Here is a 54,864-nt window from a genome sequence, read left to right on the forward strand (position 1 = left end):
TGGCGCGGGTCTATCCGCTGCATCTGGCGACCCTGTTCGGCATGATCGCGCTTGGTCTCGGCGCGACAGTGGCCGGGATCGCTGTCAGCGACAGCCTGCTGGACTGGCGCTCGCTGTTTGCGCACCTCACCCTGACCCAGGCCTGGGGGCTGGCCCCGTCGGCGGCTTTCAACCATCCGTCCTGGTCGATCTCGGCGGAGTGGTTCGCCTATCTGAGTTTTCCCGCCTTCGCCTTCGTCGCCTGGCGGATGCGCGAGCGCCCCGTGCTGGCGACCGTGCTGGCGGCGGGTCTGGCCCTGGCGATCTATGCGATCTTCCAGCCGCTGGCCGGATTTGCCCTGACCGAGGCAACCTTCCTGTGGGGTGCGCTGCGGATCGTGCCGTGTTTCATGCTGGGGTGTGCGCTCTATCTGGTGCATCGGCGTTGGACCCTGCCCCGCGCAGGCTTGATCGCGGCAGCCTGCGCCGCCGGCATGGTGATCGCCGCCTCGCTGAACCTCTGGGACCCGATCATCGTCCTGTTCGCGGGTGGACTGATCCTGGCGCTGGGCTCGGTCCAGAACGCCAGGGGCGGGCTGATGGCCTCTGCCGCCGGTGTCTATCTGGGCGAGATCAGCTATTCCATCTACATGGTCAATGCGCCGGTCCTGCTGGTCGGGGTCAACCTCGCCGCCAAGGCGACGGGGGCGGAGGATCGACTTCACGTAATCGTGTGGTTGGGCGTCGTGGCGCTCATTCCGGTGGTGGCGGCGGGGACCTATCACCTGATCGAACGCCCGGCTCGCAAGGCTTTGCGCGGGATGGCGGATCGGCGTTCGGCGCGCGTAGCTGCGGCGAAGACGCAGGAGGAAAATGCCGGAAGGGGTCTTCACCCCTCGGAGACGATCGGTTAGGTCTGGTTACAGTCAGTAACAATCTGGACTACACCGCATGCTGAAACGCTTCTCGGCCGCCCTGGTTGCACTGACCCTCGGCTTTTCCGCCCTGGTCGCCGCACCCTCCGTTCAGGCCGATGCGCCCTACTGGCAGTGCGTGACCTTCGCCCGCATGTTCTCGGGCATCAACATCTACGGCGACGCCCTGACCTGGTGGGGCCAGGCCAAGGGCAAGTACGCGACCGGCGAGCGCCCGCAGACCGGATCGGTCCTGGCCTTCCGCCCCAGTGGCCGCATGAGCCGGGGCCATGTCGCCGTCGTCTCCGAAATCGTCACCGATCGCGTCATCCGCGTCACCCACGCCAACTGGGGTGGCAGCCGCGGCCAGGTCGAGGAGAACGTCACCGTCGTCGACGTCTCGGCCAATGGCGACTGGACCGCCGTCAAGGTCTGGTACAATCCGATCAACGATCTGGGCACCTCGGTCTATCCGACCTATGGCTTCATCTACAAGGATGCGCCCGCCGAGGGACCGACCCCGTATCAGGGCCCGTCGCGTAACGGCGTGATCATGGCCTCCGCCTCCACCAGCGGTCTGAATTGATCGGCTGACGCCGTCGGGCTAACCAGGCCCATGATCCACATCTACTGCTCCGACGGACGACGCTGCGAACCGGTCGATGTGGCCAGTGAGGGCTGGACCCTGCCCCCCAACGCCGTCTGGATCGATCTGATCGACCCGACGCCGGAAGAAGATCGCATCGTCGAGCGGTTTCTCGCCCTGTCGGTCCCGACCAAGGCCGAGATGGCCGAGCTGGAGGCGTCCAGCCGCCTGTACCGCGAAAACGGGGCCACCTATGTCACCGCCGACATCATCCACCGCGGGGACGAGGACATTCCGGCCGCCGATCCGGTGACTTTTGCTCTGACCGGTGGGCCGCTGGTCACCGTCCGCTATTTCGATCCCAAGCCCTTCGCCATGATGGTCGAAAAGCTGCAGCGCGAACCGTCGGCCTGCGACACGGGCGTCGATGTCTTCCTGAATCTGATGGAGGCGATCGTGGACCGCGCCTCTGACGTTCTGTCCAAGAACGGGGCGCGGGTCGAGGCAGTGGCCAATCACATCTTCACGGGCGGGCGCACGGTCGGCTTCGACCGGCTGATCGGCAAGCTGGGCCGGGCTCAGATCGCCAATGCCCGCATCGAACAGAGCCTGTCCGGCCTGGCCCGCATCTTCGCCTTTGCCGCGCTGGACCCCGGCATCGAGACACATCCGGACTCGCGTGAGCATCTGCGCTCCCTTACCCGCGACGCCCAAAGCCTGATCGCGCATAACCAGTCGGTGGCGGCCTCGATCAATTTTCAGCTCTCGGCGGCGCTGGGCCTGATCAACATCGAACAGTCGTCGATCATCAAGATCTTCTCGGTGGCGGCCGTCGCCTTCATGCCGCCGACGCTGATCGCCTCGATCTATGGGATGAACTTCCAGCACATGCCCGAATTGGCCCAGGGCTGGGGCTATCCCGCGGCGCTCATCGCCATGGTGGTGGCCGCCCTTCTCCCGCTCGCCTGGTTCAGGCACAAAGGCTGGCTCTAGGAGATATTCGCTATGCGTCTGCTTGCCCTCGCCGCCCTGTCCAGCCTGTCCCTCGTATCCTGTTCACCGTCGGGTGACACCGAGATCGAAACCTCCGAAGTCGCGGCACCTCCGCCGACGCTGGCCGGGGTCGATCTGAGCCAACCGGTGCGCGCGCTGGGCACAGAGCCCTTCTGGAGCCTGGAGCTGAACGGCACCGACATGATCTACACCAGCCCCGAGCCAGGCGAGCTGCGGGCCCCGCAGCCGGCGGCGGTGGTGCAGGGCACGGTGGCGATGTTCGAGGCCACGGCGAGCGACGGACAGCCCATGAAGGTCACCCTGACCGCCACCGAATGCTCGGACGGCATGAGCGACCGGACCTATCCCCTGACCGCCATCGTCGAACTGGGCGAGCGGACTCTGACGGGCTGTGCCGCCTCGACGGCGGCGATCATGAGCGCGGGCGAAAGCGGTCCGGTCGTGGCCGCGCCTCAGCCCGCCGGCTGATCCCGCAGGGTCCTGAGCGCGCCCAGTCGGGCGAAGGCGAGCGTCAGGGCCTTGCGCCGCGCAGGGGCCAGCGGCGTCACCGGAGCCTCTCGCACCACCGCTCCGCCGAAGCCGTCGGCCACGATCAGGCCGGGCGTGTCCGATAGCACCTCTTGCGGAAATTCGGGCGCGACGGCGAAGAAGAAGGCGTCGCAGAAGGGGGCGTATTCCCCCCATTTCCGGTCGACGCGATAGTCCTCGATCCCCGACTTGACCTCGCAGATGACGATGTCGCCCCGCCGCCCGATCGCCATGACATCAGCGCGGCGCCCATTCGGCAGACAGACTTCCAGCAGCGGCGCATAGCCCAGGTCGATCATCAGCCGCGCCGCGCCACGCGTGACGGCCAGGGTCGTCTGCGGTCGGCTGAAGACCAGATCGATGGACAGAAGCTCGGGCACCCGCCCTTATGTTCCGCCTTCGTTCCCAGCGCAAGCGACGCACGACGCGAGCACTGGAAAGCGAACTGGTAACCGCCTAGCTTAGGTAAATGAGACAAGCGCTAGGGTTGCTTTGTTTGTGTGGAGCCGTGATGGCCACCGCGCTCTCTATCGTCATGTTCAGCTACCCGCTCCTCTGGGTCGCCGTGTTGGCGTGGGGGCTCGCCATCGCGGTCTACGTCTTGGCGGCGTTTCGCAAGGGACAGGTCCTGACGCCCGTACCGTTAGTGGTTACTGCTGCTCAGACCGTTGTTCTGTTCGGCCCAGTTATCCATTCGACCGGCCTGCTGGTAGCGCTGCCCTGGGTCGGCATTCACACCGCGGTCCTTCTAGGCGGCGCAGCCAGCATTCAAATGTTATGGAACCCGCCCAAACATTAGCCGGATTGTCAGCCACATATGTCCCCGAGCGCTAGGGCTAGAGGATGAAGCGGCTCAGGTCCGCGTCGCGAGCCAGGTCGCCGACCTTGTGGCGGACCTGATCGCCGTCGAAGCTGACGGTCTGGCCGGCCAGGTCCGAAGCCTTGAAGCTGGTCTCCTCCAGCACCTTTTCCATCACGGTCTGCAGGCGCCGGGCCCCGATGTTCTCGATTGTGGTATTGGCCGCCACCGCCGCATCGGCCATGGCTTCCACAGCGTCGGGTGTGAAGGTCAGGGTGACGTTCTCCGTCGCAAGCAGGGCCTGGTTCTGGCGGATCAGATTGGCCTCGGGCTCGGTCAGGATGCGCACGAAGTCGTCGCGGGTCAGGGCTTTCAGCTCGACCCGGATGGGCAGCCGTCCCTGTAGCTCGGGCAGCAGATCACTGGGCTTGGCCACGTGGAAGGCCCCCGAGGCGATGAACAGCACATGGTCGGACTTCACCGGGCCGTACTTTGTCGAGACCGTGGTGCCCTCGATCAGCGGCAGCAGGTCACGCTGGACCCCTTCGCGCGACACGTCGGCCCCGGACGCGCCCTGGCGGGCGGCGACCTTGTCGATCTCGTCCAGGAAGACGATGCCCTCGTTCTCGGCCAGCAGCAGCGCCTCGCGGGTCAGGCTGTCCTGATCGAGCAGCTTGTCGCTCTCTTCGGTGATCAGGGGGGCGAAGGCGTCGCGGACCGCCAGCTTGACGGTCCTGGTGCGCTGGCCGCCAAGCTTGCCCAGCATTTCGGACAGGTTGATCATGCCGACATTGCCGCCGCCGGGCAGGTCCATCCCCTGCATGAGTGAGGCGGTGTCGGCCAGCGACAGCTCGACCTCCTTGTCGTCCAGTTCCCCGGCCCGCAGCTTCTTGCGGAAGCTGTCGCGGGTGGCGGGCTGCGATCCCGGTCCGACCAGAGCGTCCAGGATGCGCTCCTCGGCGGCGGCCTCGGCCTTGGCCTTGACCCCGACGCGGCGGCTGTCGCGCACCATGATCAGGGCAGCCTCGACCAGATCGCGCATGATCTGATCCACGTCGCGGCCGACATAGCCGACCTCTGTGAACTTGGTCGCCTCCACCTTGATGAAGGGCGAACCGGCCAGCTTGGCCAGCCGCCGCGCAATCTCGGTCTTGCCCACACCGGTCGGGCCGATCATCAGAATGTTCTTGGGCGTCACCTCGTCGCGTAGCTCATCGGGAACGCGCTTGCGGCGCCAGCGATTGCGTAGGGCCACAGCCACGGCGCGCTTGGCGTCGTTCTGGCCGACGATATAGCGGTCCAGTTCGGAAACGATCTCGCGGGGGGAAAGGTCGGTCATCAGAGGCTTTCCACCGTCAGATTGCCATTGGTGTAGACGCAGATCTCTGCGGCGATCTTCATCGCCTTGCGGGCGACCTGTTCGGCGTCCAGGTCCGTCTCCTCAATCAGGGCGCGGGCGGCGGACAGGGCATAGTTGCCGCCGGAACCCACGGCGGCGACGCCGTATTCGGGCTCCAGCACGTCGCCCACGCCGGTGACGGTGAAGATCGAGCTCTTATCCGCGACCAGCAGCATGGCCTCCAGCCGGCGCAGATAGCGGTCCGTACGCCAGTCCTTGGCCAGATCGACACAGGCACGGGCCAGCTGATCGGGATACTGCTCCAGCTTGGCCTCCAGCCGCTCGATCAGGGTGAAGGCGTCGGCGGTGGCCCCGGCGAACCCGGCCACGACCTTGCCGCCCGCCAGGACACGTACCTTTCGGGCCGCCCCCTTCACGATGGTGGGTCCCATGGAGACCTGGCCGTCACCGGCGATGACCGTGCGACCGTTCTTGCGCACCGCCAGGATGGTCGTGCCGTGCCAGCCGGGGGAGGGGGTGTCGGATGTCTGCGTCATCCCGCTCAGATGGCGACCGAAATGCGGCGTGCAAGACGAAACCGGAACGAATTCAAAGTCTCTTTGACGCCACATTTGGACCAATGTAACGGGTTACATAAGCACTTAATTACCCCACAAATGTTCGAATTGAGAGAACGTCGTGCTTCATCGCGTAGTCTACGTGAGCGAGTCTGTCGGAGCGACCGGTGTCTCGACCCAGTCGCTGGCCGAGATTCTGGGTGCGTCCGATCGCAACAATCGCCGCGACCACCTGTCGGGCTGCGTGATGTTCCATGAGGGTCGGATCGTCCAGGCGATCGAGGGTGGGCGGGTTGATATCGACCGTCTGATCCGCCGCCTGCTGGTCGATCCGCGTCATACGGGGATGCGGATCATCGTCGATACGCCGATCTCCGAGCGGCTGATGCACGAGCCCATGGCGCTGTGCCGCGATCCGGCGACCATGATGCGCCGCACCGGCCTGACGACCCTCAGCCGACTGACCGCCGGCGATGTGCAGGTCATGCTGGACTATCGCCTGGCCGCCTGATGGGGCGTGACCCCAAACGAACGTGACCGATGGGGTCGATAGGGCTAGGCAGGAGCCGTGACCTTTTCCGACGACGAGATCGAACGCTATGCCCGGCACCTGATGCTGGCCGAAATCGGCGGGCCGGGTCAGCAACGGTTGAAGGCCGCGCGCGTCGCTCTTGTCGGCCTCGGCGGTATCGGCGCTCCGGCCAGCCTGTATCTGGCGGCGGCGGGTGTCGGGACCTTGCGGCTGATCGACGACGACGCGGTCGCCTTGTCCAATCTGCAGCGGCAAATCCTGTTTCAGACCACAGACGTGGATCGTCCCAAGGTGGATGTCAGCGAGGAGCGCCTGACGGCGCTAAACCCTCATGTTCTGATCGAGCCCGCGGCCGAACGGCTGACTAGCGACAACGTGGCGGCTCTTTTGGCCGATTGTGATGTCGTGATCGACGGTACGGACGACTTCGAAACCCGCTTCACCGTCAACACCGCCTGCGTGGATGCAGGCGTACCTCTGGTCTCCGGTGCCCTGGGCCGATGGAGCGGGCAGGTCGGCGTCTTCTCCGGTCGCCCCTGCTATCAATGTCTGTTGCCCGACATACCCCCCGACGCCGAAACCTGCGCGCGCGTCGGTGTGGTCGGGGCGCTGGCCGGCGTGATCGGAGCCATGGCGGCGATGGAGACGATCAAGCTGATCACGCAGGTGGGCGAGCCGCTGACGGGGCGATTGCTGATCTACGACGGACTTGCCGCGACGACCCGGGTGGTCACGATCGCCGCCGACCCGCACTGTCCGACCTGCGCCGTTGGCTGATTAGGCAAAGGCCTGTTTGAGCAAGGCGATGTAGCGGGACATCAGTGCCTTCTCTTGCGCGGCCGGCCAGTCGGCGTGGCCGTGTTTTTCGATTTCGATCAGTTCGACGGACTTTCCTGCGCTGCGCAGGGCATCCCGCATCCGACGGGACTGGATCACGGGCACGACCCCGTCGTCCTCGCCATGAACCAGCAGCACCGGACAGGCGATCTCTGAGGCGCGGCGGCGCGGTGACGCCCGATTCAGACTGGCACCCGCCGTCTCGGGATCGCCGATCCGCTTCGTCCAGAAGTCGTAGATCTGCTTGCCCGGCGTGTCGTCCTCGCGGCTTTCCCAGGCCAGCATGTCGGGCAGGTCGGCCACGCCACAGATGGCGATGCAGGCCTTGTAGAGTTCGGGTCGGCGCACCGCGCCCATCAGGGCCGCATAGCCGCCGTAGCTGGTGCCCATGATGGCCACACGACCCGCGTCCAGGGCCTTGGCGGAGATGACCTGGGCCACCGCATCCTCGACGTCCTCCTGCATGCGCTCGCCCCAGCGGGTCCATCCCTGGCGGGCGAAGTCCAGGCCATAACCGCCAGAGCCTCTGAAGTTGGGACGCAGCACCCACCACCCCTGGGCGGCGAGGATTTGCACCTGCGTATCCCAGGCGCGCGTATCGCGGATTTCCGGCCCGCCATGCGGCAGGACGACCAGCGGGCCGGCCCGGCCCCCGGGCGGAGCGGTCAGATAGGCCTCGATCTCTGCCCCGTCGCGCGTGCGCACGCTCACCGTCTCCGTCGCGCCCAGCCGCGCTATGTCCAGCTGAATGACCGCCCCGACGTTCACGATGGCGCGGGCCGTCTTGTCATAGAAGAACCAGGCGCCCGGCTCGGTGGGACCCGTCACGTGCAGCATGAAGCGGTTCCGATCCGCGTCGACGTCGGTCAGATGGACATCGCAATCGTTGTCGAAAAAGCGGTTCAGACCGGCATGCAGTGGCACCAAGGCCGGCTCGCTGAAGTCGTACTCCAGACGTGCACCGTAGTAGGCCGCACCCATGTAGCGCCCCGCCGTATCCTTCAGGCCATACAGCACATCGCGACCGGGACGGCCACTGATCGGCGGCCCGACCGCCAGACTGCCCAGATCCAGTTCGCGGATGCTTTCCGTATCCTCGCCCTCGGCGCGGGCCGAGACCAGAACCGTGCCGGGTCTGTCCGTTTCGCCGATCCACGAGAAATCGGGCGCGTCCTGCACGCGCGACCGACGCAACAGCTTCCATTCCGTCTCGCCTGGCATGCGCGCAAAGACGGTTTCCATCGTGCCGCGTGCGTTGATGTCGTGCCGCAGCACGGGCACGCCGCCCTGGGTATTCCAGAAATAGGTCGTGGTGTTGCCACGCTCGATGATGCTCGCGCTGCCCGTATTGATGTTGACGCGATGCAGGGCCAGCCGGCCGTCGGCCTCCCACGCCGTCATCAGGACGTGATCGGGATCGTTGTGCAGCATGTCGATGACGCGGCCCATGTCGAAGGTGCGACGCAGGCGATTGCGCTGATCCTGAAACAACAGGACTACGTCGCCGCGATCCGCGCCGATCGAGATGACACGACGTGAAGTGAACTCGACGCCCGGCAGGCGGACATTCGATCCGGCCTGTGATCTGGAGTCCGTCTTGTTGGTGATCGCGACGCGGATCAGCAGGCGGTCGTCATTTCCCCAGTCCATCGCTTCGGCGCGGATCGGGCCCAGGTCTACCCGCTTGCGTTCGCCCTCGGGATCGTCGGCAGCGATCAGGTCGACAACACCGTGTGGCTCGTCTTCGGTGCCGATCTCCTGCAGCACCGCAATGCGCCGACCGGACGGCGACAGGGACGCGGACCGGGTGTGCGGGCCGGGGAAGAAGGCGTCGATCGGATAGGGTGTGGAGGCGTCAGCGGCCTGGCCCGACAGAGCGCGTGCCGGCTGGACCAGCCCGGACAGGGACAAGGCCCCCGCCCCGCCCAGCACCATGCGACGCGACAGCGCAATCTGCGCCGCCTTGCTCAAACCACACGTCATGAAAATCCCCCGGACAATGACAATCAGGGGACCTCAGGACGGCAATTCCGTCAAGATGGCCCGCTATCAGAACATCGCCGGGATGACCCGGTCCGGCGGGCGGTGGCCGTTCTGGAAGGTCATGATGTTGGCGATGACGCGGTCGCCCATGTCCTGACGCGCCTCCAGGGTGGCGGAACCCAGGTGGGGCAGGAGCACGACATTGGCGTGGCCCAGCAGGCCCGGATGGATGGCCGGTTCGTTCTCATAGACGTCCAGCCCGACGCCGGCGATGCGCCGCCCCGCGACCGCCTCGGCCAAGGCCGCCTCGTCGATCAGTTCGCCGCGTGCGGTGTTGATCAGGATGGCATGGGGCTGGAGGCGCGCCAGACGCTCGGCCGACAGCAGGTGGTGGGTGTCTTTGGTCGCGGGGCAGTTCAGGGAGACAATGTCCATCCGGGACAGCATCTGGTCCAGATCGTCCCAGTAGGTCGCGCCCAGGTCCTCGGCGATCAGGGGGCTGACGGCCTTGCGGTTGTGGTAGTGGACCTGGAGGCCGAAGGCCCTGGCCCGGCGCGCCAAGGCCTGGCCGATGCGGCCCATGCCGACGATGCCCAGCCGCTTGCCCCACAGCTTGCGCCCGCACATCCAGGTGGGGGTCCAGCCTTCGAACCTGCCGTCGGCGACCACTTGCGCGCCCTCGACGATGCGGCGGCTGGCGGCGAGGATCAGGCCCATGGCCAGGTCGGCGGTATCCTCGGTCAGGACGCCGGGGGTGTTGGTGACGATCAGGCCGCGCCCGACGGCGGCGTCGATATCGATATGGTCCACGCCCGCGCCGAAGCTGGCGATCATCTTCAGCTGCTCGCCTGCACTCCCGATCAGGCCGGCGTCGATGGTGTCGGTGATGGTCGGGACCAGGACATCGGCACGCTGAACGGCGGCTTCCAGCGCAGCGCGGTCCATGGGGCGGTCGGTAAGATTCAGCTCGGTATCGAACAACTCCCGCATCCGCGTTTCGACCGCGTCCGGCAGACTTCTGGTTAATACGACCTTAAGTTTGGGCGCGGACATTGGCAGCCTTCGATTCAACGAGCGTATCCGGTGTCTAGCAAAGCACGCTCCCGCTTCCAAAGACTGGCTGTCGTCACGGCGATCATGGGTGCCGCCGTAATGGCGGGCGCGGGCCAGGCCATGCCCGATGGTCGGCCCACGCCATCGGGTCAGCCGGTGCCGCGCTGGCTGTCGCTGAAATCGGACGAGGTGCGTGCCCGTTACGGCCCCGGTCTGGATTACCGCATCCTGTGGGAATATCGCGCGCGCGGCCTGCCGGTGCAGGTGATCGCCGAGACCAAGGAGTGGCGCAAGATCTGCGACCCGGACGGGGCCGTGGCCTGGGTCCACCGCAGCGTGGTGTCCAGCCGCCGCAGCGTCCTGAACCGCTCGGACGCCGAGATCGGCATCCATGCCCGCCGATCCGATGGCTCGCCCCTGCGTGCCCGCCTGTCGCCCAACGCCCTGGTGTCGGTCAACGAATGCGAGGAGGGCTGGTGCCAGGTTCAGGCGGGTCGCCGCCGAGGCTGGGTGCGCCAGTCCGCTGTCTTCGGCACCCAGGACCGCGCCCTGTGCAATGCGGCGCGCCCGGCCGGGACGGGGCGCGCCACCTAAATCATTTGAGCGGGAGGGGCGGGTCGTGTAACCCCACGGCAACACCGCACCGTCCGGAGCCCGCCGTCTTGAGCCTGTCGAAGTATCCGTCGTCGTTCGATTACGAAGCCCTGCTGGCCTCGGGCCGGGGAGAGCTGTTCGGGCCGGGCAATGCCCAACTGCCCGCGCCGCCGATGCTGATGTTCGATCGGATCACCCAGATCAACGCCGACGGCGGCGCCCACGGCAAGGGCTATGTCGAGGCCGAGCTGGATATCCATCCGGACCTCTGGTTCTTCCAGTGCCACTTCATCGGCGACCCGGTCATGCCCGGTTGCCTGGGCCTGGACGCCATGTGGCAGCTGGTCGGCTTCTACCTCGGCTGGATCGGCGGTCCCGGCAAGGGCCGGGCCCTGGGTGTCGGCGAAGTCAAATTCACCGGTCAGGTCCAGCCCGACGTCAAGAAGGTCGTCTACAAGATCGACCTGAAGCGCGTGATCAACCGCCGCCTGGTCATGGGCATCGCCGACGGCGTGCTGGAGGCCGACGGACAGGTGATCTACACCTGCAACGACATGCGCGTCGGCCTGTTCGGCGGCGGCGAGACCGTGGACGCGGCAGCCGGCTAACCCCATTTGCAGACAGACCGCGGGCAACGCGGCGACTGATGAAAATTTGAAGGAAACCACCATGCGTCGTGTCGTCGTTACCGGACTGGGCATCGTCTCCTCCATCGGCACGGGCCAGGACGAGGTCGCGGCCTCCCTGCGCGAGGCGAAGTCGGGTATCAAGGCCGCGCCGGACCACATCCAGCATGGCTTCCGCAGCCAGGTCTGGGCCCCGCCCTCGCTGGGCGTCACGGCCGAGGACTGGGCCCCGCACGTCGATCGCCGCGCCGCCCGCTTTCTGGCCAATGGCACGGCCTGGGGTCACATCGCCTTCGAAGAGGCGCTGAAGGACTCCGGCCTGACCGCCGACGAGATCAAGTCCGACCGCATCGGCCTGATCGTCGGCGAGGGCGGACCCTCGACCCAGGTCATCCTGCAGGCGGCCGCAACGACCGTCGAAAAGAACTCCCCCAAGCGCATCGGGCCGTTCGCCGTGCCCAAGGCGATGGCCTCGGGTCCTTCGGCGGTTCTGGCGACCTGGTTCCAGCTGAAGGGCATCAACTATTCGATCAGCTCGGCTTGCGCGACCAGCGCCCACTGCATCGGGGCGGCGGCGGAACAGATCGCCTGGGGCAAGCAGGACGTCGTCTTCGCCGGCGGCGTGGAGGACATCGACTGGTCGATGTCCAACATGTTCGATGCGATGGGGGCCATGTCGTCGAACTTCAACGACACGCCCTCGGTCGCCAGTCGCGCCTATGACAAGGACCGCGACGGCTTCGTCATCGCGGGCGGCGCGGGCATTGTGGTGCTGGAGGAATACGAGCGGGCGGTGGCGCGCGGCGCGACCATCTATGCCGAGGTCACCGGCTATGGGGCCAACTCCGACGGCTACGACATGGTCGCGCCGTCGGGCGAGGGTGCCGAGCGCTGCATGAAGATCGCGCTGGAAATGGCCGGCAATCCTAAGATCGACTATCTGAACCCGCACGGCACCTCGACGCCGGTAGGCGACAGCAAGGAGATGGGGGCGGTGCGCAACGTCTTCGGCGACCAGATGCCGATGATCTCCTCGACCAAGTCGCTGACGGGCCATTCGCTCGGCGCGGCGGGCGCACAGGAAGCCATCTACTGCCTGCTGATGATGAAACACGGCTTCGCCGCCGAAAGCGCCCACATCGAAAACCTCGACCCCGAGTTCGAGGGCATGCCCATCCTGCGTGAACGTCACGACGGCGAGCTAACACACGTCATGTCCAACAGCTTCGGCTTCGGCGGCACGAACGGAACGCTGATCCTGTCGAAGGTGTGATCGGGATGCCGGAGCGAATGATCCACGCCGACGGTATTGATCTGTGCGCTGAAGACTTTGGCGATCCGGCTCAGCCTGCTCTGCTTCTGGTCATGGGGGCTCAGGCTTCCATGCTGTGGTGGCCAAAGGATTTCTGTGAGCGACTGGCTGAGCGAGGGTTTCATGTCATTCGCTATGATCACCGCGATATCGGCCGCTCGACCACCTATGGCCTCGGCCAGGCGACTTATGATCTGAGCGACCTGGCACAGGATGTTTTCCGCGTGCTGAATGGCTTCGGTATTCGGAGCGCCAATCTCGTGGGCTTCTCCATGGGGGGCTATCTGGTGCAGGCAGCAGCCATCGCCCAGCCGGACCGCGTCGCCAGCCTGACAATATGGGGGGCGGGACCTCTGGACGACGTGCCGGGGTTGCCGGAAATGGACGCGGATCTGCTGAACTTCCTGATGTCGGCCATGCCGCAGGACTGGACCGACGAAGACGCAGTCGTCGCTTTCCATGTCGAGGGGGCGCGCCGTATGCGGGGCGACCGGTTTCCTTTCGATGAACCGGCCCATACGGAGCTGGCGCGTGCGGAGTTCAATCGCGCCCGGGATCGCGCCAGCGCGTTAAACCATGCCAGTTACGACACGCAACATCCCGGCGGGGCAGCCACGTTGCGCATGCCGACGCTGATCATTCACGGCGACAGTGATCCCGTCACGCCGGTCGAGCACGGACAGGCATTGGCGGCATTGATACCCGACGCGCGGCTGATGGTGCTGGACGGTGTCGGCCATGAGCTTCCTGCACCAATCTGGTCAACCGTGATCGATGCGGTTGTCACCAATGCTGACCGAGCTAACATCGGATGCGAGGCCAGCTCTTAGCGGCGAACGACGGGCGCGGAACCGATCCCGCTACGAAACGTCTGCGTCACCATCGTGCACGGGCGCGACCTGAGGAGGCTGCTAGCTGACATTCGATCCCTACATTCTGTTCCTGCTCGGTCTAGGTCTGGTGATCCTGCTGGTCAGCTGGGCACCAGTGGGCTTGAAGCGTCTACCGCTGACGCTGGCGATCCTGTGCGTGGGCGTGGGCGTCGTTGTCTTCTCCAGCGGGCTGTTGGCCTTCAATCCTGATCCGCGGACCTGGGACACGGTAACGGAGAAGCTGACGGAGCTGGTCGTCATCATCAGCCTGATGGGCTGCGGGCTGAAGCTGGATCGAAAGCTGGGATGGAAACGCTGGAACGTGACCTGGCGGCTGTTGGCCATCGCCATGCCCCTGACCATCGGGGCGGTCCTGCTGCTGGGTATCTGGGGCCTGGGCCTCGCCTTGCCGATGGCCATGCTGCTGGGCGCAGCCATGGCCCCGACCGATCCCGTGCTGGCTTCGGACGTGCAGGTCGGCCCGCCTGGATCCGGCGAGGAGGACGAGGTGCGGTTCGGTCTGACGTCGGAGGCGGGATTGAACGACGCCCTGGCCTTCCCTTTCGTGCACCTGGCCATTCTGGCGTCGGTGGGCGGACTGGCGACGAGCCAGGGGCTGATCGACTGGGGGCTGGTCAAGGTGGGCTGGAAGATCGCCGCGGGGCTGGGCATGGGCTGGCTGGTCGGGGCCGCTTTCGGCTGGCTGCTGTTCCGAGATTCCAGTCGCCAGCTGTCGCATCTGGGTGATGGCCTGATTGCCCTGGCCGCCACCTTCTTGGCCTATGCGGTGACCGAGCTGGCGCATGGCTATGGCTTTCTGGCGGTGTTCGTGGCGGCGGTGACCATCCGCAACTGGGAGCGGGACCACGATTTCCACGAGGAGATGCACGACCTGTCGGATCAGATCGAGCGCCTGTTGATGATGCTGCTTCTGGTCCTGTTCGGCGGGGCCTTGGCCAATGGCCTGCTGGCCAGCCTGACCTGGATCGATGTGGCGGTGGCGCTGGTCATCCTGCTGATCGTGCGACCGGTCGCGGGGCTGTTGTCGCTGATCGGCGCGCCCCAGCCGTTCCGAGAGAAGGTGCTGCTGGCCTTTCTGGGCATACGCGGCGTCGGATCGATCTATTATGTCGCCTATGGGCTGAACCATGGCGAGTTCGGAGACAGCGAGCGGCTGTGGGCCCTTGTCGGTTTCATCGTCCTGGCGTCCATCATCATCCATGGTGTGACGGCGACGCCGCTTCTGGAGCGTCTGGCGAAGTGGCGGACGGCGAAGACGGCCTGAGGCTTTCGCCTTCCTGCAGCCCCTGCTAACTCTCCGCTTCGATTGCGAGGAGACATATGATGGCCACCGAATCCGCCTGGATCATGCCCACCGGTGAACTGATGAAGGGCAAGAAGGGCCTGATCATGGGGGTGGCGAACGCCAACTCCATCGCCTGGGGCATCGCCTCGCAACTGGCCGCCCAGGGTGCCGAGCTGGCCTTCACCTATCTGGGCGAGGGGCTGGAGCGCCGGGTGCGTCCGCTGGCCGAAAGCGTCGGGGCCAAGCTGCTGATCCAGGCCGACGTCACCGACGACGCCTCCATGGACAAGGCCTTCGAGGAGCTGGAGCGCGAGTTCGGCACCATCGACTTCGTCGTCCACGCCATCGCCTTCGCCAACAAGGACGAGCTGAAAGGCAGCTTTGTCGATAACACCAGCCGTGACAGCTTCCTGCTGGCCATGAACATCTCGGCCTTCAGTTTCGTGGATGTCGCCAAACGCGCATCGAAGCTGATGCCCAACGGCGGCAGCCTGGTCACCCTGACCTATCTGGGGTCGGAGCGGGCCATTCCGAACTACAACACCATGGGCGTGGCCAAGGCCGCGCTTGAAGCCGCGACCCGCTACATCGCCCGCGACCTGGGGCCCAAGGGCATTCGCGTCAACGCCATCTCGGCCGGGGCCATGCGCACCCTGTCGCTGGCGGGCATCTCGGGCGGTCGCGGCATGATCGCGCAAGGTCGCGCCATGTCGGCCATGAAGGAAGACACCTCCATGGAGGGCGTCGCCGGGGCCGCCTTGTGGCTGTGCTCGGATCTGGGCCTCTCGACCACGGGCGAAGTCGTCCACGTCGACGCCGGCTTCCACATGATGGGCATGACGGCGGACGAAGAGGGTTGATCGACACAGCGGCAGTCTCACGATCCTGTGTATGATAGCCGACATTTGAGCGTTGACGCCCCTGATGGGTGTGCCAGCTTCACCGTGTCCAAACGAGGGAGTGGTCATATGGCCCACAAGTTCGAAATCTACAAAGACAAGGCTGGCGAGTTTCGAGTCCGCTTCAAGCACAACAGCGAGACCATGTTCTCGACCGAAGGCTATGCGTCCAAGGCGTCAGCCAAGAACGCCATAGAGTCGATCAAGAAGAATGGCCCTGACGCGCCGATCGACGATACGACGGATTGATCAGTCCGGCTCGCGCTCGCCGATCTCGACGGGACGAACGACCCTCAGCCAGCCGTCGGCGATGTGCAGGTCGGGGACGCAGTCGCGGGTGAAGGGCAGGTACCAGGTCTGGCCACCCTCGGCGGGCGCGATCTCCAGCATGTCGTCGGCCCCGAAATTCTGGACGGATTTGACAGTGCCCAGAACGACGTCGTCCGGGTCGCGGGCCTCCAGGCCGATCAGATCGGTCAGATAGAATTCGTCCTCGTCAGGGGCGGGCAGCAGGTCGCGCGGTACGTGCAGCTTCAGCCCGCGCAGGGCGTCGGCCTGTTCCTTGGTGGTGATTTCCCTGGCGCGTCCGACGATGGCGGATTTCTCGGGCCGGGCGCTGGTCAGGGTCAGGCCGACGCTGCCGTCGGCGCGCAGCAGCGGGCCATAGGCCAGCAGCGACATGGGGTCGGCGGTATAGGCGGTCACCCGCACCTCGCCCTTGACGCCGAACCCGCCGGCGACCTGGCCGACGAGGATGAGTTTCTGATCCGTCATGACGGGCTCCGACAGCAAAAGGGCGGCGCCATCCGACGCCGCCCTTGTCTCATATAGCAGGATCGAAGCGGATCAGGCCTCGGTCTTCTCTTCAGCGGCAGGCTCTTCAGCAGCCGGGGCGTCCTCAGCGGCGGCTTCGGCCGGAGCCTCTTCCGCGGCGGCTTCAGCAGCGGGCGCGTCTTCAGCAGCCGGGGCCTCTTCGGCAGCAGGCTCTTCAGCCGGCGGCGCGTTCTTGGCGGCTTCAGCGGCAGCGGCGGCTTCTTCCTTGGCGCGGGCGGCGGCTTCGGCAGCCTCGATCTTGGCGGCAGCTTCGGCCTCGGCGCGGTCGGCTTCACGCTGGGCGCGCTCGGCGGCGCGTTCCTGGGCCTTCTTGCCGGGCTGGGCCTTGTTCGGGTTGTTGCCTTGCGTCCACTTGACCTTGTCGGCCAGGGTCTCGTCCTGGCTCAGGAAGCGGGCGACGCGGTCGGTGGGCTGAGCACCCTTGCCCAGCCATTCGGCGATGCGGTCGGCCTTCAGCACGACGCGCTTCTGCTCGCCGTCACGCGGCAGCATGGGGTTGTAGGTGCCGACGCGCTCGATGAACTTGCCGTCGCGCGGCGAGTGGCTGTCGGCAACGACGATGTAGTAGTAGGGGCGCTTCTTGGCACCACCGCGGGCCAGACGAATCTTCAGCATTTTCAGTCTCTTTCTAGGAAATCGAAGTCAGTTCTTCTTGGTGGGTAGGCCGGGCAGGCCAGGCAGCCCCCCCGGGAGTTGTCCGCCGCCCAGACCCGCAAAGCGGTCCTGGAGGGCTTTCATCTGTTCGGCGTCGGTGTCGGGCAGCTTGCCGCCGCCCATGGCCTTCAGCCGGGCCATGTCGGCCCCGCCAGGCGCACCGCCGCCCAGACCGCCCATCATGGCGGCCATCAGTTTCAGGCCCTTGCCGCCGCCCTTGGACATGGACTTGACCATGTCGGCCATCTGGCGGTGCTGTTTCAGCAGGCGGTTGACGTCCTGCACCTCGACCCCAGCCCCCGCCGCGATCCGCTTCTTGCGCGACGCATTCAGCAGGTCGGGCTTCTTGCGCTCGACCTTGGTCATCGAGGAGATGATGGCTTCCTGGCGCAGGATCATGCGGTCGTCGATGTTCGCATCGGCCATCTGGGCCTTCATCTTGGCGACGCCGGGCAGCATGCCCATGATCCCCTGCAGGCCCCCCATCCGCTTCATCTGCTGAAGCTGGGCGGCCAGGTCGTTCAGGTCGAACTGGCCCTTGGCCAGCTTGCGCGCCATGGCCTCGGCCTTGGAGGCGTCGAGGTCCTGCGACGCCTTTTCGACCAGGGCGACGATGTCCCCCTGACCCAGGATGCGACCGGCGACGCGGCGGGCGTCGAAGACTTCGAGCTGATCGACCTTCTCGCCCGCGCCGATGTATTTGATCGGCAGGCCGGTGACGGCCCGCATGGACAGCATGGCCCCGCCGCGCCCGTCGCCGTCGGCGCGGGTCAGAACGAGGCCCGTGAGGGGCAGGCGCTCATGGAAGGCGCGGGCCGTACGAACCGCATCCTGGCCGGTCAGGCTGTCGGCGACCAGCAGGGTCTCGACCGGTTTGGCGATGGCGGCGACCTCGGCCACCTCGGCCATCAGGGCTTCGTCCAGCGTAATGCGACCGGCGGTGTCCAGGATCAGGACGTCGAAACCCTGAAGCTTGGCCGATTGCAGCGCCCGGCGCGTGATCTGGACGGGGCTCTCGCCCGCCACGATCGGCAGGGTGGCGACCTCGATCTGCTTGCCCAGGGTGGCCAGCTGTTCCATCGCCGCCGGACGACGCGTGTCCAGCGAGGCCATCATGACCTTCTTGCGGTCGAACTTGGTCAGGCGCAGCGCCAGCTTGGCCGAGGTCGTCGTCTTGCCCGAGCCTTGCAGGCCGGACATCAGGATGACGGCGGGCGGGGCGGCATTCAGATTGATCGGCGTCGGCTCTTCGCCGCCCAGCATCTCGACCAGGCCGTCATAGACGATCTTGACCACCTGATCGGCCGGCTTGACCGAACGGATGACGTCCTCGCCCGTGGCGCGCTCGGTCGCGAAGGCGATGAAGTCCTTGACGACCGGCAGGGCGACGTCGGCCTCGAGCAGGGCCACGCGCACTTCGCGCATCGCCTCCGTCACGTCCTTTTCGGACAAGGCACCGCGACCGGTGATCCGGTCGAAGACGCCTGACAGTCGCTCGTTCAGAGCCTCGAACATTCACTACCTCGTCAGACCATTTTCGCTTCAGGGCGGGACGACCTGAATCCAGAACAATGGGCCACCAGCCCTTCGCAGGCGAAACGGCTCCATACGACAACGGCCCCCGGCGACGATCACGTCGGCGGAGGGTTCTCGCCCACCTCGTCCTGAACTGTCAGGGGTCGTGTGGGAGGAGACGCGAGGTTCACTTGCGTCGGAAGCGGCGGCTTATGGGGGAAAAGCGGCGGCTTGTCGACTCTGGTCGATCAGGTTGCGCATCACACACTCCGTTTCAGGGCCACCGTTTGCCATGGCCAGGCTGAAAACCCCTGATACGGTGGCCGCTCCAGCCTCCCCGCTGAGAGAACAAGCCATGATGCAAGCCGCCGACGACCGACTGCGTGATGAAGTCCGCCTGCTGGGCGGGCTTCTGGGCGAGGTGATCCGCGACGAGGGCGGGCAGGATCTGTACGACCGGATCGAGGCGGTGCGGCAGGCTTCGGTCGCCTATCACCGCGATGCGGGCTCGCAGGATGCGTCCCGCCTTGAGGCCTTGCTGGCCGAACTGTCGCTGGATCAGGCGGTGGGGCTGGCGCATGGGTTCGCGGCCTTCTCCCTGCTGGCCAATGTCGCGGAAGATCGCGCGGGCAAGCGTCGGGCGAAGGATCAAAGCGCTGCCGGGGCCCGGGCCGATACGCCGGAGGGTGCGCTGGAGCGATTGAAGGCGGCGGGACGATCGCGGGAGGATGCCAAGGCTCTGCTGGATGAGGCGCTCATATCGCCGGTGTTGACCGCCCATCCGTCCGAGGTGCGGCGCAAGAGCGTGATCGACCGGATCACGGCCGTATCGGACCTGCTGGATGCCTGCGATCGCGAGGGAGACGCCTGTTCGCCCGAGGTGCTGAACGACCGATTGCGGAGGCAGGCCACCATCCTGTGGACCACGCGACTGGTGCGCCAGACGGGACTGGTAGTGCAGGACGAGATCGACACGGTGGTGTCGTTTCTGGAGCGCATCTTCCTCAAGGTCGCGCCGGCACAGCTGGCTGATTGGCGCCGTCGCCTGGACGCGCCCGATCTGGCCCCCTTCATCCGGATCGGGGCCTGGGTCGGCGGCGACCGGGACGGCAATCCCAATGTCGATGCAGCGGCGCTGAAGGCGGCCTTTGCGACGGCGGCGCGGGCGGTGCTGCGCTTCTATCTGGACGAGGTGAACACGCTGGGGGCGGAACTCAGCCTGTCGGGATCGCTGGCGACCGTGTCGCCCGAACTGGCAGCGCTGGCGCAAGGCTCCGGCGATGCTTCACCGCACAGGGCAGACGAACCCTACCGCCGGGCGCTGAGCCAGATCTATGCGCGGCTGTCGGCGACGCACCTCAGGCTGACCGGCCGCCCCGCGCCACGTCCCGCGCCCTTCGAGGCCGCTCCCTACGACGGGCCGCAGGCGTTCCGCGCCGATCTGGCGGTGCTGCACGACAGCCTGGTCGCCAACCACGGGCGCGTCTTTGCCGACGATAGCCTGGCCGGGCTGATCGCTGCGGTCGATGTGTTCGGCTTTCACATGGCGACGCTGGATATGCGTCAGAACTCGGACGTCCATGCGCGGGTGGTGGCGGACCTGCTGAAGGTCGCCGGGGTGTGCGATGACTATGAAGCGCTCGATGAGGCGGCGCGGCTGAGCCTGCTGGAGGCCGAACTGGCGTCAACGCGGCCCCTGTTCAATCCGTACGCGGAGTATCAGTCCGAAACGCTCAAGGAGCGGGCCATTCTGGAGGCGGCGGCCCGGGCGCTGACCGACTTCGGGCCACAGGCGATCCGCACCCATGTGGTGTCCAAGACCGATGCGGCGTCCGATCTGCTGGAGGTCTATCTGCTGCTCAGGGAGGTCGGGCTGTATCGACCCGGCGCGCCCGAGGCCTGTCCCATCCAGGCGGTGCCGCTGTTCGAGACGATCGACGATCTGCGGGCCGCGCGCTCGACGCTGGATCGGCTGCTGCAAGCGCCATCGGCCCTCGCCGTCGCCAAGGCCCGCGGCGTTCAGGAAGTCATGATCGGCTATTCGGACTCCAACAAGGACGGTTCCTACCTGACTTCGACCTGGGAGTTGCATGAGGCGTCGCGGGCCTTGCTGGAGGTCACCGACAAGGCCGGGCTTCGGCTTCAGCTGTTCCACGGTCGCGGCGGGGCGGTGGGGCGCGGCGGCGGCTCCAGCTTTTCGGCCGTCCTGGCCCAGCCGGAGGGCACGGTCGCGGGTCGCATCCGCGTGACGGAACAGGGCGAAGTCATCGCCAACAAATATGGCGAGCCGGAAGTGGCGCGGCGCAATCTGGATGCCCTGACCTGTGGTGTTCTGCTGGCGTCGCTGGCCCCGCCGCCGGATGCGGACCTGACCCGGCGGCATGGATCGACCCTGGCGCGACTGTCCACGGCCTCCATGTCGGCCTATCGGGCGCTGGTGTACGAGACAGAGGGCTTCGTCGACTATTTCCGCGCCGCCACACCGATCGCCGAGATTGCCGACCTGAAGATCGGTTCGCGTCCGGCGTCGCGGACATCCTCCACCGCGATCGAGGATCTACGGGCCATTCCGTGGGTCTTCAGCTGGAGCCAGTCACGCGTCATGCTGCCCGGCTGGTTCGGTTTTGGGTCGGCCATTGCGGGCGAGGATATGGACGAGCTTCAGGCCATGGCCCGCGACTGGCCCTTCTTCCGCACCCTGATCCAGAACATGGAGATGGTGATGGCCAAGGCGGACATGACCCTCGCCCGCCGCTATGCCTCGCTGGTGCCGGACAGGGCGCTGGCCGACCGCGTTTATGGGGCGCTGCTGCAGGAGTGGGAGCGGACCCACGCGGCAGTGCTGGCCATCACCCGGCAGGACCGTTTGCTGGGCGGCCAGCCGGAACTGGACCGCCTGATCCGTCTGCGCATGCCCTATGTCGAGCCATTGAATCACGTTCAGATCGAATTGATCCGTAGACGGAGGAACGGTGACGATGATCCTCGGGTGCGCGAGGGAATTCTGCTGGCCCTGAACGGCGTGGCCGCGGGTTTGCGCAACAGCGGCTGAAGCTGGGCCAAGCGTGTCGGCGATTTAACGAAGACGTCGCCGTTCCGACTTGGAAGTCGAAAGCCACTGCCACAGACCGTCGGTATCTCCCGCTGCGTCGCCGCCAAGAGCGACGTTGACCTCCGCAGGAGTTCGCCATGAAGACGCTTATCTCTCTCTCCGTCCTGATTCTGGCTGCTGTATCCAGCCCGGCCATCGCCCACTCCACCGTGATGGCCGACGGTCGCGTTCAGGTCCGTATCGGCGATCTGGACATCTCGACGGTCGCAGGTGCCGCCGCCCTCGACCGTCGCATTGATCGGGCCGCACGTTCGGCCTGCGCCGGGGGTCTGGGGCTTCAGGTGCATCGCTGCCGCGCGATGGTTCGCAACGATCTTATGGATGCCCTGCCGGTCGCGCGCCGTCAGGACTATGCCCGCGCTCGCGGTGCGAACCAGGTGTAGGGTTCGAAAAAAGGCCCGGGGGATTGCTCCACCGGGCCCATTCTTCTCTCGGCCTGACCGACTTAGTTGGTCGGGAAGCCCCGGACCTTCAGCAGTGCCGCCACGTCGGGGTCGCGTCCGCGGAAGGCGCGGTAGGCCTCGGCGCGGTCCGTGGTGTTGCCCGGGGCCAGCATGATCGACTTGAAGCGGCCGGCGATTTCGGGATTGAAGACGTCGCCCGATTCCTCGAAATAGGCCCAGGTGTCGGCGTCCATCGTTTCGGACCACAGATAGCTGTAGTAGCCCGCCGAATAGGCGTCCGAGGTGAACAGGTGATTGAACTGCGGCAGGCGGTGCCGCATCACGATCTCCTTTGGCATGCCATAGCGTTCCAGCGAAGCCTTCTCGAAGGCGTCGATGTCGGTCGGCGGCGTGGCCTGCGTATGCAGGTCCATGTCCACCAGGGCCGAGGACAGATAGCTGACCGTGGCATAGCCCTGGTTGAAGGTAGACGCGGCCTGAACCTTGTCCACCAGCGCCTGGGGCATGGGCTGGCCGGTCTCGTTGTGCTTCAGGAAGCCGTCCAGGATTGGACGCGACAGCACCCAGTGCTCGTGCACCTGTGACGGATACTCCACGAAGTCGCGGGGCGTATTGCCATACGACGGATAGGTCACATTGGAGCTGTAGTAATGCAGGGTGTGCCCGAACTCGTGGAACAGGGTCTCGGCGTCGTCCAGCGAGATCAGCACCGGCTGGCCAGGCTCGGCCTTGGTGAAGTTGTTGTTGTTCGATCCCAGGATCGCCTTGGAGCCGTCCAGCGTCGAGAATGAGCGATAGGTGGTCATCCACGCACCCGACCGCTTTCCAGGACGGGCATAGTCATCGACGTAGTAAAGCCCGATCAGGCGACCGGTGGGCTTGTCGTACAGTTCATAGACCTCCACGTCGGGATGGAAGGTCGGCACCGTGCCTTTGGCCAGCGGGCGGAACTCGAAGCCATACAGACGCTCGGCCATGGCGAAGGAGCCGGCGCGGACGGCGTTCAGTTCGAAGTAGGGCTTCAGCTCGTTCTGATCGAGGTCGTACTTGGCCTTGCGGACCTTCTCGGCGAAGTAGAGGTAATCCCACGGCTCGATGTCGAAACCGGCCAGGGCCTTCATGTCGGCGACCTCTTCGGCCACGCGGGCCTTGGCCGGGGCCCAGACCCGGTTCATCAGGGACATGGCCGCCGCGGGCGTCTTGGCCATGGTGTCCTGCATGCGCAGTTCGGCATGGTTGCGATAGCCCAGCAGCTTGGCCCGCTGGTCACGCAGGGCCACAATCTCGGCGATGATCGCATTGGTGTCGTTGGCCCCGCCGTTGTCGCCACGGTTGACGAACTTGCGCCAGACCTGCTCGCGCAGGGCCCGGTCATCGGCGAAGGTCAGGAAGGGATCGACGTCCGAGCGGGTGTTGACGATGACCCAGCCCTGCAGATTGCGCGATCGAGCGGCCGCAGCTGCGGCGGCCTTGTTCGAGGCGGGCAGACCGGCGACGCCGGCTTCGTTCGGAATGACCGTCCAGGTGTTTTCGTCGGCGACGACGCGCTGGCCGAAGCGGGTGAAGGCGGTGGACAGGGCGGTGTTGATCCGGCCCAGCTCGGCCTTGCCGGCGGCGTCCAGATTGGCACCGGAGCGGATGAAGCTGTCGCGGCTGCGCTCGGCCAGGCGCTTCTGCTGGGCGCTCAGGCCCATGGCGTCGGCGTTGTCGGCGACCGTCTTGACCCGCTGGAACAGTGGTTCGTTGAAGTTGATCTCGTCGAAGAAGGCCGACAGCAGGGGCGACATTTCGGTGTCGACCGCGTCATAGGCCTCGCCGCCGATGTTGCCGGTCATCACGCTGTAGATGTTGACTATCCGGTCCAGCGGCGCGCCCCACAGCTCTATGGCGACCATGGTGTTGGCAAAGGTCGGCGGCTCGGGATTGTTGGCGACGGCAGCCACGTCGGCGCGGGCCAGGTCCATGGCCTCGATCATCGCCTCGCGCAACTTGGGTGCCGTGACCTTGTCCCACGGCGGCACGCCGTCGTACGGGCCGGTCCAGGGCTGCAGCAGTTCCGCGCGTGGGGTCTGGGCGGGCAGGACGGCCCGGGCGATGCGCGCCTCCTCGGCCAGGGACGCCGCGCTGGGGGCATCGGCACCGTTCATCGACATGCCGTTGGAGGCGCAGGCCGACAGCGCCAGAAGGCTGCCCCCGGCGATGAGGAGTTGGCGTCTGTGCATAAGAAGCTCCGGTATTTCATGGGGTCTGAACCCTACATAAGCCGTTTGCGACGGATGTGTCACATGACAGGGTCGAAATCTTGAACGTGGACGTCGCGCGGCCCCGACGGTAAAGCCGCGCCATGGCGATTGGCGTATTCGACTCCGGGGTTGGCGGGCTGACGGTCCACCGCGAACTGACGCGGCGGTTCCCCGACCGCGACTTCGTCTATCTGGCCGACCAGGCCAATGCCCCCTATGGCGGGCGCGGCGGAGAGGAGATCGTCGATCTGACCCGCGCCGGCTGCGAGCGACTGTTCGAGGCCGGGGCCAATGTCATCGTCCTGGCCTGCAACACCGCCAGCGCCATCGCTTTGCGCCGGCTGCAGCAGACCTGGGTGCCCGATGCGAGAGCCAGGCATGGCCGTCCGGTCAATGTGCTGGGCATTATCGTGCCGACCATCGAGGCGGCGACCGGTCTGCCCTGGACCTATGAGAGCGAGCGCGACCGGGCCGAAGGCGAGAAGAAGCAGGCGATCGAGATCACCGGCGTCTTCTCCACCGCCGCCACGGCCATGAGCCGGGTCTATGAGATCGAGATCGACAAGCGGCGCGAGGATTTGGCGGTCTTTTCCGAACCCTGCCCCGGCCTGGCCGGCCTGATCGAGCTGGGCGCGCCGACCGAGGAGTTGACGGTGGTGGTCAACGACCATGTCGACGCCCTGCGCCGCCGGATCGGTCGCCATCCTGACAAGGCTATCCTGGGCTGCACCCACTACGAGATCGTGGCCGATCTGTTCGCCGCTGCCCTGCCCGACGGCACACCGATCATCCATCAGCCGCAGGCCGTGGCCGATGCCCTGGATCGCTATTTCGCGCACCATCCGGAGTACGGTCTGGGCGAGACGGGGCGCCGTGATTTCCTGACCACCGGCACGCCCGGCCCGCAGTCCGACCGTGTCAGCCAGTTCTGGGGCGCGCCGCTGAGCTTCGCCGCCGCTTGACGCGCGGCACCGCGCGTCGGCCTATGACGACGGGAGGATTGCACATGATCAGGACCATTCTGGTTGCGCTGGCCCTCGGTTGTCTGGCGACACCTGCCGCGGCCGAGGTGGTGTCAAAAAGCGCCAACGCCTTCACCCTGCGGTTTGCCGTCGGTCTGGAGACCACACCCGAAGACGTGATCGTCACGGTCGGGGACCTGCCGAAATGGTGGGATCCGGCCCATACCTACACCGGCGATGCAGCGAATCTGTCGCTGGCTCTGGAAGAAGGCGGCTGCTGGTGCGAGCGGTTGGCCGACGGTTCGATTTTCGAGCATGCGACGGTCACGGCGGTCGAGCCGCAGCGGGTGGCGATGAACGCTGCCCTGGGGCCACTTCATGACACGGCGACCCGATCCGACCTGACGTTTGCTGTCGGGCCGGAAAATCGGGGTTGGCTGGTGTCGATGGACTTCGTGGTCGAGGGACCGGGGGTCGGGGCCTATGCCGAGGCGGTCGATGGCGTCATGAGCGGGGCCTGGAATCGGTTCATCCGTTATGTCGAATACGGAGAGGACCCGGCCACGTCGGACGTGACGGTGGACTAGTCCGCCAGCGCCGTCTCCGACGCCACGATCCGGCTGGCGGCGTGAACAACGGCCCCGATGCGCAGGGCGGCCTGGACCTGGGTCGCGGGCACGCCATGCTTGCGCAGCACGCCTTCATGCGCGTCCAGGCAACCGCCGCAGCCGTTGATCGCGCTGACCGCCGTCGCCCACAGTTCGAAGTCCATCTTCTCGACACCCGGATTGGCCAGGACGTTCATCCGCAGGCGCGCGGAGATGGTCGTGTATTCCTGGTTCTTCATCAGGTGCAGGGCGCGATAGTAGACGTTGTTCATGCCCATGATGGCGGCGGCGGACTTGGCCGCATTCATCGCTTCGGGCGACAGGACGGTCGCCGCCTGCGCTTCGATCACCTTCACGACGGGAGCCACGCCGATGGCGTGGGCGGAGGCGAGGAAACAGCCCCATTTCTGCTGATCGTTCAGAACCGTCTCGGAGGCGAGCGAGCCGAGGTTCAGGGAGATGTCCTTGGCATAGGCGGGGATCAGGTCGCGAAGGGCGTCGATCGACATGGTTGTCTCAGATTCGAGGGATGAGGGACGAGGTTCGAGGGGTGGCTTGACGAGGATACTCATCCCTCGCCCCTCGAACCTCTTTGGCCTTACGCCGCCAGCACGTCACCGCCGACGGGGCGGTTGCAGGCGCACAGTTCGTCGGTCTGAAGCGCGTCGACGACACGCAGGGTGTCGGCGGGGGCGCGGCCGACGTTCAGATTGGTGACATAGACGTGCTGCACGACATTGTGCGGATCGACCACGAAAGTGGCACGCAGGGCGACGCCCTCGGCCTCGTCCAGGATACCCAGATCGCGGGCGAACTTGCCGCCGTTGTCGGCGAACTGCCAGATCGGCAGCTTGTTCAGATCGGCGTGGTCGCGGCGCCAGGCCAGTTTGACGAACTCATTGTCGGTCGAGCCGCCCAGGACGACGGTGTCGCGGTCGTCGAAATCGCGGGCCAGCGAGGCGAACTCGGCGATCTCGGTGGGGCAGACGAAGGTGAAGTCCTTCGGATAAAAGAAGATGACCTTCCACTTGCCCTCGAAGCTGTCCTGGGTGACCGTTTCGAACGCCGAGACGCCGTTCTCCTCATGGCTGTTGAAGCCCGGCTTGACGCCGATGATCTTGAATTCCGGCAGTTTTTTACCGACGCCCAGCATAGGGTGCTCCTGAAACGATGATGATTTTGGGGACGGCGGGGGAGCGCCGTTTGCAGGTGCGAAATGGGCGCTGCACTGCACAAAGTCAATCGTTCGCGGCGACAGGGTTGATCAATAATATCTATAGGCACCATAGCCTGATCAAGTCTGACGTCTTGACCGAACCGCTTTACGATCACGCCGCCTGGGGCCAGTGTCCGAAGACATTCGGAGGATTGCCATGCGTCGCCTGCTCACCACCCTGACCCTTGCCGCCGCCGCCGCATCGACGGGCCTCACGGCTGTTCCGGCTCACGCCCAGACGCCGCCCGCGACCATCGGTGATCGCTACGTGCCGGCGCCCTGGTGGATGCGCGATCCGGTGATCGCCTCGGTCGGCTATGTCCGCACCGAGGTCACGGCCAACCGCGCCGGATTTGGAGCCAGCTTCCAGTCGGTCGAGCGCACCGCAGCTGAGGCTTCGCGCAAGGCCGCCGATCAGGTTCGCGCCCTCAGCCAGGCCCTGGCGGCCTATGGCGAAGACGTCGTCCGCGTCGAGACGACCGTGTCCACCCGCCCCCTGTACGACCAGTATCGCGACGAGGCCGGTAACCTGCGTGATAATGTCCGTGCCGACCGGATCGAACGCTATGAGGCCCAGGCCAATGTCAGCGTGACCCTGCGCGACGTGCGGGTGCTGGAGCGTGTCTATGCCACCGTGGTGGCGTCCCAGCCAACCTCGATCAGCCCGGTCAACTTCAACCTTCAGCCTGACAATGCGACCAAGACCTGGCTCCAGGCCGAAGCTGTCAAGGACGCCGCCCGGCGTGCGCGCGAAGCCGCTTCGAACGCCGGCGCGACACTGGGCGGGGTCCGCGTGATCGACCCGACGGGCCGCGCTTGCCAGACTGATGTCTTGGCGGGCTGGCCGTCCTATGGTGCCGGAGCGTCGCAGGCGACGGATGTCGCGTACGACATGGCAGAAGCCGCCTATGTGCCACCGCCCGCACCTCCGCCCTCGCCCGTTACGGTCACCGGATCGCGGATCGCGCCTTCGGAAGATCAGATCGCGGCCGCAACGCTGGCCCTTCAACCGCCGCGGCGGGAACTGACGGATCAGGCCTGCGTCATCTATTCTATCAACTGATGGGCATCGCGGATGAGTTCCGGGCGGACGCGGCGTTCGAGTCTGGCTCGGTAGAAGTCGCCGACTGGGCGCTTAGTCAGGTCCGGCTGCAGGATGACGCGCGATTTCCGTGGCTGATCCTGATCCCGCGTCGGGCCGGTCTGACCGAGCTGGACGAGCTGGAGCCGTCCGATCTGAGCATGCTGATGTCCGAGGTCCTGATCGCGGGCGACGCCGTGCGCGCGCTGGGACGAATGATCGACCGCCCGGTCGAGAAGCTGAACGTCGCGGCCCTGGGCAATGTCACCGCCCAGCTGCATGTGCACGTCATTGGCCGTCGGGCGGATGATCCGGTCTGGCCCGATCCGGTCTGGGGTCGTGGGTCGGCGGTGCCATGGGCTCCCGATCTGCGCGAAACCCTGATCCAGGCCCTCCGCCGTCCCGCCTGAGCGATCACTGATCACCCCGCGACGGTCTGGTGCGTTGACCCCCGGTCCCCTGCTGACTAAAGCCTGTTCACTGGCGTCCGCGCCTGAATTTTCACGGCTTTTTTGAGAACCGTTCGCATGTCAAGCTCCCCCCTGACGGGCGACCCCAGCAACGACCCTTCTGACGATCAGACCGGCCGCCTGGTGATCCAGCCCAATGGCCGGCCGCGTCCGCTGTCGCCGCACCTGCAGGTGTGGCGCTGGCACGTGACCATGACCGCCTCCATCCTGTTCCGCTTCACCATCGGGGCGGCCAGCGTCGGCGCGGTGTTTCTGGTGGCCTGGCTGGCGGCGGTGGCCTTCGGACCGGAGGCTTTCGACGGCGCGGCTGCCTTCGCCGGTTCGCCTTTGGGTCTGATCGTCGGTTTCGGCCTGACGGTGGTGCTGTTCTCCCTGCTGCTGAACGGCGGGCGCCACCTGATCAACGACACGGGCAATGGCCTTCAGATCAAGCCTGCCGACCTGCTGTCCAATATCGCGGTCTGGGGCCCGGTGCCGCTGGCGGTGCTGTTCTGGGTCGTCCTGTTCTCCACCGGGAGGGTGTCGCTGTGAGCGGTCGGGCTACATACAGAAACGGCGTCAAGGTTTCCGAGCACCACGGCGCCGGCGAATGGGCGACCGAGCGCGTGGCCCTGCTGCTGCTGATGCCGCTGGGCGTCTGGGTCGCGTCGAGCGCATTTACCCTGGCCGGGGCCGACTACGATACCGTCATGGCCTGGTTCGCCAGCCCGCTGAACGCCATCCTTGCGGCGGTGACGGCCGTGGTCTTCTTCGGCTTCGCCAGCCTGGCGTGGAAGGTCATCATCGAGGACTACATCCACAAGCCCGGCACCAAGGGCTTGCTGATCGGCCTGTTGAATCTGATCTGTTTCGCGCTGGCCGCCGCCAGCGTCTTCTTCATCGTGCGGGTGGCGCTGGGTTCAGCGCCGCTGCCGGCTGGTTTCGGAGTCTGACCGCGTGACCGCATACGAATTCGTCGATCACGAATATGACGTCGTCGTCCTGGGCGCCGGGGGCTCGGGCCTGCGCGCCGCGCTGGGGGCCGCGCAGCAAGGTCTGAAGGTCGCCTGCGTCACCAAGGTCTTCCCGACCCGCTCGCACACCGTGGCGGCCCAGGGTGGTATCTCGGCCAGCCTCGGCAACATGGGCGAGGACTCGTGGCAATGGCACATGTACGACACCGTCAAGGGGTCGGACTGGCTGGGCGATCAGGACGCCATCGAATACCTGGTCCGCAACGCGCCCAAGGCGGTCTATGAGCTGGAACACTGGGGTGTGCCGTTCAGCCGGACCGATGAAGGCAAGATCTATCAGCGCGCCTTCGGCGGCATGACCCGCAACTTCGGCGAAGGCCCGGTGCAGCGCACCTGTGCTGCCGCCGACCGCACCGGCCACGCCATCCTGCACACTTTGTACGGCCAGTCGGTGCGACGCGAGGTCGAGTTCTTCGTCGAATATTTTGGCCTGGACCTGATCATGCAGGACGGTGTCTGCACCGGCCTGACGGCGCTGAAACTGGACGACGGCACCCTTCACCGGTTCCGCGCCAAGCTGGTGATCCTGGCCACAGGCGGATACGGCCGCGCCTATTTCAGCGCCACCAGCGCCCATACCTGCACGGGCGACGGCAATGCCATGGTGCTGCGCGCGGGCCTGCCGTTGCAGGACATGGAGTTCGTCCAGTTCCACCCGACCGGCATCTATGGTGCAGGTTGCCTGATCACGGAAGGCGCGCGCGGCGAGGGCGGCTATCTGACCAACTCCGAGGGCGAGCGCTTCATGGAGCGCTATGCGCCCACTGTGAAGGACCTGGCTCCGCGTGACATGGTTTCGCGCTCCATGACCATCGAAATCCGCGAGGGGCGCGGCGTGGGCCCGAACAAGGACCACATCTTCCTGCACCTGGATCACCTCGATCCGAAGGTGCTGCACGAGCGCCTGCCGGGCATTTCGGAAAGCGCCAAGATCTTTGCGGGCGTGGATGTGACCAAAGCCCCGATCCCGGTCCTGCCGACCGTCCACTACAATATGGGCGGCATCCCCACGAACTATCACGGCGAGGTCCTGACCAAGGTCGGCGACAATGCCGACACCGTCGTGCCGGGCCTGATGGCCGTAGGCGAGGCGGCCTGTGTGTCCGTACACGGTGCGAACCGTCTGGGCTCCAACAGCCTGACCGATCTGGTCGTGTTCGGCCGCGCGGCCGGTCTGCGCGCCGGGGAGGTCGTGGACAAGGCGTCTCGCGTGCCCGATGCCCCGGCCTCCACGACGGATGCCCATCTGGCCCGCCTTGATCGTTTCCGCCACGCCAATGGTTCGACCCCGACCGCCAAGCTGCGCATCGAGATGCAGCGCGCCATGCAGTCCGACGCCGCCGTGTTCCGCACCGGCAAGACGCTGGAAGAAGGCACCGCCAAGCTGCGCGCAATCCATGCGCAGGGGGCTGACATCAAGACCACTGACCGCGGTCTGATCTGGAACACCGACCTGGTCGAGACGCTGGAATACGACAACCTGATCGATCAGGCCCTGGTCACGATAGAGAGCGCGCTGAACCGCACGGAATCGCGCGGGGCTCATGCGCGTGAAGACTATCCGGATCGTGACGACGTCAACTGGATGAAGCATACCCTGTCCTGGAAGGTCCCGGGCGATGCGGTGAAGATCGACTACCGTCCGGTCCACAACTACACGATGTCGGACGACATCGCCTACATCGAGCCCAAGACAAGGGTGTACTGAAGATGGTTCAGCTTACTCTCCCCCGGGGGTCGAAGCCCTCGACCGGCAAGGTTCACAAGGCCCCCGCCGGTGCCAAGAACGTCAAGACCTACAAGGTCTATCGCTACGACCCCGAGGTCGATGCCGACCCACGCTGGGATACGTTCGAGGTCTCCAGCGACGACCACGGCCCCATGCTGCTGGACGCCCTGATCCACATCAAGAACGAGATCGACCCGACGCTGGCGTTTCGCCGGTCGTGCCGCGAGGGCATCTGCGGTTCGTGCTCGATGAACATCGACGGGCGCAACACCCTGGCCTGCACCAAGGGCTGGGATGAATGTTCGTCGCACAACATCTCCATCGCCCCCCTGCCGCACCAGCCCGTTGTCAAGGATCTGGTGACGGACCTGACGCTGTTCTACGCCCAGTACGATAGCATCCAGCCTTATCTCCAGTCCGACGAGCCGGATCCGGAGAAGGAGCGTATCCAGCTGCCCGAGGACAGGGCCAAGCTGGACGGGCTGTACGAATGCATCCTGTGCGCCTGCTGCTCGACCTCCTGCCCCAGCTACTGGTGGAACCAGACGGAATATCTGGGCCCGGCGGCCCTGCTTCAGTCCTACCGCTGGATCGCCGACAGCCGCGATGATGCCACGGACAAGCGGCTGGACGACCTTGAGGACCCGTTCAAACTGTACCGCTGCCACACCATCATGAACTGCGCCCAGGTCTGCCCCAAGGGCCTGAACCCCGCCAAGGCCATCGCCGAAACCAAGAAGCTGATGGTCGCCCCGGGTCGGAAGAAGCAGGCGGCCTGAGTTGGCGAAGGTTACCTACATCGAGCACGACGGCCGCGAGCATGTCGTGGAGGTCAAGACCGGGCTTTCCATCATGGAGGGCGCGATCCGGAACAATGTGCCCGGTATCGACGCCGACTGCGGCGGAGCCTGTGCCTGCGCGACCTGTCATGTCTATGTGGACGAGGCCTTCGCTGCCGAGACGGGACGGCCTTCGGCGATGGAGGAGTCCATGCTGGACTTCGCCGAAAATGTTCAGCCGAACAGTCGCCTGTCCTGTCAGATCCGGGTCAGGGACGAGCTGGACGGGCTGATTGTGCGCCTGCCCGAGAACCAGCACTGAGCCAGACACCCGAGCGGCGGTTCGAGCCGCGCAGGCCGTCGCACACTCGCGCCCTGATCGTCGCGCCTGGTGTCGAGCTGGCCTGTCTGATCGTGGACCGGTCCGCTCGCGGGATGAAAATCCGCATGGATCGCGCCCTGTCCCTGCCTGCGCACGTCACGGTTGTGGATATGGAACAGGCCGTCGCCATAGAGGCTGAGGTCGTCTGGAGCAAGGGGACAGAGGCGGGGCTCAAGGAGGGTTCGCGCGCATTGTTGCGCGGGCTGGTGCCCTCTCGACTGGCTGCGGCCCGGGCGGCGTGGCTGAGGGCCGGGGGCCGTTAGACCTCAGTGACCCTTGTGGCCGGCAGGCTGGGCGGTCTTGCTCATGGAAATCGCGTCGTGCTCCAAGACAGGGTCGTCCTCTGCCTTGGCATTGTGGGGGTTGAGGCCGGACTTGCGCGCGGTCTTCGATAGCTGTGAGGCGCGCCCGAAACTCTTGTCCTCGCCGATATGGTTCGCGGCCGGGGGCGTCTGTGTGGTGCCCGTTTTCCTGATCGTCGCCATCACGTCCTCCCTTCGTGTTCGCCCGGACGGTCGGATCGGGCCCCGCCCGACCCGGTCAGCGAACGCGCGGTAAGACAGCGTCTGCTCCGTCCATCATGGAAATCCCCTCGATCTCCAGCGCCAGCATCGGGCAAAGCCATGGTCCCCCGACCCAAGCCTCTCCGCGCAATCCTGAAGCGCATTTGGCCGTACACCGAGGCTCGCCGGCGCGTTAGGACGACCGTCGCTGAATCTTGTATCAGCGTTCAGGGGCGGTGCTGGTGCGCATCACCTGTAGATTGGTCGCCACAAGCTGACGGTATTCGCGCGGCGTCATGCCGTAGCGGGCGCGGAAGGAGCGACTGAGGTGAGCCGCGTCGCTGAAGCCCAGCCTGTGAGCGATCGTGCCGATCGTCTCGTGCCGATAGATGTCGGCCAGGGCCGCACGCGCGTTGTCCAGCCGCCGGGTCAGGACGAAGGCCTGAACACCGCCATCCTTCTGAAAGGCCGCGAACAGGCGCGCGCGCGATACGCCCAGGATTTTGCACAGCGCCTCGACACTCACATCGCCCTCCACCAGACGCCGCTCGATCGCTTCAGAGGCTCGCAGATGCAGGGCCTCGTCTGCGCTGATCAGGGGGGTCGTCGACGGTCGGGCCGCCTTAAGGACCGTAGCGATAAGCTCCAGCGCACTGCGTCCCAGCGGCTCGGCCTGGGCCTGGGTCAGGGTCGGCATGGCCCTGTGGATCGCCGCCGCGAAATCGATCAGCAGGGCCGCCTGATCCGCCGTCAGAACCAGGGCCCGAAGGTCGTGAAGGGGCGCGAACCAGGCCTCGGCCACGGGCCGCGGCAGGATGAAACTGTAGGTAAAGCTGCCGGTCGACATGTGCAGCGACGGGAGGGACAGGTCGTGGAAATGGCCCATGCCGGCGGTCTCGTGAAAGGGCAGGCCGTCGATCTGACCCTGCGCCTCGCCGCGCACCATCAGGTTCAGGATGATCGGGTCGAAGTCCGAGTCACGGATGTCCTGGATGTGACGTTCCCACCGCATCGCCGTGATGGTGGCGGCGGCAAATATGATGGAGCCCAGCTGAGCCGTTTCCCAAGAGGTATCGAACGGCTCGGTCGGCTGGGTGCGATAGATCGGGCGCTGGCGCGGCCAGTCCCTGAGATACCATCTCGCATAGCGTTCTTCCGGCGGAAACGCCTCTGTCGAATAGCGCAGGATCGGCAGCGGCTCCGACATTCGGGCTCCCTTGGTTAAGACAACCGGAGCAATACGCCGTCCGACGAACTATGTTCCGAATGCGGCGCGTCAGATCCCGGCGGGCATGGTCCCGGCGTTGATGGCGATACGCCCGATCAGCCCCTTGACGATCAAATCCAGCGCCGTGCCCTCGCGATAGTCGGCGGCGGCGACGAAGTTCACCCGGTCCTCGGAGATCAGGGAGTAGACCTTCTTCTGATCGCGTTCGTTGGAGCGCGGGTCATAGACGGCGATCGAGAACCCACCCTTCGTGTGCATCATCTTCATGGTCGGTACGTCGGTGTCGCCGTCGCCGAGGAAGATCATTCGGTCGAAGGGGACGCGGCGGTCTTCGTCCGGGATGAAATGGTTGATCCGCTCGTTCTCCCAGTGATTGTTCACGCCCTTGTTGATGCGGAACAGGTATTGGGTCTTGGTCGTGTAGTTGACGCCGACGGCGGGCCAGGCCGCCTCCCCCTTTTCGTCATAGACATAGTGTGAGGCAAAGACGTGCGTCAGAGCGGGCCGGATCGGCGTGCCCTCGATCATCTCCTCCAGCCCGGCGGAGATGATGTAGTGCTCGATATCCAGGCCGTACTGGGCCCCGAAGGCGTTCATCCGGTCGAACCAGGACAGGTCCTTCAGGCCCTCGAACAGCGCCACCTCGCGCCCCTGTTCGGCCAGGGTCTCGCGCGTGATCGGCGCGCCGTTGTCGCGCGCATGGCGCAGCATCAGCTGCATATACATCAGGATTCCGTCGGCATCGGCGGCTTGGGTCAGGGCCTCGGCCTCGGCCCAGAAGGCTCCGATGTCCATGCCGATGGACGGGATGAAGCTGACCTCCTGCATGTTCCCGCGCGCGAGGGTGCCGTCGAAGTCGTAGATCAGGGCGGTCTTGAGGGGCTTCATAGGGAAGGTTCTAGGTTCTAGGGACGAGGTTCCAGGGAAGTGCAGCGGACGAGATTTCGAGCGTGCCTTTTCTCCCTAGCACCTAAACCCTAACCCCTAGAACCTAATCCCAGCTCCGGTGCGGCCGCTGACACCGTCGCCTCCAGCGGCAGATGCAGGATGAAGGCCGCGCCCTTGCCGGGCTCGCTCTCGACCTCGGCCCACCCGCCGTGCAGCTCGACCAGGGCCTTGACCAGCGCCAGGCCGACGCCGGGGCCGCCCCGCTCGCGGCGGACGAAACGGTCGAAGACATGGGCCTGCAGATGATAAGGAATGCCGCGACCCGTATCCTCGACCCGGATGCGGACTTCCGATGTCGTCGCCTCAGCGGCCAGGGTGACGGTGCCGCCCTCGGATACCGCGCGCGTGGCATTGTCCAGCAGATGGTCCAGGCACTGGGCGATGCGGCCGGCATCGGCGCGGATGGGTTTCAATCCAGTGGGGCAATCGACGACGAGCGTAGCCCCGCGTCCCTCGATCCGTGCACGGACCTTCGACGCGGCGTCGTCCAGCAGGTCGCTGAGGCGGATGTCGCCCAGCGTCAGCTCCATCTCGCCCGCGTCGATCTGGCTCATGTCCAGAACGTCGTCGATCGAGCGGGCCAGCTGGCTGGCGGCGATGCGGATGGCACCGGCATGCTGGCGGCTTCGCTCGGGCAGGTCGCCCAGGGTTTCCAGCAGTTCGGAATAGCCGACGATGGTCGTCAGCGGCGTGCGCAGCTCATAGGACACACTGCCCACGAACTCGCGCTTCAGGGCTTGGCTTTCGTCAAGTGCGGCGGCCTTTGCAGCCAGGGCCTGTTCCAGATCGCGCCGGGCCGTCACATCGGAGAAAGCCACAAGTGTCGCACCGTCTGGCAGAGGGCGCGTCTGCCAGGCCGCCACGCGACCATCCAGCGTGCGGCCTTCGCCGGAAATCGGCACGCGACTTTCGGGGTCGGGGTCGGCGACGCGGGCCTTCAACCCCAGCCACAGGGCCGGGTCGGGCATGGTCTGCTGACACAGGGCGGCGATGGCGTCGAACTCACCGGCCGTCTCAAGCTGATCGGGACGGAGGGCCCAGAAGGTCTCGAACGCCTCATTGTGAAGGCGCAGGCGTCCGTCGGAGCCGAAAACGGCCACCGCATCGTTCAGCTTGTCCAGGGTGGCGGTCTGGACCTGAAGCTGGGCGTTGAATCGGCTGCGCAACTGAAGTTCGTCTGTGATGTCGGAGAACAGCAACAGCACGCCGCCCAGCGGGTGCGGCTGGCGCACGATGCGCAGGGTGCGACCGTCGGGCAGGGACCAGCTGTCGTCCGGTGCCGCCTCCGTCGCCCCATAGAACTCCAGCTCATTGGCCTTCCACCCGGCATAGTCGATGACTTCGGGGAGCTGGCGGCGCTGACGCAAAGCGTCCAGCAGTTCGGCATGGGTGGGGCGCTCATCCAGCCAGGCCGGATCGATGTTGAACAGCTGCTGGAAGGCGGTGTTGTGAAAGGCCAGTCGCTTGCCGGGACCGAAGATGGCCACGGCGTCGGCGAGGTGGTTCAGGGTCTCGTCATGGGCCTCGACGTGACGGCGCAGGGTATCGCGCGTTTCCTCGGCCTCGGTCATGTCCAGGGCGAAGGCCAGCACCGCTCCGGCCCCGCCCTGTACCGGCTCGGCCATGATGCGCCATGCTCGCCTGCGACCATCGCCAGTGGTCCAGCGAAACCCTTCTTGGTGTTGCCGCAGACGACTGGCCTCGGCCACGATGGCGTCGGCCCCACGATCGAAGCTCAGGCCCTGTTCGCACGCCGCCTCGATCGTGTCGACCTTCAGTTCTGCCAGCCACGCCTTGTTGGCCCAGGCCAGTTTGCCCGACGCGTCGGTGATCCAGGTCGGGGCCGGATAGGCCTCGGCCAGCAAACCCAGACCGCTCTCGGCCGCCGTGCCCATCAGGGCCAGTCGCGACAGTCGCAACCAGGCGGCTCCGGCCGAGGATCGGCCCTCGACCGTCCAGGCGGCGGTCGACCCCTCCAGCACGGCATCGAAGGCCTCGCCCCGCGCGATCAGGGCGTCGAGCCGCTCGGCCTCCATGCGACGCACGGCATCCAGCACGACCAGCGCCGGATCGGTGTCGGGGGCGGGTGGCTTCAGGGCCAGTTCGCTGACGATGGTGCGCCATGCCCCCTCGGACCCCAGTCGTCGCGTCTGGCCGTCGGTTGTCAGGGCCAGGCGAACATCCTCGAACGCGGCCAGGGCACCATCGCGATCCGCCAGATCGACGCGGGCTGCGGCCAGATCGGCCTCGGCCTTCGCCGCACGCCTGGCCAACTGGCCGCGCAGCCGCGCGGCCCAGGCGCTGAGCGCGAGCGCCAGACCTGCGGCACCCGCGGTCGCGACATAGGCGATGTCGGCGTCGGCCATCCCTGATCCGTAAAGCGGAGCCCCACGCCCCGATTCGGTAACCATAACCCGCGTGGCGCGATTTGCGAGCGGGCGACGGACATCCGATATGGACGCCATGACCGACGCAGCCTCTTCACCCTGGACTGACCAGACAGCCCCGTCGCTGGACGACTTTGCCCGACTGGCCCGCGAGGCGTTCGACGCGCTGCCTGAGCCGTTCGGGGCATTGGCCGGCGATGTCGTCATCCGCATCGACGATTTCGCCGACGAGGAGACGCTGGCCAGCTTCGGCATGGATGACCCGTTCGAGCTGACGGGCCTGTACCACGGAGTCGATATCGGCCTGCGGGACGGCATGGGAGCCGCGCCGGAGCCGTCGCGGATATTCCTGTACCGTCGTCCGATCCTGGACGAATGGTGCGAGCGCGGGGATGTAGGATTGTCCGAGATCATTGCCCACGTCCTGATCCATGAGATCGGCCATCATTTCGGGCTGGACGACGACCGGATTCACGAGGTGGAGGGGGATGACTGACCCTGCCTTAAATCCTGCCCGATCTGTGCTATAAGGCCCGCCTCCCGCCCGTTCAGGATATCGCCCTTTGAGCCTCTCGCTCGACCTTACGCGCACGACCGCCGCCACGCCCGGACCCGTCAATCTGGCGGGACTGACGCGTGCAAGCCTGCGTCAGGCGCTGGTCGATGCGGGTGTCTGTCCGCCCGAGAAGGCCAAGATGCGGGCGAGCCAAATCTGGGGCTGGATCCACCATCACGGCGTCACCGACTTCGCCCTGATGAGCAATGTCGCCAAGGATATGCAGGCGAAACTGGCCGAGGCCTTCACCCTGGCCCGGCCCGAGATCGTCGAGCGGCAGGTATCGAAGGACGGCACCCGCAAATATCTGATCCGGACCGCCCCGGGCATCGAGGTCGAGGCCGTCTATATTCCCGACGTGGGCCGTGCGGGTGCCCTGTGCGTGTCGTCCCAGGTCGGATGCACCCTGAACTGCACCTTCTGCCACACGGGCACGCAGAAGCTGGTGCGCAACCTGACCGCCGCCGAGATCGTGGCTCAGGTTCAGGTCTGCCGCGACGACCTGGGCGAATGGCCGTCGCCGATGGAGGACCGCCGCCTGTCCAACATCGTCTTCATGGGCATGGGCGAGCCGCTGTACAATCTGGACCACGTCGCCGACGCCATCGAGATCATTTCGGACCCCGAGGGCATCGCCCTGTCGCGGCGCCGGATCACGGTCTCGACCAGTGGCGTGGTGCCGCAGCTGGGTCCGCTGGGCGACCGGACGCAGGCCATGCTGGCCATCAGCCTGCACGCCACCAACGACGCCCTGCGCGATGTACTGGTACCGCTGAACAAGAAGTATGATCTGGAAGCCCTGATGGCGGGCATCCGGGCCTATCCGGGCCTGTCGAACGCCCGGCGCGTCACCTTCGAATACGTCATGCTCAAGGGCGTCAACGACAGCCCAGACGAGGCGCGGGCCCTGGTCAAGCTGATCGAGGGCATTCCGGCCAAGGTCAATCTGATCCCGTTCAACCCCTGGCCCGGCACGGATTATCAGTGTTCGGACTGGGGCACGATCGAGCGGTTCGCCGCCATCCTGAACAAGGCCGGTTTCGCCAGCCCGATCCGCACCCCGCGCGGTCGCGATATCCTGGCCGCGTGCGGTCAGCTGAAGTCCGAAAGCGAGAAGCTGCGGGCGTCGGCCGTGCGCAAGGCGGAGCAGGCGGCGGCTTGAAGCCTTCCTCCTTGGCTGGCAGTGACTGGCCGGTCTCCCTGTTGTGATCCCAGGCTATCTATGACCGAGTTTGAACTGTTCGCCATCGATCTGGCCCGCGAAGCGGCGCGGGTCAGTCTGCCGTTCTTTCGGGGCGATTATGAGCAGGTCGACAAGGGCGGACCGGGCGCGTTCGATCCGGTCACCCAAGCCGATCGCGAGGCCGAGGTGGCGCTGCGTCGCATGATCGCCAACCGTTATCCCGACCATGGCGTGATCGGCGAGGAGTATGGCGAGGACCGGCCCGACGCGGAGCATGTCTGGGTGCTGGATCCCATCGACGGCACGCGCGCCTTCATCGCCGGTCTGCCGCTCTGGACGAATCTGATCGGGCTGCGTGTGGTGGGGCGACCGACGGTCGGCATCATCGGTCAGCCGTATCTCGACGAGATATTCGTCGGCGGGCCTTCGGGCGCGCGGTTGCTGAAAAGCGATCAGACTTCTGTACTCAAGGCGCGCCCCTGCTCGCGCCTGACCGAGGCGGTGATCGCCACGACAGACCCCGACATCTTCACCGGTGCCGAGCTGGGGGCCTGGACCCAGGTGCGGGCGGCGGCACGCCTGGCCCGACTGGGGTGCGATGCCTATGCCTATGCCATGATCGCGGCGGGGCGGATCGATCTGGTGGCCGAGACCAGCCTGAAGGTCTGGGACTGGTCGGCCCTGGTACCCATTGTCGAAGCGGCGGGCGGGGCAGTGACCAACTGGCGGGGCGAGGCGCCCGACGGCAATGGCCAGATTCTGGCTGTCGGGGATGTGTCGATCCGCGAGCAGGCTCTGGTCACCCTGAGGCGCGCAGCGCTTTAGCCTGTTGGCGTGCCATTCTCCGGCGAGACGGTCGCGGCCATCACATCGAACTCCTCCAGAAAGACAGCCCGCTTGTCGTCGGTCTCCATGATGACCTCATGCTTGGCCCCCGGGACCTCGACATAGCGGCCGCGCGGTATGCGCCGGGCGGCCCACTGGCTGCTCTGTTTCCAGACCCTGTCATCGTCCGAGGCCTGAACGATGCAGACCGGGATCCGCACGGACCTCAACGCCCCCGTCTTCAGCGCGCGTTCGCCCACAGTCAGTCCGAACGCCAGCCAGCCCCAGGTCGGGCCGCCGACGGCCAGATGCGGGCAGGCATAGAGCTGCTGTCGCCACTGGTCGTAGCGGGCTTCGTCCGTTGTCAGGGCGTCCTTTTGGAAGGTGTGGTCGAAGGGGTCGTCGGCATCGTCCAGCACATAGTCCCCGGCCCGCCCATGGCGCAGGTTCCAGCGCACGGCCAGCTTGACCGACCACATGGCCCGCTTGCCCGTCTTGATGCGCAGCATGGGACCCGAAAGGACCGCGCCGGCAAAGCGGGTCTCGCCCTGTTCCAGGCTCATCAGGTTCAACACGCCGCCCATGGAGTGGCCGACCATGATCCAGGGCTTGGGAGCGCGGCTCTCGAAGGCATCCAGCAAACGGTCGTAGTCGTCCAGAAACTCCTCGACCGCGCGAGCATGGCCTTTCAGCCGATCGGGCAGCAGACGGGCCGACAGGCCCTGGCCGCGCCAATCGTGCGCAATGACGCACCAGCCCCGTGCCAGGAAGTTGCCGATGACCTCGTAATACTTCTCGATGGGCTCGGTGCGACCCGGACTGACCACCACAGTGCCATGCGGTTTGGACGCAACGAGCGTCGAAGGCGTCCAGAAGGCAGCGCGGAGCCGAAGCCCCCCGGCCCCGCGAAACCATTCGCCCTTGCCGCCGGGCGGAGGCGCAGCGCCTGGAACGCCCATCAGGGGCGCATCGGGGGTGAAGGCGGCGGTGTCGGTCACTCGGGCTTCCTGAACTTCAAGGTCATGCGATCGCTCTCGCCGATGGCGTCGTATTCGGTGCGGTCGAACTCGGGGTCGGCGGGTTCTCCCCGCGGCGCGGTCAGACGCAAGGGGGCCAAGGTCTCGACGCCGAAAGGGTGGTCGGTGTCGTCGTCCGGATTGGCATTGATCTCGGACGCCGCCACGAAGGCGAAACCAGCCTCTGCGGCCAGCTGCTTGACGAAGGCTTCCTGCACATAGCCGCTGGCGGCGGCGGGGTCCTGATCCTGCTCGGGGCCCAAGCGGTGTTGCTCGACGCCCAGGATGCCGCCGGGCTTCAACGCCGCGAACGCATCGGCAAAGGCCTTCTCGGCAATGCCCGCGGCCATCCAGGCATGGATGTAGCGCATGAACAGGACCATGTCGGCCGTCCCGGCTTCGGCCACGGGGCCGGAGGTGGGACCGAAGGCACTGAGGACGATCTCGCCGTAAAGCCTCTTGTCGGTGGTGAAGCGCTGCTCGAACGCCGCCATCAGCTGACTCTGCGCCGGGTCGGTCAGCGGACCGGTCTGGAAACCGGCGGCAATGTATTGGCCGTCACCTTCGGCCAGATAAGGGGCCAGGATTTCGGTGTACCAGCCGCTGCCCGGCCAGAAATCGACGACGGTCATGGTCGGCTGAAGGCCGAAGAAGCGCAGGGTCTCCATCGGGTGCCGGTCGCCGTCCCGGGCGCGGTCGCTGGCCGAGCGCCAGGGTCCGGCGATGGCCCATTCCAGCGACCCCTCGGGCGGACCGCTGGGCGTCTCGGGGACGGCATCGCGGGCCGAAGGCTCCTCGCGGCCACACCCCGCGACGGCGACGAGACCCAGCGCCGCCGAGCCCGCGAGCCAGGATCGGCGAGAGATCGCAAGCCTGCCGTTCGTCCTCGCCTCAGTCATCAAGCCTCCCGCCGGAAACGGTCCGTCCGGAAGTAGACAGGTTCACCGTCAGGGTCAAAACCGAAGCCTATTCCGGCTTGCGGAAACGCAGGGTCATGCGATCGCTTTCGCCGATGGCGTCGAAGGCGGCGCGTTCCTCGGCGGTCAGGGTGCGGCCGTCCTGTTCGGAGCGACGCACGGGCGGCAGGGTCCAGACCCCGAACGGATGATCGCGGTCGTCGGCGGCGTTGGCGTTCAGCTCGCTGCGGGCATCCAGGACGAAGCCGGCGTTCTGGGCCGCGCGAATGACCCAGCTTTCGGGCATGTAGCCGGTCGGGGCGGTCTGATCGGGGTTCAGGCCATCGACGCTGCGGTGCTGTTCGACGGCCAGGACGCCGCCGGGCTTCAGCGCCTTGAAGAAGGCGGCCAGATAGGCATCGGTCCGCCCCGCCCGGTGCCAGTTGTGAAAGGCACGCGCGACGATGATCATATCGGCCTGGCCGTCCTCGACACCCATGGTTTCCAGCGGGCGGTTGACGGCGACGTAGCGACCGCCGGTCGCCTCGGCATATGGCTGCAGGATCTGGCTCCACCAGCCGGCGCGGCCGGGCTCGATCTCCACCACCGTCAGACCGGGTTGGAGGCCCCAGAAGGTCAGGGTCTCATATGGATGGCGATAAGCGTCGCGGGCCACGTCTGCGGCGGGCCGGGTTTCTGAACCGATGGCGGCTTGAAGTGCGGCGTCCTCCTGGGCGACCGGCGGGGTCATGGCGGCTCGGCGCTCGGCCCGCTGGGCCGGCGTCTCGTTGGCGGTCGGCATGGCGGGCAGGGCCTGGGCCAGGGCGGTGGAAGGCAGGACGACGGCGGTCAGGGCGGCGATGGCGAGCAGGCGCATGGGGTCGGTTCCGGATGCGGTGAGCGGTGGCGCTACCCTGACCATCCCCGGCCAGCGGGGCAAGTGTCCATCCGCGGGTCAGGACAGAAGGACGCGCTTTCCAGACCCCTTGACGCCGAAAAACCGTTTCCCACCTTGTCTCTCGAGGATGCCGATATCGGGTCCTCCAGACCGGACGGGGCCGAGCATCGGGCCGTGCGGGCTGATCCCCAACCGCCGTTCCGGGCCATGAAAAACGCGGGAACGGTTCAACCTTGCTGATCCTCAGGAGGATGACATGCGTACTGTCGACTTTACCCCCCTCTATCGTTCCGCCGTCGGCTTCGACCGTCTGGCCAGTCTGCTTGAAAGCGCCGCGCGCACCAGCCAGGAAAACGGCTGGCCGCCCTACAACATCGAGACGACGGGCGAGAATGCCTATCGGATCGAGATCGCCGTGGCCGGCTTCAAGCCCGAAGAGCTGAACCTGGAGGTCAAGGAAAACCTGCTGACCGTCACGGGTCGCAAGACCGCCAATGACGACGTCGAGCAGCGCACCTATCTGCATCGCGGCCTGGCCGAGCGCGATTTCGAGCGCCGGTTCCAGCTGGCCGACTATGTGATCGTGAAGGGCGCGGACCTGGTCAACGGCCTGCTGTCCATCGAACTGGCCCGCGAACTGCCCGAGGCCCTGAAGCCCCGCCGCATCGAGATCGGTTCGGGCAAGGCCCTGATCGAAGGCAAGAAGACCAAGGCGGCCTAAGCTCTCAAGTCGCGCGACCGCGCGATAGGGCAACCAGGAGAGGGGTGGCGTTCGCGCCGCCCCTTTTTCGTGTCAGGCGTTGAGCGCCGCTTCCAGTCCGTGGGTGCCATGAGTGTCGGCATCCGTCAGCTCGGCCTGACGCAGGCAGGCCCCGTGCAGTTTGGCGCGGCTGAGGTCGGCCCCGGTCAGCACGGCACGCTTCATGTCGGCCCCCGACAGATCGACGCCGCGCAAGGTCGCGCCGGTCAGGTCCGCCGGCAGCAGCCGGTCCGCCGCGATCATCAACGGACCGAGCTGAGCTCCGCGCATGTCCGAGCCATTGAGCCGCGCGTTCTTCAGGCGGGCCCCCCGCAGGTCGGCGCCCTTCAGATTGACCGAGCGCAGATCGGCTCCTTCCAGATGCGCGCCCTGAAGCTGCACCCCCTCCATGTCCAGGCCATAGAAGACGGCGCCCTTGGCCGACAGGGCGGTGAGATTGTAGCCGGTGATCGACCGCAGGGCCCGCAGATCGACCCCGTCAAACACGGACGGCTGACCGGACGCCCCACCGGTCTCGCACCACTGGGCGTGTTCGGCCAGCATGCTGGCGGCGGGCATGCGCGAAACGGGCTCGCCCGCGGACTTGGTGTCGGTCAGGGCTCCGGACATGTCGGCCCCGTCGGTGCGCCACATGGCCGATTTCACGCCCACCAGAATGGCGTCGCGCAGGTCGGCGCCTGACAGGTCGGCCCCCGACAGATCGGCCCCGGCCAGGTCGGCACCGCGAAAACTGGCCTGTTTCAGATTGGCCCGGACCAGCTTGCAGTCCTTCATGATGGCATCGGAGAAGTCGGCGGCGACGGCGACGACGCCGGTCAGCTTGGATCGCTCAAGATTGGCCCCGGCCAGACAGGCCCCCTGCGCCTGGGTTTCGTTGCGCGAGCGGGCCTCGATGACGCGATAGCCCATCTTGGCGTCCGCCGAGGCGATGGTGCCTTCGCGCAGGTCGGCCTCGAACAGATCGGCCCCGGTCAGGTCGGCCCCGCGCAGGCAGGCGCCGCGCAGGTCGGCACGCCGCAGGCTGGCCTCGGACAGATTGCAGTCCTGCATGTCGGTGCCGAAGAAGACGGCATTGTCCAGCCGCGAGCCGGACAGGTTCGCCCCGATCATGCAGGCGGCGGAGAAGTCGGCATCGGCCAGATGACGGTCGCTGAGGTCCAGGCCCGACAGATCCATCCAGGCGAAGACGGCGCGGGCCCCGCCCGGCTTGGCCTGCCACAGGCGGTCGTGCCGGGCGCAGATGGCGTCCAGTTCGGCCTGTTCGATGCGCCTTCTGGCGACCGTGTTCGCGGTTTCCCCCGTCATGGCGTTCATCCTTAACGGCGAGGCTTTAAGGAAGCCTTGCAGGGAATGAGGATCAGGCGGTCAAAAGGCCCTGTTCGGCCAGGGCCTCGGCCAGGTCGCCCGGCCCCACCCAGACACGGGTGTAGCCAGCCTCGCCCAGGCGTTTCAGTTCGGTGGTCAGATCGGCCTTGGCCGAGGCGGCGAAGCGGGCGTCGAACCCCTCTCCGTCGGCGCTGATGCGGACCATGGGCCGCCCCGTCTCGACACGGTGCAGATAGCCCTCGTACAGAACCGCCGCCTGATCAGACAGAAGACCCGTCTCGACCTCCAGCCCGGCCTTCTTCAACCGCTCCACGCCACGCCCGGAGGCGAACGGTGAAGGATCGACTGCGGCGATCACCACACGCGCCACGCCCGCCTCGATCAGAAAGTGCGAGCAGGACGTGCGGCCCGAAGAGCGCGCCCCGCAGGGCTCCAGCGTCACATAGGCGGTGGCCCCACGTGCCCTGTCGCCCGCGGCGGGGACGGCCTGTTCCTCGGCATGAGGGCGCCCGCCCGCCGCCGTCGCGGCCTCCGCCACCACCTCGCCGTCCCTGACGATGACGCAGCCGACCGACGGATTGGGCCATGTCTGACCCATGTGGCCGCGCGCCAGGGCGATGGCGCGCCCCATGAACCGGATGTCGTCGGAGGCGGCCTGGGCGTCCGTCATGATGCGTGTCCTGGAAGGGGCGGCAGCTCGGTCGCCCGCGCCGCATCCAGATACCGCGCGGCGGTCGGGCTCAGGTCGGCGTCGAGATCGATCTCCAGCGGATTGCCGGTTGGAATCTCCACGCCCACGATCCGGTCATCCGGCACGGCGAACAGGTGTTTGACGATGGCCCGCAGCGAGTTGCCGTGGGCCGCGATCATCACATCATCGCCCGCCTTCAGACGCGGCGCGATCGCCTCGTTCCAATAGGGCAGGACGCGGTCCAGCGTCGTCTTCAGGCTTTCGGTGTCGGGAATGGCCTTGCCGGCATAGCGGGGATCGCCCGCGAAATCCCATTCGCCGCCGGGGGCCAGAGGCGGCGGCGGGATGTCGTAGCTGCGCCGCCAGATTTTTACCTGGTCCTCGCCATGCTTGGCCGCGGTCTCGGCCTTGTCCAGCCCGGTCAGGCCGCCATAGTGACGCTCGTTCAGACGCCAGTCCTCAACCACCGGCACATCCTTCAGGCCCGCCGCATCCAGCGCCAGCGCCCCGGTCCGCGTCGCGCGTTTCAGCACCGAGGTGAACATCACCGCCGGGTGGAAACCGGCCTGGGCGATCAGTTCGCCGCCCTTGCGGGCCTGGGCCTCGCCCTCGGCGGTCAGGTCGACATCGACCCATCCGGTGAAGCGGTTTTCCAGGTTCCACTGGCTCTGGCCGTGTCGCAGCAGGATCAGGCGGGGCATTCAACTCTCCGAACAGGTCCGTTTTGGGTAGGCCGCGCCTAGAGACCGGTCAAGGTTTGCAGCACTTGTGCCGCTCTCGCGTTGTGACGGTCCCGACGCCCGGTCTATACCAAGGGCGAAACGCATCAGGACCACACGATGATCAAGCCCCGCCAGGATCTGAAACCCAATACGGCCGACTATGAGACGACGCCCCTGGTCAAGCCGACGGGGTTTCGTGAATACGACGCCCGCTGGATCCTGGAAAAGGAGATCAATCTTCTGGGCATCCAGGCGCTGGGCCTGGGCCTGGCCACCTATGTGCATGAGATCGGTCAGACGCCGCGCATCGTGGTGGGCCACGACTTCCGCTCCTATTCGCTGTCGGTGAAACAGGCGCTGATCCTCGGCCTTCTGGAAGGCGGAATGGAGGTGCTGGATATCGGCCTAGCCCTGTCGCCTACGGCCTATTTCGCCCAGTTCGAGCTGGAGGCGCCCTGCGTGGCCATGGTCACCGCCAGCCACAACGAGAATGGCTGGACGGGCGTCAAGATGGGGGCCCAGCCGCCGCTGACCTTCGGCCCTGACGAGATCGGGCGGCTGAAGGACATCGTGCTGAACGGCGAGGGCGTGGGTCGCACGGGTGGATCGCTTACCCGCGTCGAAGGGTTCCGCGAGGCCTATATCGCCGACATCGTCTCCAAGGTGAAACTGACGCGCCCGATCAAGGTCGTCGCCGCCTGTGGCAACGGCACGGCCGGGGCCTTCGCGCCCGAGGCCCTGCGCCGGATGGGGGCCGAGGTGATCGAGATGGACACCGAGCTGGACTACACCTTCCCCAAATACAATCCGAACCCCGAAGACCACGCCATGCTGATGCAGATGGCGGCGAAGGTGCGCGAGACGGGTGCTGACCTGGCCCTGGGCTTCGACGGCGACGGCGACCGCTGCGGCGTGGTCGATGACACGGGCGAGGAAATCTATGCCGACAAGATCGGCCTGATGCTGGGCCGCGACCTGTCGGTCCTTCACCCCAACGCCACCTTCGTCGTCGATGTGAAATCGACGGGTCTGTACAAGACCGACGAGGTGCTGAAGGCCAACGGTGCCGAGACTGTCTACTGGAAGACCGGTCACAGCTATATCAAGCGCAAGACCGCCGAACTGGGGGCCCTGGCCGGGTTCGAGAAGTCGGGGCATTTCTTCTTCAATGCGCCGCTGGGCCACGGCTATGACGACGGCATCGTCGCGGCAGGTGCGGTGCTGGCCATGCTGGACCGCAATCCCGGGAAAAAGCTGTCGGAACTGAAGGCCGCCCTGCCAGACGCCTGGACCAGCCTGACCATGTCGCCGCACTGCGACGACGAGCTGAAGTATGAGGTGCTGGAGCGGATCGTGGCCGAATATCAGGCGCTGGCCGATTCAGGCGGCCAAATCCTGGGTCGCAAGATCGTGGAAGCCATCACTGTGAACGGCGTGCGCGTGCATCTGGAAGACGGGTCGTGGGTCCTAGTCCGCGCGTCGTCCAACAAGCCGGAGCTGGTGGTGGTGGTCGAGAGCATGCGCTCGGCCGACGACATGCGCGCCCTGTTCCACGACGAGGTGAAGCCGCGACTGGCCAAATACTCCGAGATCGGCGCGTACAATCAGGAAATCTGAGCCAGACAGGCTCGGGTTCGGGGGAGCCATGACAGGCAGACACATCGCCATCGTCGGCGGCGGCTTTTCTGGAGCCATGCTTGCGGCGAGGCTGGCTGAGGTCGGTATGGCGTCAACCGTCATCGACCGGGGTGGCGATTTCGGCCTGGGTGTCGCCTATTCGACGCCGTTCGACGGGCACCTGCTGAACGTCCGCTCCAACCGGATGAGTGCGGTCGAGGGGCGGCCCGACGATTTCGTGGACTGGCTGAAGGCCCATCATCCCGACCGCGCCGCGCCCGAAAGCTTCGCACCCCGGCGGCTGTACGGCCTGTATGTGCAGGATCGGCTGGCGGGCATCGAAGTGGCGCATCCGGGCCTGATCAATCGCATCGTCGGCGAGGCCGTAGCAGTCGAGGACACCGCCGTGCGACTGGCCGACGGTCGTTTGATCGAGGCTGACGCTGTCGTGCTGGCTACCGGAAACCCGGCCCCGAAGACGGCTGCGCTGGGTGAGGTCGAGGGCCGTGTCATCGGCAATCCTTGGGCCACCGGAGCGCTGGACCGGGTCAAGGACGAAGACGACGTGATCATCGTCGGCACCGGGCTGACCATGGTCGACATGGTTCAGTGGCTCGTGGCGCGGGGCTGGAGGGGCAAGGCGACGGCCCTGTCCCGGCGAGGGTTGAAGCCGCGCGCGCATGAGGCTCTGCCCGACATCCCGGTGCCCCCCACCGGCATGCTCAAACTCGCCCCCGCCTCGCGCCGTCTGGCCGAGGCGCGGCGTATGGCGGACGAGAGCGGCTGGCGCTCGGTGATGGAGGGTCTGAGGCCGGTCACAGCCGATCTGTGGGCGGCGGCGGACAGCGAGTTGAAGGCGCGGTTCGTGCGCCACCTGCGCCCCTGGTGGGATGTGCATCGACACCGCATCGCCGACAGTATCGCCGTCTCGCTGGAGGCGCTGGAGGCCGAAGGCCGGCTGACGATCGTGGCAGGGCGCGTCCGGCGGATCGATCAGGATGCGGATCGCGTGACCCTGGACTGGCGGCCCCGGCGCGGACCAGAGCAGTCGCCGATTACCGGCCAATGGCTGATCGACTGCACCGGGCCGGGGCATGATCCCGCGACGGATGTCCTGACCGGGCCGCTGATCGCGACAGGCAGGGCACGGCTGGATGCGTTGCGGCTGGGGCTGGATCTGGATGCGGAGGGGCGCGTGCTGGATGCGGACGGCGTGCCGGATGACCGGCTTCTGGTCCTGGGCCCGCCGGCTCGAGCCGCCTTCTGGGAAACCATCGCCGTGCCCGACATCCGCAAGCGGATCGAGGATTTGGCGGCGACGTTGGGCGCGATGACCACGGAGCCGGCGTGATGAGACGGACTGGACCGATCAGCCTGCTGGCGTCCGCCAGCCTGGCCCTGGCGTCGTGCGAGGCGCGACTGCACCCCGTGCCAGACGCCCGCGTCACCGCGGCGGCGGGACCCGAGACCTGCGTCCTGCCCGAGCGCATCGCCCTGCCCGAGATGGAAGAGGTACGTCCGGACGAGGTCGTGGCCGACCGGACCATCCTGTTCCACATGCTGGCCGTCACCTGGATGCCCCAGACCTGCAAGACCAGAGGTGATGGTGCGGGCGATCTGGCCTGCGGCAGCACCAACCGCTTCGGCTGGACCCTGCACGGCCTGTGGCCCAATGCGGACGGGCGGCCCTATCCCCGCTACTGCCGCCCGGCAACGCAGGTGCCAGAGGCCACCATCCGCGCCAATCTGTGCCGCACGCCCTCGGCCAGTCTGGTTCAGCATGAATGGGCGGCGCACGGCACCTGTGGCTGGGATACGCCGGAAGCCTATTTCGCAGATGCCGCGCGCCTTTATGACGGGCTGAACCGGCCCGATCCGACGACCCTTGCCCCCGGCGCGCGCGGACCCACCGCAGGCCAACTTCGGGACGCCTTCGTGGCGACCAACCCCGGTCTGCCCCGCGATGCTCTCTATATCGCCGTGGCTTCCGGCAACCGCCTGCGCGAGGTTCGCATCTGCCATGATCTGGAGCTTAAGGCAGCGCGGTGCCCGGTTGGCGGGCTGGGGACGCCGGACGATGTTGTGCTGACGGTCGAACCGGTCGGTGAGCGTTGATCATTCACTTCGCCCTGGCCTGCCGGAAGCCCAGGTCGCTGTGGATCACACTTCCGGTTGAGGCGGGGCGGTGATGACTTCGACGTTGTCGTTGAGCAGATAAACCAGTTCGTCCAGCGCGACGCGGCGCTCGGCGGTCGTGGTGGCGGTCTCTACGGCAGACACCTTTTTCGGCATGTCCTCGGAAATGCCACGCAGGATGCATTTCAGGTCGCCGTCGGTGCCGCGCTCCTTGAGGACCAGATGGCCCTGCATGTCCATCTCGGCCAGGGCATTGGCCTGGACCTTGAAGTCGGCGAAGGCAGCGCCGTTCACAAAGCCGTCCTGATCGATCAGGCCCGAGGTGCCCCAGCCCTCGACCATCGTCTTGAGCGTGGTCGAGCGGGTGACGATATCGACGAACAGAGGCTCGCCCGCGACCGACACCGGAGCCGAAGCCACGGCGGGCGGCTGGGCCGCGGCCAGGGCCACCTTCGGATCGCTGAGCAGAAGGGAAACGGCCAGGGCGACACCACAGGACATGGCGAACCTCATCTCTATCCGGGCCGAATCACAAATCGGCGGTTGAACCCCTCTACGCCTCACCCGTAAACGAGGGTTTACCCGCCCCGTAACAGAGTGTTGCCCGTGACCCCTCGCACCCAGGCCCTAGACATGCTTCGCGCCGTCGCGCGCAAGGACGAGGGCACCCGCATCGTGCACCACTTCGCCACCGATCCCGGCCGGGTACAGCGCATGGGGATCGAGGCGGCGGGGCTGTATCTCGACGTCTCCAAGCAGTCGTGGAGCCTGGAGGGCTTCGAGGCGGCACTGGACCTGGCGCGGACCTGCGACATCGAAGGGCGACGCGATGCCCTGTTCGCGGGCGAGGCTGTCAATGTCACGGAAGGGCGGGCGGTGCTGCACCCCGCACTGCGCGCCGCCGACGATGCCGACTTTCATGCCCTGGGCGAGCCGGTCTCGCAGGAAGTGACCGAGACCCGCAACCAGATCGCCACCTATGCCCAGGCCATCGGCTCGGGGGCCGAGGTCGGCGGCACGCGCCAGCCGTTCAACGCCATCGTCCACATCGGCATCGGCGGATCGGATCTTGGGCCGCGTCTGCTATGGGAGGCGCTCAAACCCCTGGAGCCGACGATCCAGCTGCGCTTCGTGGCCAATATCGATCCGCGCGACATGGCCGAGGCCCTGGCCGGGCTGGACCCGGAGACGACCCTGATCGTGGTGGTGTCCAAGACCTTCACGACCCAGGAGACGTTGGCTAATGCCGAACTGGCCAAGGCCTGGCTGGCCGAAAGCCTGTCGCCGCGCCGCATGGTCAAACATCTGGTGGGCGTCACCGCTGCGCCGGAGAAGGCCGAGGCCTGGGGCTGCAGTCGCACCTTCGGGTTCCGCGACTGGGTCGGCGGGCGTTATTCACTGTGGTCGTCGGTCAGCCTGTCGGTCGCCGTGGCCCTGGGCTGGGACGTGTTCCAGCGTGTGCTGGACGGCGCGCGGGCCATGGACCAGCATTTCCTGGAGGCCTCGCCAGAGGTGAATGCGCCGATCGTGCTGGCCTTGGCCCAGATCTACAATGTCGAGGGCCGCGGGAGACACGCCCGTACCGTTGCCCCCTATGCCCACGGCCTACGTCGCCTGCCCGCCTTCCTGCAGCAGTTGGAGATGGAATCGAACGGCAAGCGAGTGAAGCGCGACGGCACTCCCGTTGATACCGCCACCGGCCCCGTCGTCTTCGGCGAGCCGGGGACCAACGGCCAGCACGCCTTTTTCCAGCAGATCCATCAGGGACCAATGGTCGTCCCGGCAGAATTCGTCGTGGTTGGCCATACGTCCGAGGCCGCCGTGGACGCCCGCGAAGGCGATGCGCCCCTGTGGTCCAATGCCCTGGCCCAAGCCCAGGCCTTGATGATCGGCAAGACCGAGGCCCAGGCACGTGCCGAGCTGATCGCGGCGGGCGCGGACGAGGCCGAGGCGGATCGCCTGGCCCCGCACAAGACCTTCCCCGGCGACCGGCCGTCGACCACCATCCTGATGGACTCCCTGAGCCCCGAGGCGGTGGGGGCCCTGCTGGCGCTGTATGAGCACAAGACCTTCGTCGAGGGTGTGATCTGGGACATCAACAGCTTCGACCAGTGGGGAGTCGAACTGGGCAAGCAACTGGCCAGGGCGGTGCTGACGGACGTGCAGAACGGCGAACCGTCAGAGGGACTGGACGCCTCGACGGCGGAATTGATGAAGCGTCTTATGGTCTGATCCGGATGCAGAAAGGGCGGGGACCCGAAGATCCCCGCCCCATCCTCGCCTTCGACGGCCGGTCCTACTCACGCGACCGACAGGAGGCTGTTACCAGCGACGGTCGTAGCGATAGTCGCGGTTATAGCGGCGCTCCTCACGACGATCGCGGCGATATTCGCGGTAGTCGCGGCGCTGTTCCCAGCGGGGTGCATTGCGGTCGATGCCGTGCTCGCGTTCCCAGTGACCCTGGTTCCGATAGCAGCGCCCACCACGGTAGTAGCTGCAGTCCGAGCTGTTGTTGGACGAGACGGCACCCAAGGCGGCACCGGCCAGAGCGCCACCGGCGATATAGCTGCCGTCGCCTTGACCGATCAGGGCTCCGGCCAGACCGCCGACGACAGCGCCGACCACGGCGTCGCGGCCCGTGTTGTTGTCGCGGTCGCGATAGCTTTGGGCGTCGGCCGGGCTGGCCGACATCAGGGTGAGGGCCGCCGCACCGATGACGGCCGGCGAAGCGAGAGCGATCTTGGAAAACGGGTTCATGATCATTCCTTCCGGACTGTTTCGTGCGGCACCATGCCGAACATGAGATCACCCTAGAGGGACGAGCCTGAACGCCTCGCGAGACGGTCGTTCATTGCGCGTTCATCGCAAAATACGACGTAGAGCCGGGGTCTTCGGATCAATGCAGGCAAGAATGCCCGGCGGCGCTTGACGTCAGCAGGCACCCCACCTACTTCCCCGGCGCGTTAGCACTCTCGGGTAGCGGCTGCCAAAACGGCCGATCCGGGGGAACTGGCGAAGAAACCTTAGAAGACTTCATCGGAGAACACACAGATGGCGTTTCGTCCTCTCGGCGATCGCGTGCTGGTCAAGCGCGTGGAAGAAGAATCCAAGACCAAGGGCGGGATCATCATCCCCGACACCGCCAAGGAAAAGCCCCAGGAAGGCGAAGTCGTCGCTGTCGGGCCCGGCGTTCGTGACGAACGCGGCACCGTCAACGCCCTGGAGCTGAAGGCCGGCGACCGCATCCTGTTCGGCAAATGGTCGGGCACCGAGGTCAAGCTGGAAGGCGAAGACCTGATCATCATGAAAGAGTCGGACGTGCTCGGAGTGCTGAGCTAAGGCTCGGACTTTCAGGGACGAGGTTCGAGGAATGAGGAGTGAAATGCCCGCTCTCCCGGAACGCCCTCGTCCCTCGACCCTCATCCCTCGAACCTATTCAAAGGAGCTGCCTCATGGCTGCCAAACAAGTTCAATTCTCCACTGACGCGCGCGAAAAAATGCTGCGCGGCGTCAACGTTCTGGCCAATGCGGTCAAGGTGACGCTGGGTCCCAAGGGCCGCAACGTCGTGATCCAGAAGTCCTTCGGCGCCCCGCGCTCGACCAAGGACGGCGTCTCGGTCGCCAAGGAAATCGAGCTGGAAGACGCCTTCGAGAACATGGGCGCCCAGATGATCCGCGAAGTCGCTTCGAAGACGAACGACAAGGCGGGTGACGGCACCACCACCGCGACCGTCCTGGCCCAGTCCATCGTGCAGGAAGGCCTCAAGTCCGTCGCCGCCGGCATGAACCCGATGGACCTGAAGCGCGGCATCGACAAGGCGGTCACCGCCGTCCTGGCCGACATCAAGGCCTCGGCCAAGAAGGTCTCCAACAACTCCGAAATCGCCCAGGTCGGCACCATCTCGGCCAATGGCGACAAGGAAGTCGGCGAGATGATCGCCAAGGCCATGGAAAAGGTCGGCAACGAAGGCGTGATCACGGTTGAAGAAGCCAAGACCGCCGAGACCGAACTCGACGTCGTCGAAGGCATGCAGTTCGACCGCGGCTACCTGTCGCCCTACTTCATCACCAACGCCGACAAGATGGAGGTCCAGCTCGAGGATCCCCTCATCCTGCTGTTCGAGAAGAAGCTGTCGTCGCTGCAGGCCATGCTGCCGATCCTGGAAGCCGTGGTCCAGTCGGGCCGTCCGCTGCTGATCATCGCCGAGGACATCGAGGGCGAGGCCCTGGCCACGCTCGTCGTCAACAAGCTGCGCGGCGGCCTGCGCGTCGCCGCCGTCAAGGCGCCGGGCTTCGGCGACCGCCGCAAGGCCATGCTGGAGGACATCGCCGTCCTGACCGGCGGCCAGGTCATCTCGGAAGACCTGGGCATCAAGCTCGAGAACGTCACCATCGACATGCTGGGCAAGGCCAAGAAGG

59 protein-coding genes (1 of these 59 only partly in view) are annotated in these 54,864 nt (G+C 66.2%); 36 read left to right on the top strand and 23 right to left on the bottom strand.

Features of this window, described 5'->3' with window-relative positions; all coding sequences use genetic code 11:
* The 4 genes from JHC81_RS02000 to JHC81_RS02015 form a co-directional block, all read left to right on the top strand.
* The coding region (locus JHC81_RS02000; RefSeq protein ID WP_292169946.1) for an acyltransferase at nt 1-893 on the top strand (893 nt) is incomplete at its 5' end.
* Between the two features lie 37 nt (nt 894-930).
* Nucleotides 931-1,479: a CHAP domain-containing protein gene (locus tag JHC81_RS02005; protein ID WP_292169947.1), complete on the top strand. Its 549-nt coding sequence runs from the start codon at nt 931-933 to the stop codon at nt 1,477-1,479.
* A gap of 30 nt (nt 1,480-1,509) precedes the next feature.
* Entirely contained in the window at nt 1,510-2,472 is a 963-nt protein-coding gene (locus JHC81_RS02010) for a magnesium transporter CorA family protein (protein WP_292169950.1), read from the top strand.
* Nucleotides 2,473-2,484: 12 nt separating this feature from the next.
* A complete protein-coding gene (locus JHC81_RS02015; RefSeq protein WP_292169952.1) occupies nt 2,485-2,961 on the top strand; it encodes a hypothetical protein in 477 nt (158 codons plus the stop codon).
* On the opposite strand, the gene mmcB is transcribed toward JHC81_RS02015, so the two are convergent.
* Entirely contained in the window at nt 2,946-3,389 is a 444-nt protein-coding gene (mmcB, locus tag JHC81_RS02020) for a DNA repair putative endonuclease MmcB (RefSeq protein WP_292170204.1), read from the bottom strand. The two genes, JHC81_RS02015 and mmcB, sit on opposite strands and share 16 nt — an antisense overlap.
* 143 nt (nt 3,390-3,532) lie before the next feature.
* On the opposite strand from mmcB, the gene JHC81_RS02025 reads away from it, so the two are divergent.
* Nucleotides 3,533-3,820, top strand: coding sequence for a hypothetical protein (locus tag JHC81_RS02025; RefSeq protein WP_292169954.1), 288 nt, complete (start codon nt 3,533-3,535; stop codon nt 3,818-3,820).
* A 37-nt stretch (nt 3,821-3,857) separates the two neighbouring features.
* Here JHC81_RS02025 and hslU read toward each other — a convergent pair whose 3' ends face one another.
* Together hslU and hslV are read right to left on the bottom strand one after the other, a co-directional pair.
* Nucleotides 3,858-5,159 (bottom strand): ATP-dependent protease ATPase subunit HslU, encoded by a 1,302-nt coding sequence (gene hslU, locus JHC81_RS02030; RefSeq protein WP_292169957.1) that lies wholly within the window; start codon nt 5,157-5,159, stop codon nt 3,858-3,860.
* On the bottom strand, nt 5,159-5,716 hold the full coding sequence (hslV, locus tag JHC81_RS02035) for an ATP-dependent protease subunit HslV (RefSeq protein ID WP_292169959.1): 558 nt from the start codon (nt 5,714-5,716) through the stop codon (nt 5,159-5,161). Before hslV ends, hslU begins: the two co-directional genes overlap by 1 nt.
* A 142-nt stretch (nt 5,717-5,858) precedes the next feature.
* Here hslV and JHC81_RS02040 point away from each other — a divergent pair, with 142 nt between their 5' ends.
* Complete coding sequence (locus JHC81_RS02040) at nt 5,859-6,248, top strand: BLUF domain-containing protein (protein ID WP_292169961.1); 390 nt, start codon at nt 5,859-5,861, stop codon at nt 6,246-6,248.
* A 57-nt stretch (nt 6,249-6,305) separates the two neighbouring features.
* Nucleotides 6,306-7,046, top strand: coding sequence for a molybdopterin-synthase adenylyltransferase MoeB (gene moeB / locus JHC81_RS02045; protein WP_292169964.1), 741 nt, complete (start codon nt 6,306-6,308; stop codon nt 7,044-7,046).
* On the opposite strand, the gene JHC81_RS02050 is transcribed toward moeB, so the two are convergent.
* Together JHC81_RS02050 and JHC81_RS02055 are read right to left on the bottom strand one after the other, a co-directional pair.
* Complete coding sequence (locus JHC81_RS02050; protein WP_292169967.1) at nt 7,047-9,077, bottom strand: alpha/beta fold hydrolase; 2,031 nt, start codon at nt 9,075-9,077, stop codon at nt 7,047-7,049.
* Nucleotides 9,078-9,155: 78 nt separating this feature from the next.
* On the bottom strand, nt 9,156-10,142 hold the full coding sequence (locus JHC81_RS02055) for a D-glycerate dehydrogenase (protein ID WP_292169969.1): 987 nt from the start codon (nt 10,140-10,142) through the stop codon (nt 9,156-9,158).
* Between the two features lie 84 nt (nt 10,143-10,226).
* Here JHC81_RS02055 and JHC81_RS02060 point away from each other — a divergent pair, with 84 nt between their 5' ends.
* The 7 genes from JHC81_RS02060 to JHC81_RS02090 all read left to right on the top strand — a co-directional run bounded on the left by JHC81_RS02060 (nt 10,227) and on the right by JHC81_RS02090 (nt 16,000).
* Nucleotides 10,227-10,736 (top strand): SH3 domain-containing protein, encoded by a 510-nt coding sequence (locus JHC81_RS02060; RefSeq protein WP_292169971.1) that lies wholly within the window; start codon nt 10,227-10,229, stop codon nt 10,734-10,736.
* Between the two features lie 74 nt (nt 10,737-10,810).
* Nucleotides 10,811-11,344: a 3-hydroxyacyl-[acyl-carrier-protein] dehydratase FabA gene (gene fabA, locus JHC81_RS02065; RefSeq protein ID WP_292170205.1), complete on the top strand. Its 534-nt coding sequence runs from the start codon at nt 10,811-10,813 to the stop codon at nt 11,342-11,344.
* Nucleotides 11,345-11,405: 61 nt separating this feature from the next.
* Entirely contained in the window at nt 11,406-12,635 is a 1,230-nt protein-coding gene (fabB, locus tag JHC81_RS02070; protein ID WP_292169973.1) for a beta-ketoacyl-ACP synthase I, read from the top strand.
* A 17-nt stretch (nt 12,636-12,652) separates the two neighbouring features.
* Nucleotides 12,653-13,504, top strand: a complete 852-nt coding sequence (locus JHC81_RS02075; protein WP_292169976.1) for an alpha/beta fold hydrolase — start codon at nt 12,653-12,655, stop codon at nt 13,502-13,504.
* Between the two features lie 130 nt (nt 13,505-13,634).
* Nucleotides 13,635-14,831 carry a cation:proton antiporter gene (locus JHC81_RS02080; protein WP_292169979.1) on the top strand — a complete coding sequence of 399 codons (1,197 nt, stop codon included), beginning with the start codon at nt 13,635-13,637 and terminating at the stop codon, nt 14,829-14,831.
* Nucleotides 14,832-14,890: 59 nt separating this feature from the next.
* A complete protein-coding gene (locus JHC81_RS02085; RefSeq protein ID WP_292169982.1) occupies nt 14,891-15,712 on the top strand; it encodes an enoyl-ACP reductase in 822 nt (273 codons plus the stop codon).
* A gap of 108 nt (nt 15,713-15,820) precedes the next feature.
* On the top strand, nt 15,821-16,000 hold the full coding sequence (locus tag JHC81_RS02090; protein ID WP_292169985.1) for a YegP family protein: 180 nt from the start codon (nt 15,821-15,823) through the stop codon (nt 15,998-16,000).
* Here the strand turns inward: JHC81_RS02090 and rimM are convergent, their stop codons facing one another.
* From rimM to ffh, 3 genes are all read right to left on the bottom strand, one after another.
* Complete coding sequence (gene rimM, locus JHC81_RS02095) at nt 16,001-16,525, bottom strand: ribosome maturation factor RimM (RefSeq protein WP_292169988.1); 525 nt, start codon at nt 16,523-16,525, stop codon at nt 16,001-16,003.
* A 72-nt stretch (nt 16,526-16,597) separates the two neighbouring features.
* The gene (gene rpsP / locus JHC81_RS02100) at nt 16,598-17,200 is read right to left on the bottom strand and encodes a 30S ribosomal protein S16 (RefSeq protein ID WP_292169989.1); all 603 of its coding nucleotides are present in this window, start codon (nt 17,198-17,200) and stop codon (nt 16,598-16,600) included.
* A 27-nt stretch (nt 17,201-17,227) separates the two neighbouring features.
* Nucleotides 17,228-18,754 (bottom strand): signal recognition particle protein, encoded by a 1,527-nt coding sequence (ffh, locus tag JHC81_RS02105; RefSeq protein ID WP_292169992.1) that lies wholly within the window; start codon nt 18,752-18,754, stop codon nt 17,228-17,230.
* Between the two features lie 355 nt (nt 18,755-19,109).
* Between ffh and ppc the strand changes: the two genes are divergently transcribed.
* Entirely contained in the window at nt 19,110-21,806 is a 2,697-nt protein-coding gene (gene ppc / locus JHC81_RS02110; RefSeq protein WP_292169995.1) for a phosphoenolpyruvate carboxylase, read from the top strand.
* A gap of 137 nt (nt 21,807-21,943) precedes the next feature.
* Nucleotides 21,944-22,249 (top strand): UrcA family protein, encoded by a 306-nt coding sequence (locus tag JHC81_RS02115; RefSeq protein WP_292169998.1) that lies wholly within the window; start codon nt 21,944-21,946, stop codon nt 22,247-22,249.
* A gap of 62 nt (nt 22,250-22,311) precedes the next feature.
* Here the strand turns inward: JHC81_RS02115 and JHC81_RS02120 are convergent, their stop codons facing one another.
* The gene (locus JHC81_RS02120) at nt 22,312-24,492 is read right to left on the bottom strand and encodes a M3 family metallopeptidase (RefSeq protein WP_292170001.1); all 2,181 of its coding nucleotides are present in this window, start codon (nt 24,490-24,492) and stop codon (nt 22,312-22,314) included.
* A gap of 122 nt (nt 24,493-24,614) precedes the next feature.
* Here JHC81_RS02120 and JHC81_RS02125 point away from each other — a divergent pair, with 122 nt between their 5' ends.
* Both JHC81_RS02125 and JHC81_RS02130 read left to right on the top strand, forming a co-directional pair.
* A complete protein-coding gene (locus tag JHC81_RS02125) occupies nt 24,615-25,475 on the top strand; it encodes an aspartate/glutamate racemase family protein (RefSeq protein WP_292170004.1) in 861 nt (286 codons plus the stop codon).
* 44 nt (nt 25,476-25,519) lie between these two features.
* The gene (locus JHC81_RS02130; RefSeq protein WP_292170007.1) at nt 25,520-26,062 is read left to right on the top strand and encodes a hypothetical protein; all 543 of its coding nucleotides are present in this window, start codon (nt 25,520-25,522) and stop codon (nt 26,060-26,062) included.
* On the opposite strand, the gene JHC81_RS02135 is transcribed toward JHC81_RS02130, so the two are convergent.
* Together JHC81_RS02135 and JHC81_RS02140 are read right to left on the bottom strand one after the other, a co-directional pair.
* Entirely contained in the window at nt 26,059-26,592 is a 534-nt protein-coding gene (locus JHC81_RS02135) for a carboxymuconolactone decarboxylase family protein (protein WP_292170010.1), read from the bottom strand. The genes JHC81_RS02130 and JHC81_RS02135 overlap by 4 nt on opposite strands.
* A gap of 89 nt (nt 26,593-26,681) precedes the next feature.
* The gene (locus JHC81_RS02140) at nt 26,682-27,236 is read right to left on the bottom strand and encodes a peroxiredoxin (protein ID WP_292170013.1); all 555 of its coding nucleotides are present in this window, start codon (nt 27,234-27,236) and stop codon (nt 26,682-26,684) included.
* Between the two features lie 220 nt (nt 27,237-27,456).
* Here JHC81_RS02140 and JHC81_RS02145 point away from each other — a divergent pair, with 220 nt between their 5' ends.
* The 8 genes from JHC81_RS02145 (at nt 27,457) to JHC81_RS02180 (ending at nt 33,016) form a co-directional block, all read left to right on the top strand.
* Nucleotides 27,457-28,362: an SIMPL domain-containing protein gene (locus JHC81_RS02145; protein ID WP_292170015.1), complete on the top strand. Its 906-nt coding sequence runs from the start codon at nt 27,457-27,459 to the stop codon at nt 28,360-28,362.
* Nucleotides 28,362-28,790: an HIT domain-containing protein gene (locus JHC81_RS02150; protein ID WP_292170018.1), complete on the top strand. Its 429-nt coding sequence runs from the start codon at nt 28,362-28,364 to the stop codon at nt 28,788-28,790. The genes JHC81_RS02145 and JHC81_RS02150 overlap by 1 nt, the downstream gene beginning before the upstream one ends.
* Before the next feature lie 213 nt (nt 28,791-29,003).
* Entirely contained in the window at nt 29,004-29,381 is a 378-nt protein-coding gene (gene sdhC, locus JHC81_RS02155) for a succinate dehydrogenase, cytochrome b556 subunit (RefSeq protein WP_292170207.1), read from the top strand.
* Nucleotides 29,378-29,782: a succinate dehydrogenase, hydrophobic membrane anchor protein gene (sdhD, locus tag JHC81_RS02160; protein WP_292170020.1), complete on the top strand. Its 405-nt coding sequence runs from the start codon at nt 29,378-29,380 to the stop codon at nt 29,780-29,782. Before sdhC ends, sdhD begins: the two co-directional genes overlap by 4 nt.
* A 4-nt stretch (nt 29,783-29,786) precedes the next feature.
* A complete protein-coding gene (gene sdhA, locus JHC81_RS02165) occupies nt 29,787-31,571 on the top strand; it encodes a succinate dehydrogenase flavoprotein subunit (RefSeq protein ID WP_292170023.1) in 1,785 nt (594 codons plus the stop codon).
* Nucleotides 31,572-31,573: 2 nt separating this feature from the next.
* Entirely contained in the window at nt 31,574-32,371 is a 798-nt protein-coding gene (locus JHC81_RS02170; RefSeq protein WP_292170026.1) for a succinate dehydrogenase iron-sulfur subunit, read from the top strand.
* Between the two features lies 1 nt (nt 32,372).
* A complete protein-coding gene (locus JHC81_RS02175; protein ID WP_292170028.1) occupies nt 32,373-32,693 on the top strand; it encodes a 2Fe-2S iron-sulfur cluster-binding protein in 321 nt (106 codons plus the stop codon).
* Complete coding sequence (locus tag JHC81_RS02180; RefSeq protein ID WP_292170209.1) at nt 32,690-33,016, top strand: PilZ domain-containing protein; 327 nt, start codon at nt 32,690-32,692, stop codon at nt 33,014-33,016. Before JHC81_RS02175 ends, JHC81_RS02180 begins: the two co-directional genes overlap by 4 nt.
* A gap of 3 nt (nt 33,017-33,019) precedes the next feature.
* Here JHC81_RS02180 and JHC81_RS02185 read toward each other — a convergent pair whose 3' ends face one another.
* The 4 genes from JHC81_RS02185 to JHC81_RS02200 form a co-directional block, all read right to left on the bottom strand.
* Nucleotides 33,020-33,238, bottom strand: coding sequence for a hypothetical protein (locus tag JHC81_RS02185; RefSeq protein ID WP_292170031.1), 219 nt, complete (start codon nt 33,236-33,238; stop codon nt 33,020-33,022).
* 238 nt (nt 33,239-33,476) lie between these two features.
* Nucleotides 33,477-34,463, bottom strand: coding sequence for an AraC family transcriptional regulator (locus JHC81_RS02190; protein WP_292170034.1), 987 nt, complete (start codon nt 34,461-34,463; stop codon nt 33,477-33,479).
* 69 nt (nt 34,464-34,532) lie between these two features.
* Nucleotides 34,533-35,372: an HAD family hydrolase gene (locus JHC81_RS02195; protein ID WP_292170037.1), complete on the bottom strand. Its 840-nt coding sequence runs from the start codon at nt 35,370-35,372 to the stop codon at nt 34,533-34,535.
* 89 nt (nt 35,373-35,461) lie between these two features.
* The gene (locus JHC81_RS02200) at nt 35,462-37,798 is read right to left on the bottom strand and encodes a PAS domain-containing sensor histidine kinase (protein ID WP_292170040.1); all 2,337 of its coding nucleotides are present in this window, start codon (nt 37,796-37,798) and stop codon (nt 35,462-35,464) included.
* Between the two features lie 97 nt (nt 37,799-37,895).
* Here JHC81_RS02200 and JHC81_RS02205 point away from each other — a divergent pair, with 97 nt between their 5' ends.
* The 3 genes from JHC81_RS02205 to hisN all read left to right on the top strand — a co-directional run bounded on the left by JHC81_RS02205 (nt 37,896) and on the right by hisN (nt 40,383).
* Nucleotides 37,896-38,315 (top strand): metallopeptidase family protein, encoded by a 420-nt coding sequence (locus JHC81_RS02205; protein WP_292170042.1) that lies wholly within the window; start codon nt 37,896-37,898, stop codon nt 38,313-38,315.
* A 67-nt stretch (nt 38,316-38,382) separates the two neighbouring features.
* Nucleotides 38,383-39,537 carry a 23S rRNA (adenine(2503)-C(2))-methyltransferase RlmN gene (gene rlmN / locus JHC81_RS02210; RefSeq protein WP_292170045.1) on the top strand — a complete coding sequence of 385 codons (1,155 nt, stop codon included), beginning with the start codon at nt 38,383-38,385 and terminating at the stop codon, nt 39,535-39,537.
* Nucleotides 39,538-39,597: 60 nt separating this feature from the next.
* Nucleotides 39,598-40,383 (top strand): histidinol-phosphatase, encoded by a 786-nt coding sequence (gene hisN / locus JHC81_RS02215; RefSeq protein WP_292170048.1) that lies wholly within the window; start codon nt 39,598-39,600, stop codon nt 40,381-40,383.
* On the opposite strand, the gene JHC81_RS02220 is transcribed toward hisN, so the two are convergent.
* From JHC81_RS02220 to JHC81_RS02230, 3 genes are all read right to left on the bottom strand, one after another.
* On the bottom strand, nt 40,380-41,381 hold the full coding sequence (locus tag JHC81_RS02220; RefSeq protein ID WP_292170051.1) for an alpha/beta hydrolase: 1,002 nt from the start codon (nt 41,379-41,381) through the stop codon (nt 40,380-40,382). The genes hisN and JHC81_RS02220 overlap by 4 nt on opposite strands.
* The gene (locus tag JHC81_RS02225; RefSeq protein WP_292170054.1) at nt 41,378-42,298 is read right to left on the bottom strand and encodes a methyltransferase; all 921 of its coding nucleotides are present in this window, start codon (nt 42,296-42,298) and stop codon (nt 41,378-41,380) included. The genes JHC81_RS02220 and JHC81_RS02225 overlap by 4 nt, the downstream gene beginning before the upstream one ends.
* Before the next feature lie 67 nt (nt 42,299-42,365).
* The gene (locus JHC81_RS02230; protein ID WP_292170056.1) at nt 42,366-43,172 is read right to left on the bottom strand and encodes a methyltransferase domain-containing protein; all 807 of its coding nucleotides are present in this window, start codon (nt 43,170-43,172) and stop codon (nt 42,366-42,368) included.
* Between the two features lie 277 nt (nt 43,173-43,449).
* On the opposite strand from JHC81_RS02230, the gene JHC81_RS02235 reads away from it, so the two are divergent.
* Complete coding sequence (locus JHC81_RS02235; protein WP_292170059.1) at nt 43,450-43,914, top strand: Hsp20 family protein; 465 nt, start codon at nt 43,450-43,452, stop codon at nt 43,912-43,914.
* 72 nt (nt 43,915-43,986) lie between these two features.
* On the opposite strand, the gene JHC81_RS02240 is transcribed toward JHC81_RS02235, so the two are convergent.
* Genes JHC81_RS02240 through gpmA form a run of 3 tightly spaced genes read right to left on the bottom strand, consistent with a single transcriptional unit; the run spans nt 43,987 to nt 46,671 of the window.
* On the bottom strand, nt 43,987-45,258 hold the full coding sequence (locus JHC81_RS02240; RefSeq protein ID WP_292170062.1) for a pentapeptide repeat-containing protein: 1,272 nt from the start codon (nt 45,256-45,258) through the stop codon (nt 43,987-43,989).
* Nucleotides 45,259-45,310: 52 nt separating this feature from the next.
* Entirely contained in the window at nt 45,311-45,949 is a 639-nt protein-coding gene (gene ribD, locus JHC81_RS02245) for a bifunctional diaminohydroxyphosphoribosylaminopyrimidine deaminase/5-amino-6-(5-phosphoribosylamino)uracil reductase RibD (protein ID WP_292170063.1), read from the bottom strand.
* Nucleotides 45,946-46,671, bottom strand: a complete 726-nt coding sequence (gpmA, locus tag JHC81_RS02250; RefSeq protein ID WP_292170066.1) for a 2,3-diphosphoglycerate-dependent phosphoglycerate mutase — start codon at nt 46,669-46,671, stop codon at nt 45,946-45,948. Before gpmA ends, ribD begins: the two co-directional genes overlap by 4 nt.
* Before the next feature lie 138 nt (nt 46,672-46,809).
* Between gpmA and JHC81_RS02255 the strand changes: the two genes are divergently transcribed.
* From JHC81_RS02255 to JHC81_RS02265, 3 genes are read left to right on the top strand one after another with little or no spacing between them, the layout of a single operon-like run.
* Nucleotides 46,810-48,309 (top strand): phosphomannomutase/phosphoglucomutase, encoded by a 1,500-nt coding sequence (locus JHC81_RS02255; RefSeq protein WP_292170069.1) that lies wholly within the window; start codon nt 46,810-46,812, stop codon nt 48,307-48,309.
* A gap of 28 nt (nt 48,310-48,337) precedes the next feature.
* The gene (locus JHC81_RS02260; protein ID WP_292170071.1) at nt 48,338-49,660 is read left to right on the top strand and encodes an FAD/NAD(P)-binding protein; all 1,323 of its coding nucleotides are present in this window, start codon (nt 48,338-48,340) and stop codon (nt 49,658-49,660) included.
* The gene (locus JHC81_RS02265) at nt 49,660-50,424 is read left to right on the top strand and encodes a ribonuclease T (RefSeq protein WP_292170073.1); all 765 of its coding nucleotides are present in this window, start codon (nt 49,660-49,662) and stop codon (nt 50,422-50,424) included. The genes JHC81_RS02260 and JHC81_RS02265 overlap by 1 nt, the downstream gene beginning before the upstream one ends.
* Before the next feature lie 45 nt (nt 50,425-50,469).
* Here JHC81_RS02265 and JHC81_RS02270 read toward each other — a convergent pair whose 3' ends face one another.
* The gene (locus JHC81_RS02270; protein WP_366465441.1) at nt 50,470-50,958 is read right to left on the bottom strand and encodes a hypothetical protein; all 489 of its coding nucleotides are present in this window, start codon (nt 50,956-50,958) and stop codon (nt 50,470-50,472) included.
* A 93-nt stretch (nt 50,959-51,051) separates the two neighbouring features.
* Here JHC81_RS02270 and pgi point away from each other — a divergent pair, with 93 nt between their 5' ends.
* Nucleotides 51,052-52,677, top strand: coding sequence for a glucose-6-phosphate isomerase (gene pgi / locus JHC81_RS02275; protein WP_292170076.1), 1,626 nt, complete (start codon nt 51,052-51,054; stop codon nt 52,675-52,677).
* 90 nt (nt 52,678-52,767) lie between these two features.
* Here the strand turns inward: pgi and JHC81_RS02280 are convergent, their stop codons facing one another.
* The gene (locus tag JHC81_RS02280) at nt 52,768-53,202 is read right to left on the bottom strand and encodes a hypothetical protein (RefSeq protein WP_292170083.1); all 435 of its coding nucleotides are present in this window, start codon (nt 53,200-53,202) and stop codon (nt 52,768-52,770) included.
* Nucleotides 53,203-53,496: 294 nt separating this feature from the next.
* On the opposite strand from JHC81_RS02280, the gene groES reads away from it, so the two are divergent.
* Nucleotides 53,497-53,784 carry a co-chaperone GroES gene (groES, locus tag JHC81_RS02285; RefSeq protein WP_292170086.1) on the top strand — a complete coding sequence of 96 codons (288 nt, stop codon included), beginning with the start codon at nt 53,497-53,499 and terminating at the stop codon, nt 53,782-53,784.
* A 113-nt stretch (nt 53,785-53,897) separates the two neighbouring features.
* Nucleotides 53,898-54,864, top strand: partial view of a chaperonin GroEL gene (gene groL, locus JHC81_RS02290; protein WP_292170089.1) — the 5' portion only. Its footprint extends 683 nt past the window's final position; only the first 967 of its 1,650 coding nucleotides appear in the window; it begins with the start codon at nt 53,898-53,900; its stop codon lies off the right edge, out of view.

Source organism: Brevundimonas sp. (genome assembly GCF_016463295.1).
In the GTDB taxonomy this organism is placed as follows: Bacteria; Pseudomonadota; Alphaproteobacteria; order Caulobacterales; family Caulobacteraceae; genus Brevundimonas.

Excerpts from the sequence above, each read along its gene's own strand:
- JHC81_RS02005 (WP_292169947.1), top strand. The coding sequence starts at position 931 with ATGCTGAAACGCTTCTCGGCCGCCCTGGTTGCACTGACCCTCGGCTTT.
- JHC81_RS02010 (WP_292169950.1), top strand. The coding sequence starts at position 1,510 with ATGATCCACATCTACTGCTCCGACGGACGACGCTGCGAACCGGTCGAT.
- JHC81_RS02015 (WP_292169952.1), top strand. The coding sequence starts at position 2,485 with ATGCGTCTGCTTGCCCTCGCCGCCCTGTCCAGCCTGTCCCTCGTATCC.
- JHC81_RS02025 (WP_292169954.1), top strand. The coding sequence starts at position 3,533 with ATGGCCACCGCGCTCTCTATCGTCATGTTCAGCTACCCGCTCCTCTGG.
- hslU (WP_292169957.1), bottom strand. The coding sequence starts at position 5,159 with ATGACCGACCTTTCCCCCCGCGAGATCGTTTCCGAACTGGACCGCTAT.
- hslV (WP_292169959.1), bottom strand. The coding sequence starts at position 5,716 with ATGACGCAGACATCCGACACCCCCTCCCCCGGCTGGCACGGCACGACC.
- JHC81_RS02055 (WP_292169969.1), bottom strand. The coding sequence starts at position 10,142 with ATGTCCGCGCCCAAACTTAAGGTCGTATTAACCAGAAGTCTGCCGGAC.
- JHC81_RS02060 (WP_292169971.1), top strand. The coding sequence starts at position 10,227 with ATGGGTGCCGCCGTAATGGCGGGCGCGGGCCAGGCCATGCCCGATGGT.
- fabB (WP_292169973.1), top strand. The coding sequence starts at position 11,406 with ATGCGTCGTGTCGTCGTTACCGGACTGGGCATCGTCTCCTCCATCGGC.
- JHC81_RS02075 (WP_292169976.1), top strand. The coding sequence starts at position 12,653 with ATGATCCACGCCGACGGTATTGATCTGTGCGCTGAAGACTTTGGCGAT.
- JHC81_RS02085 (WP_292169982.1), top strand. The coding sequence starts at position 14,891 with ATGGCCACCGAATCCGCCTGGATCATGCCCACCGGTGAACTGATGAAG.
- JHC81_RS02090 (WP_292169985.1), top strand. The coding sequence starts at position 15,821 with ATGGCCCACAAGTTCGAAATCTACAAAGACAAGGCTGGCGAGTTTCGA.
- rimM (WP_292169988.1), bottom strand. The coding sequence starts at position 16,525 with ATGACGGATCAGAAACTCATCCTCGTCGGCCAGGTCGCCGGCGGGTTC.
- rpsP (WP_292169989.1), bottom strand. The coding sequence starts at position 17,200 with ATGCTGAAGATTCGTCTGGCCCGCGGTGGTGCCAAGAAGCGCCCCTAC.
- ffh (WP_292169992.1), bottom strand. The coding sequence starts at position 18,754 with ATGTTCGAGGCTCTGAACGAGCGACTGTCAGGCGTCTTCGACCGGATC.
- ppc (WP_292169995.1), top strand. The coding sequence starts at position 19,110 with ATGATGCAAGCCGCCGACGACCGACTGCGTGATGAAGTCCGCCTGCTG.
- JHC81_RS02115 (WP_292169998.1), top strand. The coding sequence starts at position 21,944 with ATGAAGACGCTTATCTCTCTCTCCGTCCTGATTCTGGCTGCTGTATCC.
- JHC81_RS02120 (WP_292170001.1), bottom strand. The coding sequence starts at position 24,492 with ATGCACAGACGCCAACTCCTCATCGCCGGGGGCAGCCTTCTGGCGCTG.
- JHC81_RS02125 (WP_292170004.1), top strand. The coding sequence starts at position 24,615 with ATGGCGATTGGCGTATTCGACTCCGGGGTTGGCGGGCTGACGGTCCAC.
- JHC81_RS02130 (WP_292170007.1), top strand. The coding sequence starts at position 25,520 with ATGATCAGGACCATTCTGGTTGCGCTGGCCCTCGGTTGTCTGGCGACA.
- JHC81_RS02135 (WP_292170010.1), bottom strand. The coding sequence starts at position 26,592 with ATGTCGATCGACGCCCTTCGCGACCTGATCCCCGCCTATGCCAAGGAC.
- JHC81_RS02140 (WP_292170013.1), bottom strand. The coding sequence starts at position 27,236 with ATGCTGGGCGTCGGTAAAAAACTGCCGGAATTCAAGATCATCGGCGTC.
- JHC81_RS02145 (WP_292170015.1), top strand. The coding sequence starts at position 27,457 with ATGCGTCGCCTGCTCACCACCCTGACCCTTGCCGCCGCCGCCGCATCG.
- JHC81_RS02150 (WP_292170018.1), top strand. The coding sequence starts at position 28,362 with ATGGGCATCGCGGATGAGTTCCGGGCGGACGCGGCGTTCGAGTCTGGC.
- JHC81_RS02170 (WP_292170026.1), top strand. The coding sequence starts at position 31,574 with ATGGTTCAGCTTACTCTCCCCCGGGGGTCGAAGCCCTCGACCGGCAAG.
- JHC81_RS02185 (WP_292170031.1), bottom strand. The coding sequence starts at position 33,238 with ATGGCGACGATCAGGAAAACGGGCACCACACAGACGCCCCCGGCCGCG.
- JHC81_RS02190 (WP_292170034.1), bottom strand. The coding sequence starts at position 34,463 with ATGTCGGAGCCGCTGCCGATCCTGCGCTATTCGACAGAGGCGTTTCCG.
- JHC81_RS02195 (WP_292170037.1), bottom strand. The coding sequence starts at position 35,372 with ATGAAGCCCCTCAAGACCGCCCTGATCTACGACTTCGACGGCACCCTC.
- JHC81_RS02200 (WP_292170040.1), bottom strand. The coding sequence starts at position 37,798 with ATGGCCGACGCCGACATCGCCTATGTCGCGACCGCGGGTGCCGCAGGT.
- JHC81_RS02205 (WP_292170042.1), top strand. The coding sequence starts at position 37,896 with ATGACCGACGCAGCCTCTTCACCCTGGACTGACCAGACAGCCCCGTCG.
- hisN (WP_292170048.1), top strand. The coding sequence starts at position 39,598 with ATGACCGAGTTTGAACTGTTCGCCATCGATCTGGCCCGCGAAGCGGCG.
- JHC81_RS02225 (WP_292170054.1), bottom strand. The coding sequence starts at position 42,298 with ATGACTGAGGCGAGGACGAACGGCAGGCTTGCGATCTCTCGCCGATCC.
- JHC81_RS02230 (WP_292170056.1), bottom strand. The coding sequence starts at position 43,172 with ATGCGCCTGCTCGCCATCGCCGCCCTGACCGCCGTCGTCCTGCCTTCC.
- JHC81_RS02235 (WP_292170059.1), top strand. The coding sequence starts at position 43,450 with ATGCGTACTGTCGACTTTACCCCCCTCTATCGTTCCGCCGTCGGCTTC.
- JHC81_RS02240 (WP_292170062.1), bottom strand. The coding sequence starts at position 45,258 with ATGACGGGGGAAACCGCGAACACGGTCGCCAGAAGGCGCATCGAACAG.
- ribD (WP_292170063.1), bottom strand. The coding sequence starts at position 45,949 with ATGACGGACGCCCAGGCCGCCTCCGACGACATCCGGTTCATGGGGCGC.
- gpmA (WP_292170066.1), bottom strand. The coding sequence starts at position 46,671 with ATGCCCCGCCTGATCCTGCTGCGACACGGCCAGAGCCAGTGGAACCTG.
- JHC81_RS02255 (WP_292170069.1), top strand. The coding sequence starts at position 46,810 with ATGATCAAGCCCCGCCAGGATCTGAAACCCAATACGGCCGACTATGAG.
- JHC81_RS02260 (WP_292170071.1), top strand. The coding sequence starts at position 48,338 with ATGACAGGCAGACACATCGCCATCGTCGGCGGCGGCTTTTCTGGAGCC.
- JHC81_RS02265 (WP_292170073.1), top strand. The coding sequence starts at position 49,660 with ATGAGACGGACTGGACCGATCAGCCTGCTGGCGTCCGCCAGCCTGGCC.
- JHC81_RS02270 (WP_366465441.1), bottom strand. The coding sequence starts at position 50,958 with ATGAGGTTCGCCATGTCCTGTGGTGTCGCCCTGGCCGTTTCCCTTCTG.
- JHC81_RS02280 (WP_292170083.1), bottom strand. The coding sequence starts at position 53,202 with ATGAACCCGTTTTCCAAGATCGCTCTCGCTTCGCCGGCCGTCATCGGT.
- groES (WP_292170086.1), top strand. The coding sequence starts at position 53,497 with ATGGCGTTTCGTCCTCTCGGCGATCGCGTGCTGGTCAAGCGCGTGGAA.